Source organism: Thioalkalivibrio sp. ALE12, assembly GCF_000381105.1.
In the GTDB taxonomy this organism is placed as follows: Bacteria; Pseudomonadota; Gammaproteobacteria; order Ectothiorhodospirales; family Ectothiorhodospiraceae; genus Thioalkalivibrio.
On sequence record NZ_KB905906.1, the window covers coordinates 1 to 55014 of the forward strand.

Here is a 55014-nt window from a genome sequence, read left to right on the forward strand (position 1 = left end):
TCTGGCATGCCCTCCGGCTGGAGGGCTGCGACGTCGCGCGTTGCAGCGTGGCGCGGCGGATGCGCGCCCTGGGTCTGCGCGGGGTGACGCGGGGCAAGGCCCCGCGCACCACCCGTCCGGCGCTCGGGATCGCGCTCCCGCCGGATCATGTCGGACGGTGCTTCCGGGTCAAGCGTCCGAACGCCCTGTGGGTGGCGGATATCACCTACATGCCCACGGCGCGAGAGGGCTTCGTCTACACGGCCTTCATCACCGATGCGTTCGCCCGCCGCATCGTAGGCTGGCGCGTCAGTCGGAGCCTGCGCACCGACCTGACCCTGGAAGCGCTGGAACAGGCGCTGCAGGCCCGGATGGGACGGGGCACGCCGCGTCCCATCCATCACAGCGATCGCGGCGTGCAATACGTATCGGTGCGTTACACCGACCGCCTCGGAGAAGCCGGGCTCCAGCCCTCGGTGGGCCGGGTCGGTGACTCCTACGACAACGCCCTGGCGGAGACCCTCAACGGGCTGTACAAGACCGAGGTCCGGGCCTACTGGGGACGTCTTAACGATCGACGCGACGTCGAGTGGGCTACGCTCCAGTGGGTCGACTGGTTCAACCGGCGACGCCTGTTGGAATCCAACGGGTATCGACCGCCGGCAACGATCGAAGCGCAGTACCATCAACCACTTCAGGGGTCCGTTCGTGCAGCGTGACCCAAACCAACGGGTCTCCGGGAAACCCGGGGCGGTTCAGGGTGTTCATGCGGGATCCATTCGCCGATCCGAACAACAGTGAAGCGCGACCGACGCAGGGAATGGCGGTGGATGTCGGCTTCACGCTGGACTGGGTGAGTGCCGAGGCCCGTCACCGGGAGTGTCTTTTCCTGCCGTGGTTGGAGCTGGAACGGGACCGCTGGCCGAGCGATCTCGGGGCCGCCCTGCGCGGCTCGGGCGCGGGGGCGGTGCACGAGGCCTCCCGCGAGGCCGCCGCGGCCCTGGTTCCGCAAGAGGAGCCCGACCGCGTGCTGGAGCTCCCGGCGTCGGCATTCAACCGGGACCTGCGCCGGCATCGCCGGGTGGAGCCCCGTGCGGGGCGTTTCTACCCGCGTGCGTTCCTTGCCGGTTATGCGGGGATCGAGGCCGGGGATCGCGAGCTGTTCCGGATCGGGGCGCTGGAGGGTGATCACCTGGTGGCGGATCTGAATCATCCGCTGGCAGGGCACGACCTGCGGCTGCAGGCGCGGGTTATGGCGCGCCACGAGGTTGGGCGTGACGATGAGCGGACGGTGGATGTTGCCCGGCTGCTGACGGCCCGCGGGCCGGGCATGCAGGCCCGCTGGCGTGGACGGCCGACCGACTTCTGGGCCGACGGGGCGCTGGGGCGCGAGGACCCGGAGTCCGATGCGGTGTTCTATGCCGAGCCGCGCCGGGTGCACCACCTGGACGCGACCGCGCGGGCCGAGATCGCCGCGCTGTATGCCGCCTGCATCCCGGCGGGTGCGCGGGTGCTCGACCTGATGAGCAGCTGGGAGTCCCACCTGGACCGAGTCGAGTCGCCTGAAGCCGTGATCGGGCTGGGCATGAACGCCGAGGAGCTGGCGGACAACCCCCGGCTGACGTCATCCCTGGTGCACGACCTGAACCTCCGTCCGGAACTGCCATATGCGGCGGCGAGCTTCGATGCCGTGGTCTGTACCGCGTCGGTCGAATACCTGACGCAGCCCGAGGCGGTGTTCCGCGCGGTACGCGAGGTGCTGCGCCCGGACGGGGTGTTCATGGTCACGTTCTCCGATCGCTGCTTTCCGACCAAGGCGATCGCGGCCTGGGAGCCGCTGTACGACTTCGAGCGCATGGGGCTGGTCCTGGACGTCTTTCTGCGCGCCGGCTTCGTGGATCTGGCGACCTTCTCCCTGCGTGGGCTGCCGAGACCCCCGGACGACCCGTATGCCGGGCGACTGGAGCATGCCGATCCGGTGTTCGCGGTCTGGGGTCGGCGGCCGTGAGCGGCACCGTCCGCATCATCGGCGTCGATTGTGCGACCCAGCCACGCAAGACGGGCCTGGCTCTGGCCCGCTGGTCCGGCGGGGTTCTGCGTCTGGAGGCGGCACGGCGCGCATCCCCGACTGAACCGCCCGCCGTGATCCTGGGCGGCTGGATGGATACACCGGAACCCGTTTTGCTGTGCCTGGATGCGCCGCTTGGCTGGCCATCGAGCCTGGCAAGCGAGCTGGCCGGGCACCAGGCCGGGGCGGGCATCGCGGCGCACGCCGATGCAATGTTCCACCGTCATACGGACCGGGTGATCCGGGAGCGCCTGGGCAAGCGACCACTGGAGGTTGGAGCGAACTTCATCGCGCGTACCGCGCTGGCGGCGGTCAACCTGTTGCAGGCCCTGCGCGACCACAGCGGGCAGTCGCTTCCGCTGCCCAGGGTGGCCGGGCCGATTGCCGATTCGACCGCGATCGAGGTGTATCCGGCCGCCTTGCGCAAGGTCCGAGGCTGGGAGACTCGGGTCGACGTCCGAGCCCGGCTGCCGGGGTCCTTCGAGGTGCCCGTGCCGGACCTGGACGATGTCACTGACGATGTGGTGGATGCCGTGCTGTGCGTGCTCGCCGGGGCCGATTTTCTGGACGGGCAGGCGGTGGCGCCGACGGCAGACGAGGCCGCGATCGCCGCGCGCGAGGGATGGATCTGGTCCGCCGACCCGGAACCGGTTCGCAGCCCGGGCCGGGCGCGCCCACGAACGCCGGTTTAACCGGTAAACTGCGCGATGATTCGAGTTGCCCGCGGCGCGGGCCTGACCAGTGGGGAGTGCATGGCCGCAAGCAAGGCCAAGACCGGGGGCAAGGGCAAGAAGACGGCGGAGCCGACGGCCCCGCCGAGCCTGAGCGGGCAGCTGCTGCGCGGGCTGCGCGAGGGCGCGCTGCTGATCTTCGGCATGCTGGCGCTCTATCTGCTGGTGGCGCTGGCCAGCTATCACCCGGGTGATGCGGCGTGGTCGACCACCGGCGACGGCGAGGGCCTGCGCAATCTCGGCGGTACCACAGGAGCCTGGTTCGCGGATATCGCCTTCCACCTGCTCGGCTATCTGGCCTACCTGATCCCGCTGGCGGTCGCCGGTATTGGCTGGTGGCTGTTCCGGCATCGCCGCGAGGCGCAGATTGCCAGCCCGATGGAGCTGACCGTGCGGGGCCTGGCGCTGATCGTGGCGCTGATCGCCGGGTCGGCGCTGGCCGCGCTGCACCTGATGCCGGGCGGCATGCCGGTGCATGCCGGCGGCATCCTGGGCGATCTGTTCGGTGGCTGGGCGGTCGCCGGGTTGAGCCTGGTGGGTGGCACGCTGGTCCTGCTGGCGCTGTTCCTCGCGGGGGTGACCTTGTTCACCGGGTTGTCCTGGTTTCTGCTGATGGACCGTCTTGGCCAGCTGGCCGTGCGCGGTTGGGAGCGGACCCGCGCGGCGATCGACTCCGCCCGTGACCGGCGCATTGGCGCCCGCGAACGCGCCGAGCGCGAGACCCGCGTGGAAAAGGAACGCAAGCGCACCGAGAAGCGGCCGCCCTCGCGGGTAGAGCCGCGCATCGAGACGCCGCCGCCCAGCCCGCGCGTGCAGAAGGAGAAGCAGGTTCCGCTGTTCACCGAGGGCAGCGGGGCCGATCCGCACCCGCCGCTGTCGCTGCTGGACGAGCCGCCACCGCCGCCCGAAGGTTTTTCGGAGGAGTCGCTGCAGGCGCTGTCGCGGCTGGTCGAGCTGAAGCTGAAGGATTTCGGCGTGGAGGTCGAGGTGGTCGCGGTGCAGCCGGGCCCCGTGATTACGCGCTTCGAGCTGCAACCGGCCGCCGGGGTCAAGGCCTCGCGTATCTCCGGGCTGTCCACCGACCTGGCGCGTTCGCTGTCGGTGATGGCGGTGCGCATCGTCGAGGTGATCCCGGGCAAGTCCACGGTGGGCCTGGAGATCCCGAACGAGAATCGCGAGATCGTGGCGCTCTCCGAGATCCTGCGCTCCGACCTGTTCGACTCGAACAAGTCGCCGCTGACCATGGCGCTGGGCAAGGATATCGGCGGTGCCCCGGTGATGGCGGATCTGGCGAAGATGCCGCATCTGCTGGTGGCCGGGACGACTGGTTCCGGCAAATCGGTGGGCGTGAACGCCATGCTGCTGTCGCTGCTGTACAAGGCGACTCCGGACGAGGTCCGGCTGATCCTGATCGACCCGAAGATGCTGGAGCTGTCCGTGTACGAGGGCATCCCGCATCTGCTGTGCGAGGTCGTGACCGACATGAAGGACGCCTCCAACGCCCTGCGTTGGGCGGTGGCGGAGATGGAGCGGCGCTACAAGCTGATGTCGGCAATGGGCGTGCGCAACATCGGCGGCTACAACAAGAAGGTGCGTGATGCCCAGGCCGCCGGCGAGCCCCTGAAGGATCCGCTGTTCAAGCCCGAGGAAGCGATTACCGAGACCGAGGCGCCGGAACTGGAGCCGCTGCCGTTTATCGTCATCGTGGTCGACGAGTTTGCCGATATGATCATGGTGGTCGGCAAGAAGGTCGAGGAGTTGATCGCGCGCCTGGCGCAGAAGGCCCGCGCCGCCGGTATCCACCTGATCCTGGCGACCCAGCGTCCGTCGGTGGACGTCATCACCGGCTTGATCAAGGCGAATATCCCGACCCGCATCGCCTTCCAGGTTTCCTCGCGAGTGGATTCGCGCACCATCCTCGACCAGATGGGGGCCGAGCACCTGCTGGGCCACGGCGACATGCTCTACCTGCCGCCGGGCAAGGCGATGCCGGAGCGCGTGCATGGTGCCTTCGTCGGCGACAACGAGGTACATCAGGTGGTCGAGTACCTGAAGTCCACCGGCGAGCCGGACTACAACGAGGCGATCCTCGAGGAGCCCGAGGCGGGTGCGGCCAGCATCCCCGGGCTGGAGTCGCCCGAGGGGGGCGAGAGCGAGTCGGATCCGCTGTATGACCAGGCGGTGCAGGTAGTGATCGAGTCGCGCAAGGCCTCGATCTCGTTCGTCCAGCGGCGCCTCAAGATCGGCTACAACCGCGCTGCGCGCATGGTCGAGGACATGGAGGCCGCCGGCCTGGTCAGCCCCGTCCAGTCGAATGGTAACCGCGAGGTCCTGGTGCCCGGGCCGAACGACTGAGCACCTTGAACCCCGGCGCAGCGACAGGGTCCATGTTCCCGATCGGTGACGTGGTGCGCCATCCCCGAACGATACATTCACGCCCGGTTAAGCGACCGGGCGCAGGATGAGGTCAACCATCCTTCCGGAGCTTGCATGAACGTTCGTCTTCTTCCCCGCTTGTTGGTGGCCGTGGTCGTCGCGACCGTGCTGTTCGCCGGCGCCGTGCAGGCGGCTGACCGCACGCCCGCCGCGGATGCCCGCGCCGCGCTGGATCGCTTTGTCGACGGGCTGGAGAGCTTCTCCGCCGTGTTTACCCAGACGGTGCGCGATGACACGGGGTACGTGCTGCAGGAGTCCGACGGGCGCATGCAGCTGGGCATGCCTAACCGCCTGCACTGGGAGGTGACCGAGCCGTTCCCGCAGACCATCGTCTCCGACGGCCAGGATCTGTGGATGTACGACCCGGACCTGTCGCAGGCCACGGTGCGCCCGCTGGGCGATGCCTTCGATGCGACCCCGATCGCCGCGATCACTCAGCCGGAGCGCCTCGACGAACACTTCCGCATGTCATTGCAGCCGGTGCCGGGGGGCGACGCCCTGCGTCTGGTGCTGGTGCCGCGCAACGAGCAGGCCGACTTCACCAGCCTGGACCTGGACCTGACCGCGGAGGGGGAACTCACCCGCATGGCCTTCCGCGACATCTTCGGCCAGGAGACCGTGATCCGCTTCCACGAGACCGAGCGCAACGCCGACCTCGACCCGGCCATCTTCACCTTCGACCCACCCTCCGGCACCGACATCTACCGCCCGTAAACACGTCCCGTCCGCGCTTGGTCCTCTGCGCAAGGCACGAAAAACCAAGGGCGATTTACAGGAAGGCAGGAAGGTGGGAAGGGTTCTTGGGGGAAACGTGGTAGCAGAACGTTTACAACGTTTACGTGGTTCCCCGTTCATGGGTCACGGCACCGCGCCACGGCCCCATCAATCTTCGAACCTTCCCATCTTCCTGTGAATCGCCCTTGCCTATATTCGGGCGCTTCGTAGTGACTAAGGGGTCTTTCCCCCGAGGCGTTACAATCGCGCCATGAGCGATTCCCCCGAAGGCGATCTGTTCGGTCCGGATCCGGACATGGCGTCGCCCGAACCTGAACCGGAGCCGCCCCCGGCTGGCCCCGACCCGACCGCGCCGCTGGCCGAACGCATGCGTCCGGCGCGGCTGGACGAGATGGTCGGCCAGGATCACCTGGTCGGTCCGGATGCGGCCCTGCGCCAGGCGATCGAGCAGGGCCAGACCCCCTCCATGATCCTGTGGGGCCCGCCCGGCTGCGGCAAGACCACGCTGGCGCGGCTGGTGGCGGCGGCCGGGGCCCAGCGACTGGTCACGCTTTCCGCCGTACTGGCCGGGGTGAAGGACGTTCGTGCGGTCGTGGAGTCCGCGAAGGCGCGCCGGCGCAATGGGGTCGGCACGCTGTTGTTCATCGACGAGATCCATCGCTTCAACAAGGGCCAGCAGGATGCGCTGCTGCCGCATATCGAGGACGGTACGCTGACCTTCGTCGGCGCGACCACGGAGAATCCGTCGTTTGCCCTGAACAGCGCGCTGCTGTCGCGGGCGCGGGTGTATCGCATGGAGGCGGTGGGGGCGGAAGCGGTCGAGTCCCTGATCGAGCGCGCCCTGGAGGATCCGGAGCGGGGCCTGGGCGGCCGCGGCCTGACACTGGATGCGGAGGAGCGTCAGCGCCTGGCGCGGGCCGCGGACGGGGATGCCCGGCGTGCCCTGAACTGGCTGGAGACCGCCTCCGACCTGGCCCGCGACGGGGCGATTACCGGAGACGCCCTGCGCGCGGTCATGGGCGCGCAGTCCCTGGCCTTCGACCGCCAGGGCGATGCCTTCTACGATCAGATCTCCGCGCTGCACAAGTCGGTGCGCGGTTCCGACCCCAACGCGGCGGTGTACTGGCTGACCCGCATGCTGGATGCCGGCTGCGATCCGGACTACCTGGGCCGGCGGCTGCTGCGCATGGCCTACGAGGACATCGGCCTGGCCGCAGTCGGGCTGGGCGCGCGGGTGCTCGCGGCCTGGCAGACCCTGGAACGCCTGGGCCGGCCGGAGGGCGACCTGGCGCTGGTGCAGGCGGTGATCGAACTGGCCGCCGCACCCAAGAGCAACAGTGCCTACGTTGCGCTGAACCAGGCGCGCGCGGCGATCCGCGAGACCGGGAGCCCGGGCGTGCCGCTGCATCTGCGCAACGCGCCGACCGAGCTGATGCGCGCGGAAGGCTTCGGGGCCGGGTACCGCTACGATCACGACGAGCCCGATGGCTTCGCCCGCGGGCAGGTCTACCTGCCGGAGGGTCTGGAAGACGAGCGCTTCTACAGCCCGCGCCGGGACGGCACCGAGCGCGCGCTGGCGGAGCGCCTGGACCGTCTGCGCGACGCGGGCGACAACCCCGGCGCGGAGGGCTGACCGGGTTGCGCATCCGGCATCACAAGCGGTGGCTGACGGTGGCGGCGATCCTGTTCGGCGTGTCGCTGGCGTGGATCCTGCTGACCACCGAGTGGCCGAGCCTTGGCTTCCCGCTGGGCGAGGTGGAGGCCTGGCTGCGGGGCTGGGGTGCGGGTGCCTATCTGGTATTCGTGCTGGCCTTCATGCTGCTGGCCCTGTTCCCGCTGCCCAGTACCTTCTGGATTCTGCTGGGCGGGGCGTTGTTCGGCCCCTTCACCGGCGCCGCCCTCAGCCTGCTGGCAGCGACCCTGGCGGCGGTCATTGCCTTCCTGCTGGCGCGTACCTGGCTGCAGCCCTGGCTGGCCCCGCGCATGGGGCCGCGCAGCACGCGGCTGCGGGCGGACGTGGAGGCCGAGGGCTGGCGGGTTGTGGCCCTGACCCGTCTGGTGCCAGTGTTTCCGTTCGCGCCGACGAACTACGCCCTGGGACTGGTGCGTCTGCCGTTGCCGGTCTTCGCGCTGACCACCATGCTGGCCCTGATCCCCAGCCTGTTCGCCTATGCCTGGCTGGGGCACGCCACCCGGGAGATGGCCAGTGGCGCCGACAGCGGGGTCCAGCTGGGGCTGGCCCTGCTCGCGGTGCTGGCGCTGCTGTTGCTGCTGCCGCGCCTGGTGCGCCGCATCTGGCTGGGCCAGAAGACACTGCACACCGAGGCGCCAATGACTTCAGTGTCTCCCTCAGACCCAGGCGAGCAGGACCCCGATGCCCAGGGCGAGGAACAGCAGGGCGGCGAGCGCGCGTAACAGCCGCAGGGGCAGGTGGCAGGCGAAGCGCTGGCCCAGCCACACCACCGGGGCATTCGCGAGCACCATGCCGATGGTCGAGCCGATCACGACCAGGATCAGGCTGTCGAAGGTCGCGGCCAGCGCGCCGGTGGCGACCTGGGTCTTGTCGCCCATCTCGACCAGGAAGAACAGCACCGTGGTGGTCCAGAACACGCCGTGTTTCGACGCGGCCGGCAGCTCGTCCTCGCCATCCGGGACCAGTACCCAGGCGGCCATCACGATGAACCCGATCCCCAGACCCCAGCGCAGCCAGTCCTCCGGGATGCTGGCGCCGATCCACACGCCCACCAGCGCGGCCAGGAAGTGATTGGCCAGCGTGGCCACCACGATGCCCCAGATGATGGGCCAGGTCTGCTGGTAGCGGCAGATCAGGAGCAGGGCGAGGAGCTGGGTCTTGTCGCCCATCTCGGCGATGGCGACGATGACGGTAGAGACGAGCAGGGCTTCCATGACGGTCTTCCGGGCCGGGTGGGTGGGCAAGACACGTGACATCGCACCACCCACCCGGCCACGGATCGGGGCGCCATGCCACAGGTCTCGCGGGGCCCGGTGCCGCATCGGCGGCGGGGCTGTCTGCACCACGGTCCTCCGGGCGGAGGATCGAATCTGTTGATGCAGACCCCGGTGAGGCCAGGCCACCCGGGTCGCTACTCCCCTGAAGCTGGCCGGATTCTAGTCATCCCGGTCCGCGCGGGCAAGGACGATCGCGGCTCCGGGCTGCGGCGCTGACGAGGCTTGGGTAGCATGCGCGCGATGAAAACCTTCGTTCACTGGGTCGATCGCGCACCCCTGTGGCTGTTTGCCCTGCTGGTTGCGACCGTCGGCCTGGCCCCCTGGACCCCCGAGCCGCATGTTGCGGAGAAACTGCGCTGGCTGTTCGCCGGTGAGCTGACGCGGCTACCGGACATTCTTGACCTGGTCCTCCACGCCACACCGTGGCTGTTGATGGCCTTCAAGCTCTACCGCAACAGCGTCACGGCCCGCGGCACCCCCTGACCCGAGTGTTTCCCCGCCGCTTGTGGGAAATCGACGCCGCGATCACCGGCCGCTACCGTTTTCGCACCTTTTCAACCCCGGGAGACTCCCATGCGCTTTATTGTTGCCGTCACCGCCGGTACCGACGACCCGACCCGCGCCACGCTTGGCATGATTGCCGCCAATGTGGCCAAGCAGCAGGGCCACGATGTGACCGTCTGGCTGCAAGGCGAGGCCGTGAACATCGCCAACCGCAACGTGTACGACAAGATCGTTGGCCACAACATGCCGGCAATGAAGGACATCGTGGATTCGCTGGTGAGTGAAGGCGTCCCGTTCTGGGCCTGCGAGGCCTGCGCCAAGGGTCGCGACGTCGGCGAGCACAACTTCCTCCCGAACGCCGAGATGGCCGGCATGGGCCACTACGTCCAGGCCGTCGCCGAGTTCGACCGCTCCATGAGTTTCTGATCGGCCGGGCCGTTCCGCGGGCGGGGCGTGATGCCCCGCCCGTTTTTGCTTGTACCCCCCGCTGTCAGTCGGTCGAACTGGCACATCGCATGCTTGTTTGTTCCGGGAGTGATTCACGGACGACGAGCATGACCCAGAACACATCCCCGAATTTTTCCCTCGAAGAGTCCATTGGCGACTTCCTGGTCGCCTCGCGCAAGTGCGAGGTGGTGAGCCTGGAGCGCCTGCTGGAGGCGGTGCAGCTGGTCGGGCGCATCCGCGCGCTGGTGCATGCCCTGCAGCGCGAGCGCGGGGCCTCCAGCCTCTGGATCGGGTCCGGCGGCCAGCGCTATACCCGCGAACTGGAGCAGTACCGGGCCGAGTCGGACGCCGCCGCGGCCGCGTTCCGCGAGCACCTGGATGGCTGGCTGGCCCCGGACGCCTGCGCCCATGGCCGTAGCCGGCTGCTGGGGCGCATGGCGCTGGCGCTGCATGGCCTGTCCGGCCTGGGCAGCCTGCGCGAGGAGGTCCTGGAGCTGACCCTGAGCCCGATGGACTCGACCCGCGGCTTCAGCGAGCTGATTCGCGCCCTGATGGCCCTGGTGTTCGAGGCTGCGGATTCGGCGACCGATCCCGAGGTCTCGCGGGCCCTGGTGGCCCTGCTGAACTTCATGCAGGGCAAGGAACTGGCGGGACAGGAACGCGCGATCGGGGCTGCCGGGTTCGGGACAGCGAGCTTCGAGCCCGAACTGCGCCAGGCGCTGGTCCATCGGATCGATGCCCAGGAACGGGCGTTCCGCATCTTCTCCGAGTTCGCTGGGCCGGCCGCCTGTGCTGCCTGGCGCGAGCTGCAGACGGCGGCCTTCGCGGCGGACATCGAGCGTCTGCGCCGCCGGGCCTGTACCGAGGCCTCCGGGCACCACGACCCCGCCCGGGCCGAGGAATGGTTTGCCTGTACCACCGCGCGTATCGACGCGATGAAGGAGGTCGAGGACCTGCTGGAGATGCACCTGAACGAGTGCTGCTCGGCGCGTATCACGGCGGATCGCGCGGACCTCGGCGCGGTGCGTGACCGGGTCGCGCAGCTCGCCGAGTCGGAGCTGCGCGACAGCGTGCCGTATGCGGTGTTCTTTGGGGCGCCGGAGGGCCTGGAGCCCGCGCAGGAGGAGGGCGATGCCGCACTCAACGTACCCATTGTCGGGCACTCGGTGATGGACCTGGTGCAGCGCCAGGCGGCCCGGCTGCAGTCGGTGGAGGACGAGCTGCATGCGGCACGCCAGGCCCTGGCCGAGCGCAAGACCATCGAGCGTGCCAAGGCGCTGCTGATCCAGCACCGCGGCCTCAGCGAGGATCAGGCCTACAAGCTCCTGCGCCAGACGGCGATGAACCAGAACCGGCGCCTGGCCGAGGTCGCCGAGGCGACCGTCGCGATGTCCGATCTGCTGGGAAAGGGCGGCCTGTAGCTAACTCCCCGGGAAATGGATGCCGGCCCTGTGGGAGCGGGCTTGCCCGCGAAGCCCCTGCCAGTGTCCGCGACTGGCAGGGGCTTCGCCGCCAGGGCGGCTCCTACAGGTAGTGCACCAGCGCGGTTCATCTGCACCGCAAGCGCGCCCCAGTCTGGTGCCTTGCGGATCGTCTCCCGGGCGCCGGGTTTTCCGAAAGCGTTCGACTCCATACGGCGAACCATCCGATTTTCCCGCGCCATGGCGCGATTGTTTCTGGCGGGGTCGATTAGCAACGGCTAATTGGCACACCTCCTGCAGGAATACCGGCAAGACGAGCCAACGGCGGTTCGTCGCCTGACAACAGGGAGACCCGACGACCGGGCCTCCCACGGGACTGGACAAAGGCGTCCATCACCCGGCTGCAAACGCGGCCGGGCTGATGCGACGCCTTTTTTCGTTTTTGGGATGTGTTTGCTGACAAGGGGAGTGAACCCGCAATGACCGATCACACGAATGACACGAAAAAGACCTCCGGCCTGTCGCGCCGGCGTTTCCTGGGCGGCATGGCCGCCGGGATCGGCGCGACCGCGCTGGGTGTTTCCGGGGCCGCGCCGTGGGGCTATGCGAAGGCCGGCAACGGCAAGCCGGAGACGACCGAGGCGAAGCTGGGCTTTATCGCCCTGACCGACGCCGCGCCGCTGTTCGTCGCGCTGGAGAAGGGATTCTTCGCCGCCCATGGCATGCCCGACGTGCAGGTGCTGAAGCAGTCCTCCTGGGGCACGGTGCGCGACAACCTGGAACTGGGCTCGCGCCGCGGCGGTATCGATGGCTCGCACATCCTGACGCCGATGCCCTACCTGATCCACCGCCGTGGCACGCCGATGACGATCCTCGCGCGGCTGAACCTGGCCGGGCAGTGCATCTCGGTGGGCGACGAATACGCGGACCTGAAGGTCGGGACCGACACTACCGAGTTCAAGGGCGCGCTGGCCGAGAAGGCCGCCGGCGGTGACGACATCCGCGCGGCGATGACCTTTCCCGGCGGGACCCATGACCTGTGGATCCGCTACTGGATGGCCGCCGGTGGGATCGACCCGGATCGCGACATCGCCACCATCGTCGTCCCGCCGGCGCAGATGGTCGCCAACATGCGCGTCGGTTCCATGGACACCTTCTGTGTCTGCGAGCCCTGGAACATGCAGCTGATCAACCAGGGCATCGGCTACACCGCGAACACCACCGGCGAGCTCTGGCACAACCACCCGGAAAAGGCGCTGGGGATGCGCGCGGACTGGGTGGAAGCCAATCCGAATGCGGCCCGCGCCCTGACAATGGCGGTAATGGAGGCGCAGATGTACTGCGAGGATCCGGCGAACAAGGAAGAGGTCGCCGAGATCTGTTCGCGCCGGCGCTACATCCACGCCCCGTACGCCGACATCATCGATCGCATGCAGGGGAACTTCGACTACGGCACCGGCCGCGTGGTCGAGGACCACCCCGACCAGATGCGCTACTGGAAGGACCAGGCCTCCTATCCCTTCAAGAGCCACGACCTGTGGTTCCTTACCGAGGACATCCGCTGGGGTTACCTGCCGCCGGATCTCGACATGCAGGCCCTGGTAGACGAGGTCAACCGCGAGGATATCTGGCGCGAGGCGGCCGACACGCTTGGCATCGATTCGGCCGACATCCCCGAATCCACCTCGCGCGGCCAGGAAACGTTCTTCGACGGCAAGGTCTTCGACCCGGAAGACCCGCAGGCCTACCTCGACAGCCTGGAGATCAAGGCGATCGCGTCCTGACGCGGCGGCCCGCCGACACCTGCACAGACGATTCAAGAGGATTCGATGATGAGTGCCATTCTCGATCGCAACATGACCTTCGGCGCCGGGCGCGAACGTCCGGCGGCCGCGGAGACCTCCACGGCCCCGGTGGCCCGCTCGGCCCCGCCGTCGGCCCGTTCCGGCGGTGCCCCGCCGCCCGACCCCGGGCTCTGGGGCCGGCGTATGCGCCACGCGGCCACCGTGGTGCTGCCCCCGGTGATCGTGACCGCGATTTTTTTGTTTCTGTGGGAAATGATGACGTCCTCCCAGGGAGCCGTACTGCCCGGCCCGAGTCAGGTGATCTCCGACACCTGGGAACTGATCGTCAATCCGTTCTATGACTACGGCGGCAACGACGTGGGTATGGCCTGGCAGCTGCTCGCCAGCCTGGAACGTGTGGCCTACGGCTACGCCCTGGCGGTGGTCGCCGGGATCGGTCTCGGCGTGCTGGTCGGCCAGTCCACCTGGGCGATGCGCGGGCTGGACCCGCTGTTCCAGGTGCTGCGCACTGTACCGCCGTTGGCCTGGCTGCCGATCTCCCTGGCTGCCTTCCAGGCCAGCAACCCGTCGGCCATCTTCGTGATCTTCATCACCGCGATCTGGCCGATCATCATCAACACCTCGGTCGGCATCCGGAACATCTCGCAGGACTACGTGAACGTGGCCCGCGTGCTGCGTCTGAACGGCTTCGAGTACTTCACCAAGATCATGCTCCCGGCCGCCGCGCCGTATGTCTTCTCCGGTCTGCGCATCGGCATCGGCCTCGCCTGGCTGGCGATCGTTGCCGCCGAGATGTTGATCGGCGGGGTCGGCATCGGCTTCTTCATCTGGGATGCCTGGAACGCCTCCATGCTCAGCGACATCGTGCTGGCCCTGGTCTACGTCGGCCTGGTCGGGTTCTTCCTCGACCGTCTGGTCGCGATCGTCGGCAACTGGGTCACCCGCGGCACGCAGGCCGGCTGAGCCGGCCCCCTCAAAGGAGAATCATCATGACCAGCTATCTCTCCATCGAACACGTCCACAAGACCTTTGGCGAAGGCCCGACGGCCAGCGAGGTGCTGCGCGACGTCGACCTGCACGTGGACCGCGGCGAGTTCATCTCCATCATCGGCCACTCCGGCTGCGGCAAGTCGACGGTGCTCAACATCGTCGCCGGGCTGCTGGAGACCAGCACCGGCGCGGTGATCCTGGATGGCAAGGAGGTCAGCAAGCCGGGTCCGGATCGCAGTGTCGTGTTCCAGAACCACTCCCTGCTGCCCTGGCTGACCGTGCGCGACAACGTGGCGCTGGCGGTGGACAAGACCTTCAAGGGCACCAAGTCCGCCGCCGAACGCCGCGAGTGGATCCTGCAGACGCTGGATATGGTCGGCATGAGCCACGCGCTGGACAAGCGCCCGGACGAGATCTCCGGCGGCATGAAGCAGCGCGTGGGCATCGCCCGGGCGCTGGCGATGGAGCCGAAGGTCCTGCTGATGGACGAACCCTTCGGCGCGCTTGACGCGCTGACCCGGGCGCACCTGCAGGACGAGGTGATGCGCATCCAGTCGGAGCTGGGCAATACCGTGCTGATGGTCACTCACGACGTGGACGAGGCGGTGTTGCTGTCCAACCGCATCGTGATGATGACCAACGGCCCGGCGGCGACCATCGGCGAGATTCTGGAGATCGACCTGCCGAAGCCGCGCGAGCGCCTGGCGATGGCCGACAACGCCGATTACAACCACTACCGGGCCGAGGTGCTGCGCTTTCTCCACGAGCGCCACAAGAACCCCGAGTCGGAGGCCGCGTGATGGATACCGCGAACGACAAGCCGCGGCTGGTCCTGATCGGCAACGGCATGGCCGGAATGCGCACGGTCGAGGAGCTTTTGAAGCTCAAGCCGGACATGTACGACATCACCGTGTTCGGTGCCGAGCCCTGGGGCAACTACAACCGCATCATGCTCTCGCCGGTGCTGGCGTCGGAGAAGACCGTCGACGAGATCATGTTGAACGACGATGCCTGGTATGCCGAGCACGGCATCACCCTGCACAAGGGGAGGCGCATCGAGCGGATCGACCGCGTGAACCGGCGGGTGATCACCGAGGACGGCACCGAGGCGCCCTATGACCGCCTGCTGCTGGCGACCGGATCCGATCCGGTGATGATCCCGGTGCCGGGGCACGAGCTGGAGGGCGTGGTCGCCTTCCGCGACATCCACGACGTGGACGCGATGCTCGCGGCCAGCCGCGCACACAAGCATGCGGTGGTGATCGGCGGCGGCCTGCTCGGCCTGGAGGCCGCCAACGGCCTGATGCGCCAGGGTATGGAGGTCACCGTGGTGCACCTGATGGACCACCTGATGGAGCGCCAGCTGGATGCCGAGGCCGCCGGGATGCTGCGCGGCTCGCTGGAGGAGCGCGGCATGCGTTTTCGCATGGCGCATAAGACCGAGGCGATCCTGGGCGAGGACCGCGTCAGCGGCGTGCGCTTCACCGACGGCAGCGAGATCGCAGCCGATCTGGTGGTGATGGCGGTCGGCATCCGCCCGAACACCGCGCTGGCCGAGTCCGCCGGGCTGCACTGCGAGCGCGGCGTGGTGGTGAACGACACCATGCAGACCTATGACCCCTCGATCTACGCGGTCGGCGAGTGCGTGCAGCACCGTGGCGCCACCTACGGCCTGGTCGCCCCGCTGTGGGAGCAGGCGAAGGTCTGCGCCAACCACCTGGCCGAGTACGGCATCGGGCGTTACGAGGGCTCGATGACCTCCACCAAGCTGAAGGTGACCGGGATCGACCTGTTCTCCGCCGGCGACTTCACCGGCGACGAGACCACCGAGGACCTGGTGTTCAAGGATGCCGCGCGCGGCGTCTACAAGCGCCTGGTGCTGAAGGACAACCGTATCCAGGGGGCGGTGCTGTACGGCGATACCCTGGACGGCTCCTGGTATTTCCAGCTGATGCGGGACGGAACGCCAGTGGCCGACATCCGCGAGAACCTGCTGTTCGGCCAGGCGCATGTCGGCGACTCCGGTCACGGCGACGAGGCCTCGCGGGTCGCGGCCATGCCCGACGAGGCCGAGATCTGCGGCTGCAACGGCGTGTGCAAGGGCGAGATCGTCCAGGCGATCAGCGAGCGCAAGCTGTTCACGCTGGAAGACGTGCGTGCCCACACCAAGGCGTCGAACTCCTGTGGCTCCTGCACCGGGCTGGTGGAGTCCGTGCTCGCGACCACGCTGGGCGGCGACTACTCCGACGCCCCGGCGAAAAAGCCGGTCTGTGCCTGCACCGACCACAGCCACGACGAGGTGCGCGCGGCCATTGCCCGCGACGGCCTGAAGTCGATGCCGGCGGTGTTCGAGGCCCTCGACTGGAAGAACCCGAACGGCTGCCATGTCTGCCGTCCGGCGCTCAACTACTACCTGCTGGCGGCCTGGCCGAAGGACTACCAGGACGATGCCCAGTCGCGCTTCATCAACGAGCGCGCCCACGGCAACATCCAGAAGGACGGGACCTATTCCGTTGTGCCGCGCATCTGGGGCGGAGTGACCACGCCGGCCGAGCTGCGCGCGATCGCCGAGGTGGCCGAGCGCTACCAGGTGCCCACGGTCAAGTTCACCGGTGGCCAGCGCATCGACCTGTTGGGGGTCAAGAAGGTCGACCTGCCGGCGATGTGGCGCGATCTCGGCGCCGCCGGGTTTGTCTCCGGCCATGCCTACGGCAAGGCCCTGCGCACGGTGAAGACCTGTGTCGGTTCCGAGTGGTGCCGCTTCGGCACCCAGGACTCGACCGGGCTCGGCATCCAGCTGGAACGGATGACCTGGGGCTCCTGGACCCCGCACAAGTTCAAGATGGCGGTCTCCGGCTGTCCGCGTAACTGCGCCGAGGCGACGATCAAGGACCTGGGCGTGGTCTGCGTGGACTCGGGCTACGAGCTGCACGTGGGCGGCAACGGCGGGGTGAAGGTCCGCGCCACCGACTTCCTCTGCAAGGTGGAAACCGAGACCGAGGTGCTCGAATACGCAGGGGCCTTCATGCAGTTCTATCGCGAAGACGCGCGCTACCTGGAGCGCACCGCCCCGTGGATCGAGCGCGTCGGGCTGACCCGCGTGAAGGAACGCCTGGTGGACGACGCCGAGAACCGCGCCGCGCTGTACGCCCGCTTCCTGGAGTCGCAGGAGGTGGCGCAGGTGGACCCCTGGGCCGAGCGGGCCGCCGGGCATGCGGCGCACGAGTTCATCCCGATCACGCCGGTGGACGCGGCCCCGCGCCAGGGGGTGTCGGCATGAGCTGGCTCGCGATCTGTCCGCTCGAGGACATCCCGCCGCTGGGTGCGCGCGTGGTGGCGGGCCCGAACGGCGACATCGCCGTGTTCCGCACCGCGGATGACCGCGTGTTTGCCCTGCGCGACCAGTGCCCGCACAAGGGCGGGCCGCTGTCGCAGGGCATCGTCCACGGCGAGCGCGTGACCTGCCCGCTGCACAACTGGGTGATCGACCTGCCCTCCGGCGCGGCCACCGGGGCGGACAGTGGCTGCACCCATGCCTTCCCGATCCGGGTGACCGACGGTCAGGTGTGGCTGGATCTCTCCGGCGCCACGGCCAATTCCGCGGACGATCCCTCGGCAGTGCCGGTCGCCTGCCGCGAGGCGGGCTGAGATGGCCACGGCTGAGTCGGTGACCCGCACGACCTGCCTCTATTGCGGGGTGGGCTGCGGCGTGGAGGTGACCGCGACGCCGGAAGGCGAGTTTCCGGTCGCGGTGCGCGGCGACCTCGCCCATCCGGCGAATGCCGGTCGCCTGTGCTCCAAGGGCGCGGCACTGGCGGAGACCCTCGATGACGAGGGCCGGCTGCTGCACCCGGAGATCGGCGGGCGGCGCGTCGACTGGGAGACCGCGCTGGATCATGTGGCGGACGGCTTTCGCGAGACCATCGCGGCATACGGGCCGGATGCGGTCGCCCTGTACGTCTCCGGGCAGATCCTGACCGAGGACTACTACGTCGCCAACAAGCTGATGAAGGGCTTCGTCGGCTCGGCCAATATCGACACCAACTCCCGGCTCTGCATGTCCACGGCCGTGGCCGCCCATACCCGCGCCTTCGGGGTGGATGGCGTGCCGGGGAGCTATACCGACCTCGAGCAGGCCGATCTGGTCGTGGTGACGGGCTCCAACATGGCCTGGGCCCACCCGGTCCTGTTCCAGCGCCTGCAGGCCGCCCGCGCGGCGCGGCCCGGGATGAAGCTGGTGGTGATCGACCCGCGGCGCACGGCCACCGCCCAGGCGGCCGACTTGCACCTGCCGCTGGCGCCGGGCACGGATGCCTGGCTGTTCAACGGCCTGCTGGACCACCTGCGCCGGGAGGATGCGCTGGACCCCGGCTTCCTGGAGCGCCACGTCGACGGCTTTGCCGATGCCCTGGCGGCCGCGCGGGCCTCCAGCCCGTCGATCGCCGCGACCGCCGAGGCCTGCGAGCTGGAGCCGGAGGCGGTGGCGACGTTCTTCCAGTGGTTTGCCCGTACCGAACGCACCGTGACCGCCTTCTGCCAGGGCATCAACCAGTCCGACAGCGGCGTGGACAAGGCCGGGACGATCCTCAACGTCCACCTGGCCACCGGCCGCATCGGGCGCCCGGGCATGGGCCCGTTCTCGCTGACCGGCCAGCCGAACGCGATGGGCGGGCGCGAGGTCGGCGGACTGGCCAGCCAGCTGGCCGCGCATATGGGCTTCGACGACGCGGCCCTGGACCGGGTCGGGCGTTTCTGGGGCGCGCCGAATCTCGCCCGCCAGCCGGGGCTGAAGGCGCTGGACCTGTTCCGCGCGGTCGAGTCGGGGCAGGTGAAGGCGGTCTGGATCATCGGCACCAATCCGCTGTTCAGCCTGCCCGAGGCCGCGCGCTTCGAGCAGGCCCTGGCCGAATGCCCGCTGGTCGTGGTCTCCGACTGCGTGCGCGAGACCGAGACCACGCGGGTGGCCGACGTCCTGCTGCCGGCGACCACCTGGGGCGAGAAGGACGGCACGGTAACCAACTCCGAGCGCCGCATCTCGCGCCAGCGCCCGTTCCGGGCGCCCCCGGGCGAGGCCCGCCACGACTGGTGGGCGCTGGCCCGAGTCGCGCAGCGGCTGGGTTTCGCCGACGCCTTTCCCTATACCCATCCGGGCGAGATCTTCCGCGAGCATGCGGCGCTGTCCGCCTTCGAGAACCACGGCACGCGCGACTTCGACATCGGCGCACTGGCCAGGCTGTCCGACGCCGAGTACGAGGCCCTGGAGCCGGTGCAGTGGCCGCTGCCGGCGGGGAGTCGGACGGGCGCCGAACACCTCTATGCCGATGGCCGTTTCTTCACCGCCAATGGCCGGGCGCGGCTCGCGGCCGTGACTCCGCAGGCCCCGACCGACCCCGTCGCTGCCGACTATCCGCTGCGCCTGAACACCGGCCGCATCCGCGACCAGTGGCACAGCATGACCCGTACGGGATGCACCCCGCGCTTGAGTGCGCATCAGCCGGAGCCGTTCGTCGAGATCCATCCGGTGGATGCCGGGCTGTTCCGGGTCCAGGCCGGCGATCTCGCCGAGGTGACCAGTCGCCACGGACGCCTGCTGGCGCGGGTACAGGTGAGCCGCGAGCAGCGCCCGGGCAGCGTGTTCGTGCCCATGCACTGGAGCCGGCCGATCGCGCGGCTCGCCCGGGTCGATGCGCTGGTGCCCGCGCATGTCGACCCGGTCTCCGGTCAGCCGGCGTTCAAGCACACGGCTGTGGCCGTGTGCCCGGCGGCGCTGGACTGGCACGGCTTCGTGCTGAGCCGCGAGCCGGTCGCTGCGCCCGCAGCCGACTATGCGGTCACCGCCCGTGGTCCCCGGCACCTGCGCATCGAACTGGCCGGGCGGGGCGCACCGCCCACGATGGATGCGTGGCGCGAACGCCTGGACGGGCCGGGGGAATGGCTGGAGTTCGCCGATCCCGCCGGGGGCCGCTACCGCGCCGCGCGGATCCACGAGGGCCGGCTCGCCTGCGTGCTGTTCGCGGGTCCCGACCGGGGCCTGCCCGAGCGCGAGTGGCTGGCGGGCCTGTTCGCGGCCGAGACCATCAGCGATACCGAGCGCATGGCGCTCCTGACCGGGCGACCGCCGAACGGGCAGGTCGCGCGCGGGCGCATGGTGTGTGCCTGCTTCGGCGTGGACGAGACGCGAATCCGAGCCGCGATCCGCGAGCAGGGGCTGGCCACCTGCGAGGCCGTGGGTGCGTCCCTCGAGGCGGGGACCAACTGTGGCTCCTGCCGACCCGAGATCCAGACCCTGTTGAATGAAGAAGCCGAGGTGCCCACGAACCCCGTGGCGCGGGAGGGATAAGCATGGAACACCTGCCGATTTATATGCAGTTGCACGGCCGCGAGGCCCTGGTGGTCGGGGCCGGGCCGGTGGCCACGCGCAAGGCCGCGTTGCTGCTGGAGGCCGGGGCGCGAGTGCGCCTGCGCTCCCCCGAGTACAGCGAGGCCGCCGAGCGCCTGCTGCGCGAGAAAACGGGGTCGATCAGACGCGATCCGGGGGTCTATGACACCGAATGCCTGGATCGTGTGGCGATCGTGATTGCTGCCACCGACGATGCGGCGGTCAACCGCCAGGTCTCGGAGGACTGCGTCGCGCGCTCGATCCCGGTGAACGTGGCCGACCAGCCCGAGCTTTGCAGCTTCATCCTGCCGGCGATTGTGGAGCGCGGGCCGCTGACCATCGCGATCGGCTCGGGTGGCCGCGCCCCGGTGCTGGTGCGCCTGCTGCGCGCGAAGATCGAGAGCCTGATCCCGGCCGGCTATGGCCGGCTGGCCGATCTCGCCGGGCGGCTACGCGACCGGGTGCGCGCCCGTTTCGACCATGTGAACGCCCGCCGCGCCTTCTGGGAGCGGGCCTTTGCCGGGCCGGCCACCGAGCTGGCCCTGGCCGGGCGCATGGACGCGGCCGAGGCGCGCCTGGAACAGGAACTGGCGGACGCCGCGGCTAGTACGCCGGGCGAGGTCTACCTGATCGGCGCCGGGCCGGGCGATCCCGACCTGCTGACCTTTCGCGCGCTGCGCCTGCTGCAGCAGGCGGATGTGGTCGTCTACGACCGCCTGGTGTCCTCCGAGGTGGTGAACCTGGCGCGGCGCGAGGCCGAGCGTTTCTATGTCGGCAAGGAGCGCGACCACCACTGCGTGCCGCAGGAGGAGATCAGCGCGCTGCTCTCCCGGCTGGCGCGCGAGGGCAAGCGCGTGGCGCGGCTGAAGGGCGGCGACCCGTTCGTGTTCGGCCGTGGCGGCGAGGAGCTGGACGTGCTGGCGCGCGACGGCGTGGCCTACCAGGTCGTCCCCGGCATTACCGCGGCCAGCGGCTGCGCCGCCTATGCGGGCATACCGCTGACCCACCGCGACCATGCCCAGTCGGTGCGGTTCATCACCGGCCATACCCGCGAAGGGCGGCTGGATGTGGACTGGTCGCAGTTGACCAGTACCCGCGAGACCCTGGTGTTTTATATGGGCCGCAAGGGGGTGGGCGAGATCTGCCGGGGGCTGAAGGGTGCCGGCCGCGCCGGACAGACCCCGGCGGCGATCATCGAGAACGGCACCACCGCCCGCCAGCGCGTGGTCAGCGGCACGCTGGATACCCTGGCCGCGCGTGCCGAGCGCGAGCAGGTGGGTTCGCCCAGCCTGATCGTGATCGGCGAGGTGGCGGCCTGCCACGCGCGTCTGGCCTGGTTCCAGCCGGATGCCGGGGCCTCCACGGTGTTCCCGCAGCCGATGCCGATGCCGATGTCGGGGCCGGGGCCGCGGGCCGCGGCGGCGAGCGCGGCGTGACGGCCGCATCCGTCCTGCCGGAGGCGGCGGCCAGTGGCCTCGCGGGTCGCCGGGTGGCCCTGCCGGAGAGCCGGGCGCTGGAGGTCTTCGCCAGCCTGCTGGAGCGGCGCGGGGCCGAGGTCTGGCGCTGCCCGCTGATCGCGATCCACGACAGCCCCGACCGCACGGCGATCGAGGCCTGGTTGCACAGGGCGATCGAGGCCCCGTTCGATCGCCTGATCTTCCTGACCGGCGAGGGCTTTACCCGCCTGACCGGCTTTGCCCGGCGTGCCGGAGGAGAGGACGCCTGGCTGGCGGCCGTGGCGCGGACGCCCACCCTGGTGCGCGGCCCCAAGCCCGGCCGGGCGATGAAGCCTTTCGGCGTGCGGCCGGATGCGATCGCGGCCGCACCGACGACCGAGGGCATCATCGAAACCCTTTCCGGGCAGCCTCTGGCCGGGCAGCGCATCGGGGTGCAGCTCTACGGCGCGGAACCCAACCGCCGCCTGCTCGGGTTCCTGGAGCAGGCGGGCGCCGAAGTCTTTCCCGTCTGGCCCTATCGCTATGCGGACGCCGCCGAGACCGGGCGCGTGAGCGGGCTGATCGAGGCCCTGATCGCGGGGGAGGTGGATGCGATCGCCTTCACCAGCCAGGCCCAGGTCCGGCGCCTGCTGCACGTCGCCCGCGACGCGGGGCGCGAGGACGCGCTGCTGGCAGCGCTCGGCCGCACCGTCGTCGCCGCGATCGGCCCGGTGGTGGCCGACGAGCTGCGCGCCCACGGGGTGCACCCGACGGTGGTCCCCGAGAGCCGCTACTTCATGAAGCCCCTGGTCTCGGCGCTCACCCGACATCTGCGGGCGGCTGCGTAGGGAACTTGTGGCCTGGGCGGATGGCCCACGGATTGAATCCCCTGCGGTGATCCGGGCCATGAAACCAACGTCCACACGGCGTTCGCGCCGATCCTTCCTGCGCTGGATGGCCGGCTCCGCCCTTGCGGCCGGGGCGGGCTGGCCGGTCGTCGCGGGCGCCTCCGAAGGCCGTGAACCGCAGCGCAAGCCGATCCCGTCGTCCGGGGAACGCATCCCGGTGATCGGCATGGGGACCTGGATTACCTTCAACGTGCCGGAGGACCCGGAGGCGCTGGCGGTGCGCACGCGCATCCTCGACACCTTCATCCGTCGCGGCGGCGGAATGATCGACTCCTCCCCGATGTACGGCCGCGCCGAGGCGGTGGTGGGCCACGGGCTGCGCGAGCTGGGGCATCCGGAAGGTGCCTTCGCGGCCACCAAGGTCTGGACGCGCAGCACCGCCACCGGGCGCGAGCAGCACGCGAAATCCCGGGAACTGTGGGGCGTCGACACCCTCGACCTGCAGCAGGTGCACAACCTGCAGAACTGGGAGGCCCACCTGGAGACGCTGCGGGAGCGTCGCGCGGCGGGGGAGCTGCGCTATATCGGCGTGACCACCTCGCACGGACGCCGCCACGACGAGCTGGAGCGTATCCTGCGGCGCGAGGAGCTGGACTTCGTGCAGCTGACCTACAACATCCTCGACCGCGAGGCGGAACAGCGCCTGTTGCCCATGGCACGGGAGCGCGGGGTCGCGGTGATCGCCAACCGGCCGTTCCGGCGCAAGGCGCTGATCAATCAGTTCGAGGGCCATCCTCTGCCGGACTGGGCGGCGGAGATCGAATGCGCGAACTGGCCGCAGTTCCTGCTCAAATTCATCGTCTCGCACCCGGACGTGACCTGCGCGATCCCGGCGACCTCGGTCGTGGCGCACATGGAGGAGAACATGGGCGCGCTGTACGGCCCGCTTCCGGATGCCGATATGCGCAGCCGCATGGTCGCCTACGTCGGCGACCTGTAGGAGGCCAGCCCTCTGGCCGACGAGTCTAGTCGCACGCCGAATCGGCCAGAGGGCTGGCCTCCTACAGTAATGATTTTCAACCCATGGATACGGGGTAGATAGATGCTGCCGTTCGATAGCGCCACCTGGCTGGCCATCCTGGGCCAGTACAACGCCGCCATCTGGCCACTGCACGCGGTCGGCGCCCTCCTTGCGCTGGTGGCCGTCGCGCTCGCGTTCACGTTCAGGCGCGGGGCAGCCCGCGTCTTGGGCCTGATGCTGGGCGTGCTGTGGATCTGGACCGGAGTGGTCTTCTTCGGCGGCTCGCTCGCACCCTTCCACTTCGCCTCCGAATGGCTGGCCGGGGTGTTCGTCGCCCAGGGCCTGATGCTGCTGTTCGCGCTGACCCTGATGGGGCAGGCCCGCTTCGGCTGGCCCGGCGGGCTGGCGGGCAGCGGCGCGGTCTTGATGATCGTCTACGCGCTGGCCGGCTATCCATTGCTCGAGCTCGCGCTGACCGGCACACCCTGGGCCCAGTTGCAGTACTTCGGCGTCGCGCCCGGTCCCACCATGCTGCTGACGCTCGGGCTCCTGCTATTCGCCGGCCCGCGGCCCCCGCTGGTGCTGGCCATCATCCCGCTCCTGTGGGCGCTGGTCACCGGATACATCGCCTGGGAGCTGGGCCTCTGGCTGGAATACCTGCCGGCCGCGCTGGGTGTGCTCACCTTCGTGTTGCTGCTGGTTCGCTGGCTGCGTTCGGGTGATCGGGCTCGTTAAGATGACGGCTGATCCCGACAAGGAGACCGTCATGTCCATCGAAGTGATTCATCGCCCGGAGCAGGACCATCTGGAGCGTCTGGGGGTGTTCGACTGGCCGGTGTGGGAGAAGGAGGTCTCGACCTTCCCCTGGCACTACGATGAGCGCGAGGTCTGCTACATCCTGGAGGGTCAGGTGACGGTGACGCCGGATGATGGTGGCGAGCCCGTCACCGTAGGCGAGGGCGATCTGGTGACCTTCCCCGAAGGCATGGGCTGTACCTGGGAGATCCACCGCGACATCCGCAAGCACTACCGCTTCGGCTGAGGCTCGTGTCAGTGGATTGAGTTGACCACTGTAACGTTACAGATTACATTTTAGTCGTGTGCCAAGGAAGGCCGATGATCAGGAAGATTCGTCACAGGGGGCTCAAACGGCTTTACGTGAAGGGCGACCGCCGTGGGTTGCCGGCGGACCATGTGGAAGACCTGGAAGATATTCTCGCGCTGCTGGATGCGGCGACCCATCCCGGACAGCTGGATCTGCCGGGCATGGACTTTCATCCGCTACGTGGGGATCGCGCGGGCTTTTTCTCGGTGCATGTGAACGGCAACTGGGTTGTCACCTTCACGTTCAGTGGAGACGATGCGGATCAGGTGGATTATGAAGACTACCATTGACCCTCAGGAACACGCGGCGATGCGGAACCCGCCCCACCCAGGGCGGATCCTGCGCCGGCGTGTGCTGCCCGGGCTGGGCCTTTCGGTGACGGAGTTTGCGCAGCATCTGGGGATGTCCCGCAACGCGGTCTCGCGTGTCCTGAACGAACATGCCGCGATCTCCCCGGACTTTGCCGTGCGCCTCGAGAGCGGTGGCATCGGCGAGGCGCGCCACTGGCTCACCATGCAGACGAACTTCGATCTGGCGCGGGCCGAATCCCGCGACGAGAACCACATCCGGCGCTTCGCGGCCGCTTGATTGTGGCGGGCCCTTGCGGTCAGCCGCATTGGGCAAGAAGTTCAGCCAGTCGAAGCGTCGGTTCGCGCCCGGGCTGGCAGCAACCGCCAGCACAGGGTGCGGTTGCGCGCAGCGACAAGCACCTTCGGGTCCACGATCCCCCGGCTTTGTCATCCCGGAAACCGCGCAGCGGTTATCCAGGATCTCCGCGGTTGGGGGTGTCCCGACGTGGGAGATCCCGGCTCTTCGCTGCGCTGCGGCCGGGATGACGAGGGGGGTAGTGCGGTGGCCGGGGTTGCTCCATCGAGGAACAGGGCCTGGGAGTAGTCCCCCGAGCTTGGGCTTCCTGCGCCGGGCTGTCGCCGGTACGGCTGACGCGCGGCGCCAATCAGGAAGGAAAAGGATTTCGCTCACGCCCTTCCCGCAGTTTTTGTGGGAGCGCGCGTGCGCGCGAATGCAGGGCCCGATCCGGGGCTGACGCCGGTTCGCGGCCAAGGCCGCTCCCACAGGGGCTTTAGCGGGCGAGCCAGTGGGTGTCGAGGGGGGTGTTGAAGGTCTCCTCGACGCGGCGCAGGTAGTAGAGCAGGTCGACGGGCAGGTTGATGCCGTCGTGCATCTGCAGGGGGTAGAGGTCGGCGGCGATCACGCAGTCGGCGATGGACGGGTGGCCCAGATAGAAGCGACTGGCGGCCAGGTGCTTGGCCAGCTCCGGCAGGTGGCTTAGTTTTGCGAGCTGGTTGTAGCCGTCGTAGCGGTCGTTGGCCAGTTCCTCCAGCGACATGCCGAAGCGGTGCTGCACCTGGGCCTTGAAGTCGGCCAGGGCCTCGGCGCTCTCGCCGATGCCGTGAAAGCCCGGTGCCAGCGGGGCGTAGAGGCGGTCCAGTACGATCTCCACCTTGGCGCGCCAGTCCACCAGGGCCTGCCAGGCGTCCTCGGCGATCACGCCGTCGGACAGTGGTTCGCCGGTCGGGAACAGGCGGTCGATGTCGCGCAACGCGGCGAGCGTGTCGGTGACCAGGGAGCCGTCTGCCATCTGCAGGATCGGCGACTGGCGCGCCACGCCCAGTTCGAAGAAGGTCTCGTCGTCGAACCAGTCCAGCGCGCGGGTTTCGAGCTCCACACCCTTGTAGCCACAGGCCAGGCGCAGGCGGTCGGCCTTCGCGTCGTGCGGGAAGTGGTAGAGCGTGGCCACGGGGCTATTTCCCGCGCTGGGCGTGGCTCAGGATGAAGTCCCACTGGTCCTGGGTGATGGGCATGACCGACAGGCGGTTGCCGCGGCGTACCAGCGGGCAGTCCTCGAGCTGCGGCTGCTGCTTCAGCCAGTCGAGGGTGATGATGTCGCCGAATTTTTCCTCGAAGGCGACGTCCACCCGCAGCCAGCGCGGGTTGTCCGGGTCGCTTTTGGGGTCGTAGTGCGGGTCTTCGGGGTCGAAGGCGCAGGAGTCCGGGTAGGCCTCTTTCTCGATGCGCAGGATACCGACGATGCCCGGTGGCTTGGCGTTGGAGTGGTAGAAGAAGGCGAGATCCCCCTTCTTCATCTCGTCGCGCATCATGTTGCGCACCTGGTAGTTGCGGATGCCGTCCCAGGGCTCCACGCCGACGCGTTCCAGGTCGTCGATGCTGAACTCGTCGGGCTCGGACTTCATCAGCCAGTAGGCCATGCGGGCTCCTCGTGCCAAATCAGGGGTGGGTTCAGGTGTGCGTATTGTGCCGCGCGCGGTCCGGCAGCGCATGCCAGCCCTGTTCGGTCACGACGGCGTCCAGCGGGACGTCCCAGGGCTGGGTGGGCAGTGCCGCTACGCCCTGCAGCGAGTGGGCTACGCCGATCAGCTTCGGCCGGCGGATGCCGAAGCGGCGCCGGGCGAAGTAGCGGTCGTAATAGCCCGCGCCCATGCCCATGCGGTTGCCGGCCGTGTCGAAGGCCACCAGGGGCATCAGTACCACCTGCATCTCGCGGCGCCAGATACGCGGGGCCTCCGGGCAGGGCTCGGCAATGCCGAAGCCGTTGTGACACAGCGCATCCCCGGGGGCCCAGGCATGGAAATGCATGCGGCCGGGGCGCTTGTCGTCCATCACTGGCAGGGCGATGCGGGAGCCGCGTCCGGCCAGGGCGACAGTCAGCGGGGTCAGGTCGACCTCGCCGCGCAGACCGCGATAGGCGCCGACGCAGCGGGGCTGCCAGCGCTCGAACCAGCGCAGCAGGTGTTCGCAGATGGCGGCGGAGTGCTGGTCAAGCTGGGCGTCCGACAGCGCGGCGCGGGCGCGGCGCAGGCGCAGGCGCAGGGCGCGCAGATCGTCGGGCGATAGCGAATCGTGAACGGAGTCGGTTTCCGCTGGCATAGAGGGATCGGTATGGAGAGACGGGATCAAAAGGAAGTGGACGCGCCCCGCGGGCGCCGGCGTGACCTTTGACCTTGAACCTGAGGTTCAGGTGGGAGAAGTCTCCGAATCTTTAGGCTTTCCGCTCGAAGACGGACCTGCACAGCGAAACGGAAGTACTCGGTCCCGTGGTGAAGAATTAAGGCTCAAGGGTACCACCGGGCCACAATCGAACGCCGCAGCGACGCGTCCGGCTCCATTATGGACCAATCGCCCCGGGGTGCGCGCAACCCCCGTGACAGTGGGGGATCCACGGGGATATGAGTGCTTCAGCACTGCTCCCAGGGCAGGCCGTGGTAGCGCCAGCCGCCGCGGGTGGAGCGCTGGTGATGTTCGTCCAGCGGGCCCTCGAAGCCTTCCTCTACCGAAAAGACATGTTCGATGCCGGCATCCACCAGGGCCTGGCCGGCATCCAGCGTGCGCTTGCCGCTGCGGCAGATCAGGTACAGGGCCGGGGCTTCGTCGCTGTGGTCGCTGACGCCGCCCAGCAGCAGCTTGCGGACCTGGGGCACGAACTGCGGGTTCACCGTCCAGTCCGGTTCGTCGATCCAGGGGATGTGGACCGAACCGGTCGGATGGCCGACGAACAGGTATTCCATGGTCGAGCGGATGTCGATCAGCAGGTCCCGTGGGCGTGCCTGCAGCCGCTCGTAGGTCTCCACCGGCGAGATGCGAATGGGGGTTCTGGCATGGTTGTCTGGGGGCATGGTCTCGATCCGGCTATCGGGGTGGGCGCCGTCCCTGGCGCCCGAGTGGACTACATCACGAAGTCGAGACGTTCCTGGACCCGGTCGATCCCGGCTTGCGCGCATTCCTCGTCGAGGTCGCCGCCCGGCGCTCCGGAGACGCCTACTGCGCCCAGCATGCTGCCGGCCGCTTCGATGGGTAAGCCCCCGGCCAGCATGATGATGCCGTCCACGTGGTTCATCTCCATGCGGATGTCTTCGCGGTTGTCGCGGAAGTTGGCGGAGGTGGTGCCGGACATGGTCACGGCGCGAGCCTTGTCGCCGGCGATCTGGATGGTCTGCACGCCCGCCATGCGATCGCGCAGGACCACCTGGTCGTTGCCGGCCCGGTCGACCACGACGACCGAGGTCTGGTAGCCCATGTCGCGGCAGGCCTCGACGGCGCCCATGGCGATGTCATTGGCCAGCTCCAGGGTCATGAAGCGCTGGGTGTAGACGTCATCGGCCTGGGCGCTGCTGGCCAGGCCCAGGCAGAGGGCGGCAACGGCGCCGGTGGCGAGTCGGGTCAGGGATTTCGGCATGGTGTCCTCCTTATTATGGTTTCGGATGCTGCACACCGATCATGGCAGATAGGGGACGGGGTTGCCGAGGGCTGCATTCCACAGGCTGCCGACCGGCCGCCGGGTAGGGGAACAGGCGACAGCCGCGCCGCCCGCGGCTACACTACGCGCATGTCGGGAAACAGCTTTGGACGACTGTTCGTCGTCAGTACCTTTGGTGAGAGTCACGGGCCGGCCCTGGGCGCGGTGGTGGACGGTTGTCCGCCCGGTCTGGAGCTGTGCGAGGCGGATCTGCAGTTCGATCTCGACCGCCGCCGGCCGGGGCAGTCGCGCCACACTACCCAGCGGCGCGAGCCGGACCAGGTGCGAATCCTCTCGGGCGTGTTCGAGGGTCGCACCACCGGCACGCCGATCGGGCTGCTGATCGAGAACGTGGATCAGCGTTCCAAGGACTACAGCGAGATCATGGATCGCTTCCGTCCCGGGCATGCGGACTACACCTACCATCAGAAATACGGCGTGCGCGACTATCGCGGTGGCGGGCGCAGCTCCGCGCGCGAGACGGCGCTGCGGGTTGCGGCCGGCGGCATCGCCCGGCGCTACCTCGAACAGCGCTACGGCATCACCATCCGCGGCTGGCTGTCCCAGCTGGGCCCGATCGCGCTGGAGGCGAAGCAGCCGGAGATCGCCAACGACAACCCGTTCTTCTCCCCGGACCCGGACAAGGTGCCGGAGCTGGAGGAGTACATGGACGCCCTGCGCAAGTCGGGCGACTCCATCGGCGCGCGGGTCACCGTCGAGGCCACCGGCGTGCCGGCCGGCTGGGGCGAGCCGGTATTCGACCGCCTGGATGCCGAGCTGGCGCATGCGCTGATGAGTATCAATGCGGTGAAGGGCGTGGAGATCGGCGCGGGCTTTGAGTCCGTGACCCAGCGCGGCACCGAGCACCGTGACGAGATCACCCCCGAGGGTTTCCTCTCCAACCACGCCGGCGGCGTGCTGGGCGGGATCAGCACCGGCCAGGCGGTGCGCGCCAGCATCGCGATGAAGCCGACCTCCAGCATCCGTCTGCCCGGGCGCAGCATCAACACCGCGGGCGAGCCGGTCGAGGTGGTGACCAAGGGGCGGCACGACCCCTGCGTGGGCATCCGCGCGACCCCGATCGCCGAGGCGATGATGGCCCTGGTGCTGATGGATCACGCTCTGCGCCATCGCGGGCAGAACGCCGACGTGGCGGATACGGGCCTCGCACTGCGCGATCATTCCGGCGAATGACGCGGCCGTCCGGCCGTAGTCTCCTGAACCGCTAGGGCCCCTGCAATGGCCGTGACGCAGAACGCGCGCCTGTCCGGGGTCTATTTCTTCTACTTCGCCAGCCTCGGTGCGTTCATGCCGTTCTGGGGGCCGTATCTCTCCGAGGAGGGGTTCAGCGGCGCCCAGATCGGCGAACTGATGGCGATCGTGCTGGCGACCAAGATCATCGCCCCGAACGTCTGGGGATGGCTGGCGGATCGCGCCGGCGCGCACATGCCGATCGCGCGCTGGGGCGCGCTGGGCGGGGCGGTGGCCTTTGCCGGGGTGCTGCTGTACACCGGCTACTGGTGGCTGGCGGTGGTGATGGCCGCCTACAGCTTCTTCTGGAATGCGATCCTGCCGCAGTTCGAGGCGACCACCATGCGCTCGCTGGGGCAGGATGCGCACCGCTATGCCCTGGTGCGGCTATGGGGGTCGGTGGGTTTTATCGTCGCGGTGGCGCTGCTGGGCTGGGCCTTCGATCACATCGACGTGGCCTGGCTGCCGTGGATCGTGCTGGCGATCCTGATCGCGGTGGTGGCGGCCGCGCAGTTCGTGCGCGAACCGGCGCGCAACCACGAGGAAGACAACAACGCCCCGCCGCTGCTGACCGTGCTGCGCCGGCCGGAGGTGATCGCGCTGTTCGTGGCCTGCTTCTTCATGCAGGCCAGCCATGGGCCGTACTACGCCTTCTTCACCCTGTACCTGGAACAGGCCGGGTTCTCGCGCGCGGTGGCCGGGCAGCTGTGGGCGCTGGGGGTCGCGGCCGAGGTGGTGCTGTTCCTGCTGATGCCGCGGCTGATCCTGCGTTTCGGGGCCTGGCTGCTGGTGTCGGCAGCGCTGGTGCTGACCACGCTGCGCTGGGGGCTGCTGGCGGCGGTGCCGGATTCGTTGCCGATGCTGATGTTCATCCAGGTGCTGCATGCGGCCAGCTACGGGGTGTACCACGCGGCGGCGATCTCGCTGATCCACTATTTCTTCCCGGGCCGGCTGCAGGGGCGCGGGCAGGCGCTGTACTCCTCGCTGGCCTTCGGGCTGGGCGGGGCGATGGGCTCGCTGGTGGCCGGTTATCTGTGGGACGGCATCAGCCCCGCCTCGGTGTACGTGTTCGCGGCGTTCCTGGCGGCGGCCGGGGTGATCGCCTCGGTGTACGGCGAATGGCGTTTCCGCACCCCGGTGCGAACCCTGTAACTGGCACGTTGCGGCAAAGCTTCGTAGGGTGCGCATACCCCGATGGAACGACAGAACCGGATGGAACAAACGATGATTCGAATTGCGATTGCGGGCGCCGGCGGGCGCATGGGCCAGAACCTGGTGCAGGCGGTGGACGAGCACCCCGAGGCGCAGCTGGGCGCGGCCAGCGAGCGGCCGGGTAGCGAGGCGATTGGAGAGGTCGTCGGTCAGGAGGGCCAGGTGCGCCTGGTCGAGGATCTGGCAACCGTGACCGACGACTTCGACGTGCTGATCGACTTCACCGCGCCGCAGGCCACCATGCAGCACCTGGATCTGTGCGCGCGCGCCGGCAAGGCCCTGGTGATCGGGACCACCGGTCTCGACGCGGAGCAGGAGCAGCGTCTGCGCGATGCGGCGGCCCTGATGCCGGTCGTGTACGCGCCGAACATGAGTGTCGGGGTGAACCTGACCTTCAAGCTGGTGGAGCTCGCGGCCCGGGCGCTGGGCGACAGCGTGGACGTCGAGATCCTGGAGGCGCATCACCGGCACAAGGTGGATGCGCCCTCCGGTACCGCGCTGAAGCTGGGGCGTGTGGTCGCGGAGACGCTGGGACGGGACCTGGAGCACGATGCCGTGTATGGCCGCGAGGGCCAGACCGGCGCCCGCGACCGTCGCACCATTGGCTTCGCCACGGTACGTGGCGGCGACATCGTGGGGGAACACACGACGCTGTTCGCGGGCGATGGCGAACGCGTGGAGATCACCCACAAGGCCTCCAGCCGGACCGTGTTTGCTTCCGGTGCAGTGCGGGCCGCCGTCTGGCTGGCTGGTGCTGGCAATGGGCTGTTCGATATGCAGGATGTACTGGGGTTGCGGGACCTCTAACCAGCGGCGCCGACAGGCGCTTCATCGGCCTCAGTATCCTTTGCTGTCCGTGTCTCGGTGCCTTCGTCTAGCCGCCTTCCTCGTGGTGGCTGGTCCTGGTTCGACATCCGGTGTTTAGGGTGCCTTCGGTCCGCCGCTTGCGCTGTATTGAAGGCTGGTCCCGGTTCATCCTTCGGTGTTTACGCTGCCTTCGGTCCACGTACTGCCGTGCGCTGACTCGCCAGCGCGCCCCGAGGCACTTTCTTGCTTGCCCAAGAAAGTGCCCAAAGAAGGGCACCCGGATTTCGCCCGGGAACCTTGCTCCGGACGTGCTGGGCCGGCGGCGCTGAACTCGCTGCGCCTTCGGCTCCGCTCAGACATCCAGCGCCCCGAATTTATAGAAAACGGGCCGGCCCGAGAACCCTTCCGCAAGGGGCTCCATACGGGAGGCGAAGGTCAAAACCGACCGTATCCCTACGCTTACGCCTAACCATAGGCACCGCCACCTGAAAGCCCCCGGCGCCCGCTACGCGGGCGCGGCACGCAACGGCCGAAGGCCGAGCGTGCCCAGATGTCCGAAGACCTAGCCTTTGTCCACTCGCAATATCGTCGGGACGGCCGTTGTTTTGACCTGCCTCCCCGTTGTCGTCGCGCCGAGCGGAGAGGGTTTTCGCGGGATCAGAGGCGCTGGATGTCTGAGCGGAGCCGAAGGCGCAGCGAGTTCAGCGCCGCCCGCGAAAAGCCAAGGAGAGAGGAAAACCCCGGCCCCGCACAGCGGGCCGGGGTCGCGGCAGTCGGGCGTGTTTCTTGGTGACTTCTTTGCACGAGCAAAGAAGTCACTCGGGGCGCGCTGGCGAGTCAGCGCACGGCAGTACGTGGACCGAAGGCACGTAAACACCAGAGGACGAACCAGGCCTAGCTAAAAATCGGCAGGTTGCGGACCGAAGGCACCGTAAACACCGGAGGACGAACCAGGACCAGCCACCACGAGGCAGGCGGCCGACCGAAGCCTCCGTAAACACCGGATGATGAATATGGGTTAGCGGGTGGCGGGCCGTCCCCGGGCCGGGCATGGCCGGGAAAAGGGGAGGGCGGCGGGGCGCCGCCGATGGCGCTAGCGCGACGAGCCCAGGGTTTGTTCGATGCGGTCGGCGAGGGCGACCAGCCGCGCCGAACTGCCGGCGGAGTCGCCGCCGGCCTTCTGCTGCTGGCATTCCAGCAGCTCGTGCGCCAGGTTCAGCGCCACCATCACCGCGATGCGCTCGGCCCCCACCACGCGGCCGCCATCACGCAGCTCGCGCATGCGTTCGTCAATCAGAGATGCGGAGGCAAACAGGTCGGCACGCTCGTCGGGCGGGCAGGCGATCTGGTACTCCTTGCCCATGATGGAGACGCGGACGGGTTCGGACTGGCTCATTCGCTGTGCTCCATCGAGCGCAGGCGCGCGATCATGTTCTCGACCCGGTGGCGCGCCTGCTCATTGCGCTCCTTGAAGGCCGCGCGCTCGCCCTTGAGCTGGCGGACCTGCTCCTGCAGGAGGTGGTTTTCCTCGCGCAGGGCCGCGTGCTCCTCCAGCAGGCGCGTGATTGCGGCCTCCAGGCGTTCGGTCGGGTCGATCGCGGAATCGTCGTTCGGCTGCATGGCCTCGGTCCCGGTTGGCAGGCGGCCTTCGCCGCAGGGCGTGTGATCCATGGAGTCTAGGAGGGCTTCGCGCGAAGCGTCAACTTGGGTCATCTTCTTGCTGGAACACCTTCACTTTTTGCGGGTCGCATACTTGCCGTTCCGGGGTTTGTTGCGGCCTGGTGCCCGCGCTGGCCACAATACGGCGAATCCCGTTCCCAGAAAGTGTTGCTGCCCATGACCCAGCCCCCCGAACCCGGCCCCGAGGCCACCGTGATCGAGGGTACGGCCCATAACGGAAAGCCGTGCCGGATCGTCGACAACACGGGGACCGTGCCGCACGCGGAGCTGGAACAGCTGTTGAACGCCTTGATCGAAGAGAAACGCTTCGGTCTCAATATGCTGTCCTCCACCGGTTCCAGCGCGATCAAGCTGGGCGAGCCGCAGTTTACGCACCTGCAGGTGGGTGACGATCTCTATCGCTTCCTGCTGTTCCCTTACGAAGCGCGGCTGGAGAGCTTCTGATGGTCGGCGACCCAGGCACCGGCAACGCGAAGGCGCAGGACGGGCTGGAGCGCGATCCCGTCGCCCTGCGCGAACAGCTGGAGCACGGACTGCGCAGCATGGGCTTCGCGCAGACGCCGGCCTCCGCCCACGGGCTGTTCACCGGCTGCCTGGTGGCGGACCCGGGCGCCGACGTCGACGCCCTGGTGCGCAGCCTGGGCGAGGCCCTGCCGCTGACCGAAGGCGCGGGGGACCGCTTCGGCAAGACCGTGGAAGCGATCCGGCGCGCGCTGCTGGCCCAGCTGTATGACGTAGAACTGGGCTTCGGCCCACTGCTGCCGGAGGACGAAGCCATCGAGGCGCAGGCGCAGGCCCTGTCGGAATGGGTGGACGGCTTCATCGCCGGGCTGGGGCAGACGCCGCGTCTGGGCAAACTCAAGCCCTCGGCCGAGGCCAGCGAGATCCTGCGTGATTTCGCGGAGATCGCGCGCATCGAACTGGAGCCGGACGACGACGAGGAAAACGCCGCCGCCTTCGAGGAGCTCAATGAATATGTGCGCGTGGGCGTTTTGCTGATCGCCGACGAGCTGGCCCCGGACGACCCGAAACGGATCCCGATGCAATGACCTCGACGCGACGCAGCCCCCGGCCCGGCCGGATGCCCGAGATCCCCCAGGGCGAGTTCGCCCGGCGCCGCCAGCGTCTGATGCGGGCGCTCGGACCCGAGGCGATCATCGTCGTTCCTGCCGCTCACGAGCGCACCCGCAACCGGGATGTCGAGTATCCCTTCCGTCAGGACAGCGACTTCCTTTACCTGACCGGCTTCCCGGAGCCGGATGCGGTGGCGGTGCTGGTGCCGGGGCGGCCGGCTGGCGAATACATCCTGTTCTGCCGCGACCGCGACCCGACCCAGGAGACCTGGCAGGGCCGCCGCGCCGGGCCGGACGGTGCGATGGAGACCCATGGGGCCGAGTGCGCCTTCCCGATCGAGGACATCGACGAGATCCTGCCGGGGCTGATGGAGAACCGCGCCGTGCTGGCCGCCCCGTTCGGGCGCGACGAGCCGCTGGACCAGCGCCTGTTCGGTTGGGTGAACCGTGTACGGGCCAAGGCCCGCAACGGCGTGCGTGCACCGCACGAGTTCGTCGCGGTGGAGCACCACCTGCACGAGCAGCGGCTGTTCAAGAAGGCCCCCGAGCTCAAATTGATGCGCCACGCGGCCGCGATCTCCTCGCAGGCGCATGTGCGCGCGATGCAGGCCTGCCGGCCGGGGGTGACCGAGTTCGCGGTGGAGGCCGAGCTGCTGCACGAGTTCCACCGCTACGGAACCGAGACCGCGTATCCCTCCATCGTCGGTGGCGGCGAGAACGGCTGTATCCTGCACTACATCGAGAACCGCGCGGAGCTGAACGCCGGTGACCTCCTGCTGATCGACGCCGGCTGCGAGGTGCAGGGCTATGCGTCCGACATCACCCGCACCTTTCCGGTCTCCGGTCGCTTCGACGAACGCCAGCGCGAGGTCTACGAGTGCGTGCTGGCCGCCCAGCTCGCCGCGATCGAACAGGTGCGCCCGGGCAACGACTGGGACACCCCGCACGCCACCGCCGTGCGCGAACTGACCCGCGGGCTCAAGGAACTGGGGGTACTCAAGGGTCGCCTGGACAAGCTGATCCGCGACCAGGCCTACCGCCCGTTCTACATGCACCGCACCGGCCACTGGCTGGGGCTGGACGTGCACGACGTCGGCGACTACCGCGTGGGCGACGCCTGGCGCCAGCTCGAACCCGGCATGGTGATGACCGTGGAGCCCGGGCTTTATTTCGGGCCCTATAGCGACGCGCCGAAGGAACTGCGCGGCATCGGCGTGCGCATCGAGGACGACGTCGCCGTCACCCGCGACGGCTGCGAGGTCCTCACTGCCGACTGCCCCAAGACCGCCGCCGACATCGAGGCCTGCATGGCCGGCGACCTCCCGGGCTGGGACTGACCATGCCCGCCCATCGTCTCTTCCGTTTCAGTGAACGGCCGGGAGTCCGTACCGGTGCGATTCGCCTGCAAGCAGGCTCCTACAGGGATACCCAAGCCCCCGTAGGAGCCTGCTTGCAGGCGAATGGGGCGTCGGGCCTGCCCTTGCGGGGTGGATCTTGACGACAAACACCTGCGACATCGCCATCGTCGGCGGCGGGCCGGTCGGCGGCCTCGCCGCCTGCACCCTGGCGCGCGCGGGCTATGCGGTCACGCTGTTCGAGCGCGGGGCACCACCCGCGCCGGATGCACACGCCAACGACACCCGTGGCTATGCCCTGGCGGCCGGCTCCGTACAGTTCCTCGACGATCTCGGCTACTGGGCGCCGCTGGCGGCACGGGCCACCGCGATCCGCTCCATCGTCGTCAGCCGTCGCGGCGGGCTGGGGCGGGTGCATCTGAATGCCGCCGACCATGGCCGCCAGGCCCTCGGGCAGGTGGTGCCGGCCGTCGAACTGGAGCCGATGCTGGACGCGGCCTGTCGCGACGCCGGTGTGGATGTGCGCTACCAGTCCACGCTGGCGGGCGTGGGTGACGTGTCCGATGGGCGCCGCGTGCTGCGCATCGACGGCGTCGAAGGCGAGGACACCTGGGCCGCCCGCCTGATCCTGGCCGCCGACGGCATCCAGTCCCCCACGCGCAAGGCCCTGGGTCTGCCGGTGAACCGCCTGCGTTACGCGGCGGATGCCCTGGTCTTTGACGTGCAGCCGGCGCGGCCGCACAACGGCCAGGCCTTCGAGCGCTTTACCGACGAGGGGCCGCTGGCCTTGCTGCCGCAGGCGGACGGGCGCATGAACGTCGTCTGGGTGGCCCCGCCGGAGGCCTGCGAGCGGCGGCTGGAGCTGGACGAGGCCGAGCGCCTGCGCGAGCTGCAAGGCCGCTTCGGCTGGACGCTGGGCCGCCTGCGCCCGGCCGGCCGCGTGGTGCGTTTTCCGCTGGAGCGGGTGCACGCCCCCGAGCCGGTCGCGGAACGCGCGCTGTTGTTGGGCAATGCCGCGCACGCAGTGCACCCGGTGGCGGGGCAGGGGCTGAACCTGTCTCTGCGCGATGTCGCCACACTGCTGGGTGCACTCCGCGACGGCCGCGAGCCGGACGGCACCCCGCGTTTCGTGACCGACCCCGGTGCGGCGGCCACGCTCGAAGCCTATGCGCGCGCCCGCCGTCGCGACGTAACCGGTGTGGTCGCCACGACCGATTTCCTGGCCCGCGGCATGCTGCACGCGGCCGGCCTGCGCGGGCATGCGCTGGGCAGCGGCATGATGGCCGTCGACCGCCTGCGCCCGGCGCGGGATCGAATCGCACGGGCCGCCATGGGCCTCGGCCCATTGCCGCGCCACACCGCCCGGCATCTCGCCCAGCCGGATACGGAGGGCGCGGCATGAGCGCACGCCCCACAGGCGAGTTGCTGGACCTGCTCGTGGTCGGTGCCGGTGCCGTCGGCGGCGCTATCGCGCTGGGCGCGGCGCGCCAGGGCCTGCGCGTGGGCCTGCTGGAGCGCAATGCCGCGCCCACCTTTACTGACGCCACGCCCGTCACGCGGGTGGCCACGCTGAACATCGCCTCGATGGACTTCCTCGACACACTGGGCGTGCAGGACGCGCTGGAGGCGCGCCGCGCCCATGCCTTCTCCGGCATGAGCGTATGGGACGCGCACGGCCCGGGGCATATCCGCTTCGATGCCGACGAGCTGGGCGTGCCGGCGCTGGGCTGGACCGTCGAGCACGCGGCACTGGAGGCCGTGCTGTGGGCCGAGCTTGAGGCCGCCGGTGTCGACCTGTGGCCGGAGACCGAATGGAAGAGCATGGATGCGCGCCCGGATCGGGTCGACCTCTACGGACCGAAGCACGCGCGGCTCGCCTCCGCCCGTTTGGTGGTCGCGGCCGACGGTGCGCAGTCCCCACTACGCCACCGCATGGGCATCCCGGTGCGCGAGCAGGACTATCACGCCCGCGGCGTGGTCGCGACCGTGACCACCGAGCGCCCGCACGAGGACACCGCCTGGCAGCGCTTCGTCGACGACCAGATCATCGCGTTCCTGCCACTGGCGGATGGGCGCAGCTCCATCGTCTGGTCCCAGCCCGAGCACCAGGCGGACGCAACGCTGGCGCTGGACGACGCTGGATTCTGCGCGGCGCTGGCAGAGGCGATCGACCACCGCCTGGGTGTCGTCACCGACACCTCCCGGCGCGCCAGCTTCCCGCTGGTGGCGCGCCATGCCCGCGACTACCACGCCGGCCGCGTCGCGCTGGCAGGCGATGCCGCCCACACCATCCACCCGCTGGCCGGCCAGGGCCTGAACCTCGGCCTGGCCGACGCCCGCGCCCTGGTCGAGCGCCTGCATGGCCCCGCCCGCCGCGACCCGGGTGCGGAGACCGTCCTGCGCGCCTACACCCGTGACCGCCGCGCCGGGAACGCCTTCATGCAGCGCGCCATGGACGGCTTCCGCCTGATCTTCGCCACCCACGCCGCCGGCCTCCCAGAGCTACGCGGCCTCGGCATCCGCCTGGTCGACCAGGCGACCCCGCTAAAACGCCGCCTCGCCCTGCGCGCCTTCGGCCTCGACTAGCCCCAAACGCGCGGCTATCCAACCGCCGAATCTTCTCCGTCCGCCTTCGCCCCGTAGGAGCCGCCTTGGCGGCGAAGCTCCAGCCAAAGGTCGGCACGGGCAGGCGCTTCGCCTGCAAGCAGCCTCCCACGGTTGCTGTTGACTGAAGCCGCGTAGGAGCGGGCTCGCCCGCAAAGCTCCTGCCAAAGTCGGGACTCTTCATCGGCGCTATCAGCCTCTTAACCGCGCGCCGCCACGCGTTTTTGTGCGTGCTATATTGATATCAACCGGTCCACCCACTGGTCCATAAAGGTGCAGCCATGTCTCATCACGAAATCATCGGGGCTCACGATGCCAAGACACACCTTTCCGGTTTCCTCCGAAAGGTGCAGGCGGGCGGGCGTTTTACCATCACGCAGCGGGGCCGTCCTGTGGCTGCGCTTGTGCCACTGGAGGAAGACGATGCGCCCAGACGTGTGCAGGCCGCGCGGAATCTCCGGCATCTGATGGCCGAGGCTCCAGCGCGCGGGGCAGTGGATATCAAGGCCTTGGTCGAGTCGGGGCGTGACTGATGGATCTCGTGCTCGACAATTCCATCGGGATGCGCTGGTTGCTGTCCGATGGTAGTGCCGCCGACCAGGAAGTCGCGGCAACGGTCCTGCGTTCCATCGAGTCGGGCGATATCCGTCTGATCGCGCCATCCGTCTGGCCGTTGGAGGTCGCCAACGTAGTCGCCCGTGCGGAAAGCCAGGGCCTGGTGACCGAGGCTGAAACCACGCGTTTCCTCGCGCTCCTGCAGGATCTCATGGTGGCCGTTGATCCCGGCGGCATCGATACGGTCTTCGGCGTAACGCTTCAACTGGCCAGGCGCTATGGCCTTTCCGCGTACGATGCCTCCTATCTCGCACTGGCGCTTCAGTACGGCGCCACCCTTGCAACACTGGACCAGGCCCTGATCACCGCGGCTCGCCGAGCCGGGGTCGCTGTGTTCGCGAGCACCACGTGACGGTTCACGCCATCCCGCGTCGAGTTTCAATCGGATCGCCGTAGCCAGCGCTGTCACCCTCGACCCGCCCCAGCAGCATGCGCCGCCCGTATCCGCCCCCGTCGGCATCCCGGCCGCAGCGAAGCGAAGAGCCGGGATCACCAGCCTTGGAGCGATACCCCGCGTACCTACTACCACCCAGGTACGAGGTTCCGGATAACCCCAGCGTGGTTTCCGGCACGACCGAACGAGAAGCCCTCCCCTCGAACCTCCGGCCTGCGCCCGGCTACCAGCCTCTCCCTTTCTTTCCTTCCACCCTGTGGGAGCGGGCTCGCCCGCGGAGCCCCCGCCAAAGTCCGAAAACCTCTAGTCGTCACGGCCCACGCTCATACCGCCGCACCGCTGTCTGCTTTCCGCAACACTCCGGGCGCGACCCTGCCCAAATCTCTCCTTGTTGCAAAAACCCAACGCATCCGACCCGTCGATCCGGCCCCTTCAGATCCGAGAAATGCCGCGCCGCCCGCAAACCCGAGAAAAATAAGCAAAACCTGATCGAATTCTCGCCACGTCCCGCGGGGAAACCATAAGCTGTAGCTCATTAACCCAGAAATTCAGCATGTTGCAAACCAATTCAAGCGCCCTCGAAGCCTCCGCACGCAAGTCGTTGATCTGCCAAAAAGCGCTCCCCGTCACGGATACCCCCGCACTGAGGCAATTTTTTCCCGCCCAGGGGTTGAAACGAGACACCGTGGTGTATATAAAACACCTGTCATTCGCGGCATCGACCGTGGATGCAGGCGTAGAAACGAACACATACCTCTCCTGGGAGATACGCAACATGAAAAAACAGATTCTCGCAGTCGCCGTTGCCGGCGCCTTCGCAGTCCCGGCCTTCGCCGCCGCGGACTCCAACGTCACCCTGTTCGGGCAGCTGCAGACGCAGATCGTTCACCACTCCGGTGGCAACGATAACTTCGATAACGGCTTCCGCATGCACGACGCCGGTGGCGCTGGCTGGATTGCCGATGGCAACGGCCCGAACCGTCTGGGCGTGATGGTCAACCACGATCTGGGTAACGGCCTGACCGCGCTCGCCAAGATCGAGCAGGATGCTCAGACGACCAGCGGTCTGAACTCCTCTGCGCGCGACGTGTATGTTGGCCTTGACGGCAACTTCGGTCGTGTGACCATCGGTCGCCAGAACCTGCCCTACTCCACCGCTGGCAAGGACCCGCTGAACGGCACTTTCATGCAGGCTCGTGGTAACGGTGTCCGTCTGGGTACCGCAGATTCCCTGACTGGCTCCGGCGGTGCGATGGACCCGGGCGCTGGTAACGGCCGGACGAATATCGGTGGCCTCGGCAACGGTTCGTATGAAGACCGTGTGATCAAGTACGGCAACAGCTTCGGCATGGTCGGTCTGCAGGTCGCGATTGCTCAGAACAACGGCGACGGCAGTGGCGAGCAGGCGATCTCCGGTCGTCTGAATTTCGACCTCGGTGCTGTGGACCTGTACGTGGCCCACACCAATGCCGATGATTATCGCATTGACGGCGCGGACTTCCGTGCCAGCAAGATCGGTGCGGACTGGAAGTCTGGTGCGTTCCGTGTGGTCGGTGAGATCGAAGACTACAAGTTCGAAAACATGGCAGGTAACACCGAACGCGATGCCATCGGTGGCTTCGTCTCCGGTGTCTACACCATGGGCCGCAACGACTTCGTGCTGACCCTGGGCCACACCCGTAACTCCGAGACCTCGGCCGGTGCCGGTGACGACGGCAACGTTGACTACGTGGCGCTGGCTGTGAAGCACAACTTCAGCAACCGTGTGATGGCCTTCGCCGGCGTGAACTACGCCGACTACGACGGCAATGTCCCGTTTGCCCGTCCCGGCACGAACAACATCAGCGCTGGCGGTGATTCCTTCACCGGCGTGGGTGCCGGCATGCGGGTGTCCTTCTAAGGACAACCACTGCTACCAAGCGGTATAACAACAAGTTTGTAGCTTGTTTTGCGGGGCCCCCAGGGGCCCCGTTTTTTATGCGACACCGGGCCCCGTTGGGGCCTTTTTGCGTTGGGCGTCTAGCGTTCAGCGCCGGGTAAAGGCGAAGCACAGGGATGGGGGAAAACCGGGGTCAAACCTTGCCTTTTGCCCCTCGGGGTTTTCGTTCGCCCCCTTGGAATTTCGGGGCGGGCGGTAGGCCGGCAGGAATCAGGTTGTTGGCACGGTCTGATTTAGGGTGTACTCGCGGTTGTCAGGGACAAGACGGGGAGAGCAGGGATGGCTCGATCGTTGCGGTTGGAGTATCCGTGGGCGCTGTATCACGTGACGGCGCGCGGCAATCGGCGGGACTGGATCTATCTGGATGACGTTGACCGTCGGCGGTTCGAAGAAACGCTGGCGCAGGCGGTCGAGCGATTCAACTGCGCAAAAGGCAAGGTCTGACCCCGTCGGCGTGAGTCCCGCCCGTACGACAAACGTCCGCTAGGCGGGATCGGGGCAGAGTTCGAGGATCTGGTTGAGGACCGCGCAGGCTTCCCGGTAGGTCCCCTGCGGCACTTGTCCGGCTGGATGGGGTGTCGCGTTGCGAACCAATGGGGTCAAACCTTGCCTTTTGCCCCTCGGGGTTTCCGCGCGCCCGATTCGAACTCCGGGGCGGGCGGTAGGCCGGTCGGAATCGGGTTGTTGGTACGGTCTGATTTAGGGTGTACTAGCGATTGTCAGGGACAAGCTGGAGAGAGCAGGGATGGCTCGATCGGTGCGATTGGAGTATCCGTGGGCGTTGTATCACGTGACGGCGCGCGGCAATCGGCGGGACTGGATCTATCTGGATGACGTTGACCATCGGCGCTTCGAAGAAACGCTGGCGCGAGCAGTCGAGCGATTCAACTGGGTGGTCTTTGCGTACTGCCTGATGGGCAACCACTATCACCTTCTGGTAGAGACGCCGGATGCGAACCTGGGCCGGGGGATGCAGTGGCTGAATGGCGTTTACACGCAGCGGTTCAACCGCCGTCACCGGCGTGTGGGTCATGTGCTTCAAGGCCGGTACAAGGCGATCCTGGTCGAACGCGAGACGTATCTTCTGGAATTGGCGCGCTACATCGTCCTCAATCCGGTGCGTGCGCATCTGATCGACGATCCTGCGGACTGGGAGTGGAGCAGCTACCGGGCCACCGCGGGCCTTTCGGACGCCGTCTCGTGGCTATCGACGGATCGCGTGCTGGACGAATTCGGCCCGGCCGCCTCCCGACAGCAGGCCTATCGGCGGTTTGTCCATGAGGGAATCGGACGTACCTCCCCCTGGAATGATCTGCATGCGCAGCTATTTCTTGGCTCCGAGGCCTTTGTCGAGGCGCGGCTGGCAGGTCAGTCCGGCCGGCTGGACTTGGACCCGGAATACCCCAAGGCCCAGCAGCGGCCTGTGCCGCCGAAGCTCGAATCCCTGGAGGCAAGCTTCCCGAGGAATGAAGCCATTCGGCGCGCGTATGCGTCCGGTGGCTACACGCTGAAAGCTATCGGTGACCATTTCGGTCTGCATTTTTCGCGAGTGAGTCGAATCCTGTCCGCGGGGGCAAAAGGCAAGGTCTGACCCCGTCGGTTCGCGGGTTCCAGGTCTGACCCCGTCGGTTCGCGTCGGTTCCGCGCGTCGGTTCCCGCGGGGGCAAAAGGCAAGGTTTGACCCCGTCGGTTCGGTTTGACCCGTCGGTTCCAGGTTGACCCCGTCGGTTCCCCGCTAGGCGGGATCGGGGCAGAGTTCGAGGATCTGGTTGAGGACCGCGCAGGCTTCCCGGTAGGTCCCCTGCGGCACTTGTCCGGCTGGATGGGGTGTCGCGTTGCGTTGGCGCCAGTCGAAGGACTTTACCTGGTGGCAGAGGATGTAGCTGGTTCTTGCATCCGGCGTCGTGCCCGCCACCACGGCGAAGGGGTTGGTCGCATTGGAATCGGCAGTGGTCATGGGGAGCCCCAGAACCAGCGAGGTGCGGGCGTTGAATTGGGTCGGCGACAGGACGAGGAAGGGGTGAATATCTCGCATTTCCCGCCCGGCCTGAGGGTTGCAGTCTATCCAGATGACGTCACGGCGCCGGGGTACCCAGTCCTTGGGTGCTGCACGCTTTACCATCGTTCATTTCCAATCACGTCCGTGCACATGGCCTCGCCGCTATGCTTGTCCGGGTCGAATCCTTTCAGGCGTTCCTCCAGGCTCATGGATGGAGAGGTTTCCGGACGGATTACGATCTGGTTGCCTTCCACGGAGACGATCACGGATTGGTCCGCCTCCAGGTGCGCTGCGCGCGCGATGGCCGCAGGAAGCCGCACGCCCAGATTGTTGCCCCAGCGCTTGATGTTCAGTCGTGTCTCGGCCATTGCTCCACCCGCAAGATGTATAGACATTGTTTAAACGACTGTATCACCCCGGTGTGGGGGCGTGCCAGAGGGGTATGTTCGGGCGGGCGGGGGACATCCCGGATAACCGTGTTGCGGTTTCCGGGACGATGATCGGGTGTGTCGGCGTGCCATCTGGCGGGTTTGGTCGAAGGGGTGACTCCCGCCGTTGTGGGTGCGTTTCGCGGGGTCAACGCACCCTACGGGCAGTGCTATTCCGTAGGATGCCGATGAGCGAAGCGAATCGCATCATGGGAGCGGGCTAGCGGGCGGGATCGACGCGAATTTCGAGGGTGAGGGTGTCGCGGTCGCGGGTGGTGCGGCGGGAGGCGAGGCCGCGTTCCGTGACGTCGGTTTCGGTGTGGACGCCGCCGAGGGTGTGCCAGGTGCCCGGCTCCAGCGTGAGTTGCGTGTCGATGGCGTCGCGGTCCACGGCGCCGCGGGGGAGGGGGCCTTCGTGGAGCTGGGAGATGGCGATGCGGATGCGGCCGTCGGGCTGGACCTGGGGGCGGACGCGGAAGCCACGGGCGGTGTCCTGCAGCAGGGGTTCGATGCCGACGCCGGCGCGGCCGTGGAGGATGCGGAAGCCGGCGGCGCGGGTCTCGCCGACCAGGATGATGGCCTCGGTGCCTTCCCGCAGGCGCAGGTGCTGGGTCTGGTCGTCGCGGCGGGTGGTGCGCAGCCGCTGGCTGGAGATGCGGCCCTCGGTGCCCTCCGGGCCGCTCTCGAACTCGAGGCCGGTGCCGCGTTCGGTGCGCGGGGCGTCGCGGTGGCGGCGTACGGAGAGGACGAGGTCCTGGGCCGGCGTGTCGAGTTCGGCGACGACTTCGCGGATCTGTTGCAGGGTGCGGGCGTCGGCGCGTACCAGCAGCCGGAAGCCGTCGCCGCGCAGGGTGGCGGTGTCGCCGAACAGGGCCTGCAGCTCGGGCAGCAGGCTGTTCGCCGGTCGGTGTTGCAGCGGCAGCACGGCGACCTCGGCGTGGGTGTCGCGTGCACCGGCGAGGCCGGGGAGCAGGGTGCCAGCCGCCAGCGCGAGGGCGGCTCGCAGGAGGTAACGCCGCTCGGTCATGTCGGGCGGCTCAGACGAGGAGGCGGCGGAGTTCGACGGCTTCATCGCTGAGACTCCAGTTGGCCTCGAAGTCCTGGACGGCGCGCTGGGTGCCCGGCCGATCGTCGACGTCGCCGCGCAGTATGCGGCGCCCGCCGGCCTGGGTGAGCTGCATCCAGCCGCTGTGGTCGGCAATCGCGGTGACGGTCAGCGGGCTTTCCTCGGCGGCCTCCAGGCGGCGCACCGAGACGGCGCTGGGCAGGCGTTTGATGCTTTCCACCAGGCTCGGAAGCTGTTCCTTGAGCGCCAGGTCGTCGTCGACCAGCAGGCGGATGTCGGTATGCCGGTGGCGGCGTGCGATCCCGGCCAGTTCCGCGCCCAGGTCGGGCCCGGCGATCTCGGCCAGCAGGGCGACGCGGGCATGCAGCCAGAGGCGTCGGCGGGTGGCGGCCAGGAGCTCGGCCAGCAGGGCCTCGGCGTCGATCAGGGTCGGGTCGCGTTCGGGGGCGGTCATCGGAGTCTCGCTCGGGTTGAGGGTCCTTCCCTCAGCATAGGGGAGTGGGGGTGGGTTCGCATCATTGCTCCGGGTCGTGTTCCCCGGGGGGGTTAGGGGAGCGTTTCGGGCGCGAATCAGAGATATGAGTACGGTGGCAGAAGCGGATAGGCAAGATCTGTGAGATCCGTGCATATCCCCTGTGGGAGCCGGCTGGCCGGCGAAGCCCCTGCCAAAGTCAGACGCGGGCAGGGGCTTCGCCGGCAAGCCGGCTCCTACGGGGCGCGAGCGGGGCTACACTGACTGGGTCGCGTGGGTGTGGGTGGCATGGGAATAGGGTGCCGCCGGGCGCGGGATCGGGGTGTGGATGCGGTGGAGCATGCGGCGGTGGGGGATGCCGGCGTCCTCGAAGGTGTCGCTGATGACGAAGAAGTCGTGGCGGGCGTAGAAGCCGATACGGCTGTTCTGGGCGTTCAGCCAGACCTCGCGCCAGCCGTGGCGGGCGGCGGCCTGGATGGCGCAGTCCAGCAGGCGCGAGCCAATGCCGTGCCCGCGCCAGGGTTCGCGCACGGCCATGCGGCCGATCTGGCCGGAGGGCAGCAGGCGCAGGGTGCCGACCGGTTCGTTGTTCGCCCCGATGGCCAGCCAGTGCAGGGCGGCGGGGTCCAGGCCATCGAATTCCAGGGCCTCGGGTACGCCCTGCTCCTCGACGAAGACCTCGCAGCGGATCAGGGACAGTGCGTCGGCGTCGGCAGGCCAGGTGGCCTCCCGCAAGGTGATGCGATGTTGCATGGGTATCCTCCTCCGGCATGCCGTGAAGGAGAGCCGCGCCCGCGTGCGCGAGCGATGCGATTGCATGGCTGGCTCCCCGGCCGTCCTGACCCTGGCCCCGGACGGAAGAGTCTAGTTCAGGTTGCGGGAATCTTCCTGTGAAGGGTTTCCCGGAATGGGGACGGTTCGATGTGCGGCGTGGGTGGTGGGAGATTGGGTTACTGCGGATCTTGCGCGGCGACCGGGATTTTATCGTGAGGCACCGCGAGGCGATCGCCACGGCGCATGGTGCCTCGCGTTGACGGGCACGGCATGGGCGCGGTGCCAGAGGCTGGGCGATTGCCGCGGCGCTTCGCGCCTCGCAATGACGGGTAAATGACTCCCGTGTGCGTGACGTGGCCGTGATCAGCGTGCGCCGATCAGGGTGTCGCGGAAGCGGCGCGACAGGGGTTCTTCCGGGTGCAGCCAGATGCCGAAATAGGCCTCGGCGAAGTCGTGGCCGGGGACCTCGACCAGCGGGGTACCGTTTTGCAGCAGGCGGGTGCCGTGGCCCGGGCGGTATTCCAGTGCGTAGCGTTCGCCGGCCTCCATGTCGCGGTAGGCGGCGTTGAAGGTGTCGAGCCGGTCGGCCAGGGCCGCCAGCGTCTCGGCGTCCTGCTGGTCCTCGAGCAGGCGGTTGCCACTGCGGCGGAAGTCGTCGGCGCTGATCGCGCGCAGGTATTCCAGTTCGAGGCGCTTGGGCACGTCGGCGGTCAGGACATCCTCCGGAGCGACTTCTTCGGGTACGTAGAGCGCCCCGACGTAGACGCGGAACACCGTGTAGCGGTAGAGCCGGCCCGCACGCAGGGGCACTGTGGTGTTGTCGATGGTGACCGATTCGGCGAAGCGCACGCCGTCGATCTCGGTGGCGGCCGCGGCCGGGGCGGCGAGCGACAGGGTCAGCAACAGGGTGGCCAGAAGCGAGGCCACGAAACGGGCGGGTCGGATACGGTGGATCATGGGTGGGTGCCTCCGGGTTGAGCGGGGATGGTGGCTTGTTCGCGCGCGTGGATGCGTTCGCGCAGGGTGTGCTGGGTGTCGGCGTCGATGGGGAAGCGCCAGATCAGGGCCATTGCCGCGAGCTTGAACAGGACCGGCAGGCCGGCGTAGGCCAGGGCCAGGACGAGCAGGGCGGTGGGGCTGTTGTCGCCATCGGCCGAGAATCCGGCCGCACCCAGTAGCGGGAAGCTGAGGCCGACGGCCAGCGCGAGGGCCAGCTTGGTCGCCATGCCCCACAGGCCGAAGAACAGCCCGGCGCGCTCGCCGCCGCCGTCGGCGGTGTCCTGGTCGATCACATCGGCCTGCATCGCGGCCGGCAGGGCGAGATCGACCCCGAGGCTGAGCCCGGTCAGTACGGTGATGGCGTAGAACGCCAGCACGTCACCGGCGCTGAGGAACGGCACCCAGATGAAGAAGCTGGAGGCCAGCAGCATCGAGAGTGTCCAGACCCGATGTTTGGGCAGGCGCCGCGCCAGGCGCAGCCACAGCGGCAGGGCGAGGATGCCGGTGGCGAAGTAAACCAGCAGCAGCGGCCCGGCATGGCCTGGCGCCTCCAGCACGTGGGTGATGAACAGCAGGAAGAGCGTGGCGGGGATCGCGTTGGCGGTGCCGTTCAGGATCCACGCCAGGATCAGTCGGCGGAAGGGGCGGTTGCCCAGCAGCAGGCCCCAGCCAGCGCGCCACGGCACGGGCGCGAGCCTTCCGGGGCGTTCCGGCACGCGCCACAGCAGGATCAGGAAGGCGACCGGCAGCAGTACCCACAGCAGCACCGCGAGGGCTGCGAGCGCTGCCCCGGCATCGTCCTGCAGGCCGAGGACCGCCGGCAGTGCGGCGGCCGTGACCGTACCCAGTACGACGAAGCCCTCGCGCGCGGCGGTGATGCGCGAGCGTTCGTGGTAGTCGCCGGAGAGCTCCGCGCCCCAGGCCGCATAGGGCAGGGCGACCAGCGTCCAGCCCAGATAGACCAGGGTGCTGAACAGCAGCAGGTATCCCGCGCCGGCCTCGGCCGGCGGGCGGAAAAGGAACGGCGCGGCGAGCAACAGCAGCGGCACGCCGGCCAGCATCACCGCGCGCCGGCGCCAGGCCCCGGGGATGCGATCGGACAGGTGGCCGACCAGCGGGTCGGTCACGACATCCAGCAGCCGCGCCGCAAGAAGGAGCAGACCGACCAGGGTGACGCCCAGGCCGGTGTGCTCGGCGTAATGCGCGGGCAGGAAGACGTACAGCGGCAGGCCGAGGACGGCCAGGGGCATGCCCAGACCGCCGTAGGCGAACAGCCGCGGCCAGCGCAGGGTGTTCACTTCATCGAGTCGCGGGGGCATTGCTGCCCGAGGCGGTGGCATCGGCGGGGTTTTGCAGGACGGCCTGCATCAGGTTCACGCGGGCGGTGTCGAAGCCGACTTCGCAGTACGCCAGGTAGTAGCGCCACATGCGCAGGAAGGATTGTGAATAGCCGAGCGCCTCGATCACCGGCTCCGCCTGGCGCACCTCCTGGTGCCAGTGGCGCAGGGTGCGCGCGTAGTCCGCGCCAAAGAAGGCATGGTCCGTCACGGCGAGCCCGGCCCGTTCGGCCTCCGCGTTGAAGCGCGGGACCGAGGGCAGCATCCCGCCGGGGAAGATGTAGAGCTGGATGAAGTCGGCATTGCGGCGGTAGTACTCGAAGGCGTGCTCGGCAATGGTGATCACCTGCAGCGCCGCGCGGCCGCCGGGGCGCAGGCAGGCGCGCACTTTGTCGAAGTAGGTCGCCCACCACTGCTCGCCCACCGCCTCGAACATCTCGATGGAGACCACGTGGTCGAAGGTCCCGTCGAGGTCGCGGTAGTCCTGCAGGCGCAGTTCCACGCGATCGCTCAGGCCGGCGCGTTCGATCCGCTCGCGGGCGTAGTCGAGCTGCTCCTGCGACAGGGTGACGCCGGTCACGCGATAACCGCGCCGGGCCGCCATCTCGGCGAAGCCACCCCAGCCGCAGCCGATCTCCAGGATATGCGCGCCCGGTTCGGCGTCCAGTTGATCCAGCAGGCGGGCATACTTCTGCGTCTGCGCTTGTTCCAGGGCCTCGTCGCCGCGGGTGAACAGGGCCGACGAGTAGCTCATCGTGCGGTCCAGCCACAGGTCGTAGAAGTCGTTGCCGAGATCGTAATGGAAGCGGATGTTGGCGCGGCTGCCGCGCCGGCTGTTGCGGTGCCGCCAGTGACGCAGGCGGTCGAGGCCGCGCTGCCAGGCCGGACGATCGGCCAGGGCCGCGAGGGCGGGCTCGTTGTCGGTGGCGAAGCGCAGCAGGCTTGGCAGGTCCGGGGTGATCCAGTCGCCGCTGATGAAGCCCTCGGCAAAGCCGATGTCGCCGTGGCGCAGCAGGCGCAGGATCGCGCGCCAGGGGCGGCGGAAGTGCCAGACAGCCTCGACCCCGGCCTTGCGTCCGCGCAGGGTCACGCGGTCGCCCGACGGGCCGATCAGGGTGATCTGCCCGGTGTCGATGTCCTTGAGTGCGCGCGCGATCAGGCGCAGGGCCCAGTCCGGCCGGGTGGTGTCGTCCTGCGGGGTGTCGAGGTGGTCGAGGGCCATTAGTCGATCTCCTGTGCGGGGGGTGCGGGCCGCGGGTGGTAGCGCCCGCCACGCCACCAGATCTTCAGCGCCTGCCAGTGAATCAGCGGCAGGACCTTGAGGGTCATCCAGGGTTGTTTCAGGAAGGCGCCCAGCAGGGTGCGGTCGCTGAACGGGCGCAGGCGGCCATGCTGTGTGGCCGTCAGCATCAGGTCCTGACCCTGGTATTCGTTGATCGCGATCCGCAGGGATGCCCCGACCTGCGCACGCGGCGGCGTCAGGCTGAAGGCGTAGCGCGCGTGCATGTCGATGAAGGGCGATACGTGAAAGGCCTTCTGCTTCTCCTGGCGCACGGGACCGGCCATGGGCGCGCCGTGCTCGTGCAGCAGGTAGTGGTGGTGCTCGCCAAAGGTGTTGCGCACCTCCAGCAGGATCGCGCGCAGGTCACCGTCGGCGTGCCAGGCATACCAGACGCTCAGCGGGTTGAAGGCATGCCCGAGGACGCGCGGCATGGCCAGCAGATAGATCGGACCGCCGGCCAGGTCGATGCCGTAATCGGCCAGATGCGCCTCGATCCAGGGCCGCCAGGGGCGGCCGTCGCGCGGCCCGTGGTCCCGGGTGCGCAGGCTGAACAGGTTGAAGCCGTCCCGCGAGAACAAGCGGCAGCGCCGGGTGGTCTCGGCGAGGCGGTCGATATCGAACAGCGCGCTGATGACCGGGTAGCGAAAGCGGTACTGCTGCGGGAAGAACCGCTGATGCAGCACCGTGCCGTGTACGAGGGCGGCGTCCATTCAGGTGTTCCGCGATTGCGCCGCCGGCGCGCCGAGCGGGGCCGGCCCGCCGCCGTGTGCGGTGGCCACCGGCGTGTGACCGGGACGGGCGGGGGCATCCGGCGCGTGCGACCAGGGCGGTTCGATGCCCATGGTCTGACCGACACGGACGGCCGAGCGTAGGCCGTCTTCGTGGAAGCCGTAGCCCATCCAGGCCCCGGCGAAATACAGGCCATCCTCGCCCTGGGTCGCCGCCAGGCGCTGGCGGGCCGCCTCCGCCGCGGTATCCATGACCGGGTGTTCCCAGTGCTGCTCGCCGAGGACCAGGCTGGGGTGCGGGTCTCGCCAGGGGTTCAGGCTGATGATGTAGTCCTGACGGCGTTCCAGGCGATGCAGACGGTTCATCCAGTACGACACCGAGACGCGGTCGCGGGCCTGCGTGGTCCGCCCGGACAGGTAGTTCCAGGAGGACCAGACCCGGCGCGAGCGGGGCATCAGGGCCGGGTCCGTGTGCAGGATGGCGTGGTTGGCCTGGAAGCGGCAGGCGGACAAGAGCCGGTCGCGCGCGGGGGCGGCGCCGTTCAACAGCCAGCGCGCGGTGTCGGCGTGGCAGGCGAACACCACCGCGTCGAACCCCATGCCCTGGGCCTCGGTCAGGACGCGCCACTGGCCGGACTCCGGCATCACCGCGCGCACCGGCTGGTGGACGATGCAACCGGGTTCCAGGCGTTGCGCCAGGCGCTGTACGTATTCGCGGCTGCCGCCGACCACGGTGCGCCACTGCGGGCGGTCGCGCAGGTCCAGCAGGCCATGATTGTGGAAGAACTGCAGGAAGCTGGCGGCCGGGAATTCGCGGATCGCCTCCGGCGGGCAGGACCAGATCGCGGCGGCCATCGGCAGCAGGTAGTCCTCGGTGAAACCGCGGCCCAGGCGGTGCCGGTCGAGGAAGGCCCCCAGTGTGCCTTCCGGGCTCTCGTGACGTTCGAACAGCCCCTTGCCCAGGCGGTTGAACCGCAGGATGTCGCCCGCCATGCGCAGAAAACGCGGGCGCACCAGATTGCGGCGCTGGGCGAACAGGGTGTTCAGATCGGAGCCGGCATATTCGACCCCGGCGGGCTGGCGCGAGTAGCCGAAGGACATGTCGGTGTCCTGCGTGGCGACGCCCAGATGCGTAAACAGCCGGGTCAGCAGCGGGTAGTTGCGCTCGTTGTAGACGACGAACCCGGTGTCGATGGGTGTGGGCCCCTGCGGGTCGGGCACGTCCACGGTGTGGGCGTGACCACCGAGTTCCGGTTCCGACTCGAACAGTTGCACGTGGTGGCGGGTCTGCAGGATCCAGGCGGCGGACAGGCCGGCGATGCCTCCACCGATGACGGCGATGCGCGAGCGTTGCATGGTGGTGGTTCTCCGGACCCGAAAGGTGATGGACAACTTATACAATAGCTGTACAATCTTTGTAAATGGTCGCCGACGAAAGTTCCCGGGTTTCCTGTGCCGGGGGCGCTTCGCGAGACCCCGCGTACCAACGGAGACATGGACCGTGAAGACAGACGAGCAAACGCAGGCCGGCGCCCCCGAATGGCCGCCGGAGGTGCGCGAGGCCCTGGCCACGCACGAGATTGTGGGCATTACGTCCGGCCTGTCGGACTTTCGCGATGCCGAGGCGCTGCTGGAAGCAACGGCTCCGGGCCGCTGGCAGCGGCTGGAGTGGGGCATGGGGTCGGCGCACAACCGCGAGCAGTTCCACGCGCTGCAGCAGGCCACCGGCGCGGCCGTGCTGCCGCTGTTCATCGCGCGCGAGGGCGTGATCGGCGGGCTGCCCGAGTTGCGCGAGTATCTGGGGCAGCGGGCGTTGCAGGCGCGCGGCGACGGGCCGCGCCCGGACGCAGCCGCGCCCGCCCTGCACGTCCTGGGGTTCGGCGGCCTGCTACCCTTCGCATTCTTCGGGCTGGGCGCGTGGATGGCCCAGCCCGAATGGCAGGCTTTCGCGCTGGAGGCCCTGGCGCTCTATGGTGCGGTGATCCTGTCGTTCCTGGGGGCGATCCACTGGGGGATCTTCCTGGTGGATCGGCAGCACCGGGTGGGCCCGCTCGCGGCCCCGGTGTGGGCGGTGGTGCCATCCATCCTGGCCTGGCTGGCGGTGCTGCAGCCGCTGCCGGAGGCGCTGATGACCCTGACGGTGCTGTTTCTCGGGGTGCTGTGGGTGGATCGGCTGAGCCTGTATCGCCGCGCATTGCCGCGGGGCTACCTGGGCCTGCGCCTGGTGCTGACCGCCGGGGCGATGCTGGCGCTGGCTTCGGGCTTCGCGGTCACCCTGGTCGCCTGACCGGGCCCGGAAAGAGGAAAACGCAAGAATGAGCGAACACAAGGACTCGATGATGGATGCAGACGCCCGGACGGCCGACGAGCCGACGGCCACCAATGCCTCGGGCCAGCCACTGGCGGCCCCGGAACAGCTCGCCGAGCGCTACCGCGACATCCTCGCCGGTCTGGGCGAGAACCCGCAGCGCGAGGGCCTGCTGGATACCCCGATGCGCGCCGCGAAGGCGATGCAGTATCTCACCCGTGGCTATCACCAGGACCTGGACAGTATCGTCAACGGGGCCCTGTTCTCGTCGGACAACGACGAGATGGTGCTGCTGCGCGATATCGAACTGTACTCCCTGTGCGAGCATCACCTGCTGCCGATCATCGGCAAGGTGCATGTGGCCTACCTGCCCAATGGCAAGGTGATCGGTTTGTCCAAGATCGCCCGGATTGTCGACATGTTCGCGGCGCGCCTGCAGATCCAGGAGAGCCTGACGCGCCAGATCGCCGAGGCCCTGATGCAGGTGACGAACGCCAAGGGAGTCGGCGTGGTGGTGGACGCCAAGCACATGTGCATGACCATGCGCGGGGTGGAGAAGCAGCATTCGTCGATGGCGACCTCGGTGATGCTGGGCGCCTTCCGCGAGGACGGCCGCACCCGGCGCGAGTTCCTCAATCTGATCGGTCGCACGGGCAACTGACCGTTCCCGGGGCCGCCGGGCGGTGTCACTACACAAAAAAATGGCCCGGCGCGAAGGCCGGGCCAAAGATCGTCCGGACACCCGTGTGATGGAGGGTTCTGGTCCGAACGGCGGAAAACCGGCTGCCGTTGCCACGAGCCGATGATTTCCGCAACTTGTATAAGTGGACAGGGACTGTGGAAACAGGTTCCTGACAGTCGCCGAAAGAATGTGCTGGGCATCACATTTTCCTGTCCCCGGGAGTCTCGATGCGCGGTCTGGAACAGATCCCCTGGTTGTACGACGGCCTGATGGCCGGTGCCGAGTTGCTGGGCCTGCGGCGCTGGCGCCGGCGCCTGGTGGCGGGCGCGCACGGCCGGGTACTGGAGATCGGCTGCGGGACCGGGCGCGACCTGCCGCTGTACGCGGACCCGGAACGGGTCATCGGCATCGACCCGGACCTGGCGGCCTTGCGCCGGGCCCGCCGGCGGGCGCCATCCGTGCCGCTGGTGGTGGCGCGGGCCGAGACCCTGCCGTTTGCCGACGGCGCCTTCGATACCGTGGTCTCCGGTCTGGTGTTCTGCAGCGTGCAGGATCCGCCGCGGGCCCTCGGCGAGGTGCGCCGGGTGCTGGCGGAAGCGGGCGAGCTGCGCATGCTGGAGCATGTGCGTCACACGCGGCCGCTGCTGGCCCGCGCCCAGGACCGGGTGCAGCCGGCCTGGACCTGCATCACCGGCGGCTGTCACCCGAACCGCGATACCGAGGCCGCGGTGGAGCGCGCCGGCTTCTGCATCGACCCGGAAGACCGTGTGGCACGGGGCGTAATGCGGCGCTTCGCGGCGCGGGTCTGCCGCGCGTCCGCGGATGCCTCCGAGCGTAACGCCGGGGATGGGGGCTGAAGGG

Annotated in this window: 57 protein-coding genes, 1 other RNA gene and 2 pseudogenes; 39 read left to right on the top strand and 21 right to left on the bottom strand. The window is 68.5% G+C overall.

The genetic code is table 11. From position 1 onward, the window contains the following. The 7 genes from F614_RS0103295 to F614_RS0103325 form a co-directional block, all read left to right on the top strand. The coding region (locus F614_RS0103295; protein WP_019558249.1) for an IS3 family transposase at positions 1–698 on the top strand (698 nt) is incomplete at its 5' end. A gap of 47 nt (positions 699–745) precedes the next feature. Next, positions 746–1987 carry a methyltransferase domain-containing protein gene (locus F614_RS0103300; RefSeq protein WP_026329793.1) on the top strand — a complete coding sequence of 414 codons (1242 nt, stop codon included), beginning with the start codon at positions 746–748 and terminating at the stop codon, positions 1985–1987. Next, the gene (locus F614_RS0103305; protein ID WP_018881239.1) at positions 1984–2739 is read left to right on the top strand and encodes a DUF429 domain-containing protein; all 756 of its coding nucleotides are present in this window, start codon (positions 1984–1986) and stop codon (positions 2737–2739) included. The genes F614_RS0103300 and F614_RS0103305 overlap by 4 nt, the downstream gene beginning before the upstream one ends. A gap of 60 nt (positions 2740–2799) precedes the next feature. Then, positions 2800–5133 carry a DNA translocase FtsK gene (locus tag F614_RS0103310; RefSeq protein WP_038037217.1) on the top strand — a complete coding sequence of 778 codons (2334 nt, stop codon included), beginning with the start codon at positions 2800–2802 and terminating at the stop codon, positions 5131–5133. Between the two features lie 135 nt (positions 5134–5268). Continuing rightward, positions 5269–5928 carry an outer membrane lipoprotein chaperone LolA gene (lolA, locus tag F614_RS0103315; protein ID WP_026329795.1) on the top strand — a complete coding sequence of 220 codons (660 nt, stop codon included), beginning with the start codon at positions 5269–5271 and terminating at the stop codon, positions 5926–5928. Between the two features lie 271 nt (positions 5929–6199). After that, positions 6200–7582 carry a replication-associated recombination protein A gene (locus tag F614_RS0103320; protein ID WP_019558253.1) on the top strand — a complete coding sequence of 461 codons (1383 nt, stop codon included), beginning with the start codon at positions 6200–6202 and terminating at the stop codon, positions 7580–7582. Positions 7583–7587: 5 nt separating this feature from the next. After that, the gene (locus tag F614_RS0103325; protein WP_018866402.1) at positions 7588–8364 is read left to right on the top strand and encodes a TVP38/TMEM64 family protein; all 777 of its coding nucleotides are present in this window, start codon (positions 7588–7590) and stop codon (positions 8362–8364) included. Here F614_RS0103325 and F614_RS0103330 read toward each other — a convergent pair. After that, positions 8299–8856 carry a TMEM165/GDT1 family protein gene (locus F614_RS0103330; RefSeq protein WP_018866403.1) on the bottom strand — a complete coding sequence of 186 codons (558 nt, stop codon included), beginning with the start codon at positions 8854–8856 and terminating at the stop codon, positions 8299–8301. The genes F614_RS0103325 and F614_RS0103330 overlap by 66 nt on opposite strands. A 303-nt stretch (positions 8857–9159) precedes the next feature. Between F614_RS0103330 and F614_RS0103335 the strand changes: the two genes are divergently transcribed. The 16 genes from F614_RS0103335 to F614_RS0103410 all read left to right on the top strand — a co-directional run bounded on the left by F614_RS0103335 (position 9160) and on the right by F614_RS0103410 (position 25463). Next, positions 9160–9402: a hypothetical protein gene (locus tag F614_RS0103335; RefSeq protein ID WP_026329796.1), complete on the top strand. Its 243-nt coding sequence runs from the start codon at positions 9160–9162 to the stop codon at positions 9400–9402. Positions 9403–9492: 90 nt separating this feature from the next. Next, positions 9493–9849 (top strand): DsrE family protein, encoded by a 357-nt coding sequence (locus tag F614_RS0103340; protein WP_017941855.1) that lies wholly within the window; start codon positions 9493–9495, stop codon positions 9847–9849. A 128-nt stretch (positions 9850–9977) separates the two neighbouring features. Beyond that, on the top strand, positions 9978–11291 hold the full coding sequence (locus F614_RS0103345) for a nitrate regulatory protein (protein ID WP_019558255.1): 1314 nt from the start codon (positions 9978–9980) through the stop codon (positions 11289–11291). A gap of 479 nt (positions 11292–11770) precedes the next feature. Beyond that, positions 11771–13075 carry a CmpA/NrtA family ABC transporter substrate-binding protein gene (locus tag F614_RS0103350; protein ID WP_018866406.1) on the top strand — a complete coding sequence of 435 codons (1305 nt, stop codon included), beginning with the start codon at positions 11771–11773 and terminating at the stop codon, positions 13073–13075. A 48-nt stretch (positions 13076–13123) separates the two neighbouring features. After that, positions 13124–14059, top strand: coding sequence for a nitrate ABC transporter permease (gene ntrB / locus F614_RS0103355; RefSeq protein ID WP_019558256.1), 936 nt, complete (start codon positions 13124–13126; stop codon positions 14057–14059). A gap of 26 nt (positions 14060–14085) precedes the next feature. Then, positions 14086–14886 carry an ABC transporter ATP-binding protein gene (locus F614_RS0103360; protein ID WP_018876963.1) on the top strand — a complete coding sequence of 267 codons (801 nt, stop codon included), beginning with the start codon at positions 14086–14088 and terminating at the stop codon, positions 14884–14886. Then, on the top strand, positions 14886–17366 hold the full coding sequence (gene nirB / locus F614_RS0103365; RefSeq protein ID WP_019558257.1) for a nitrite reductase large subunit NirB: 2481 nt from the start codon (positions 14886–14888) through the stop codon (positions 17364–17366). Before F614_RS0103360 ends, nirB begins: the two co-directional genes overlap by 1 nt. Continuing rightward, complete coding sequence (gene nirD / locus F614_RS0103370) at positions 17363–17734, top strand: nitrite reductase small subunit NirD (protein WP_019558258.1); 372 nt, start codon at positions 17363–17365, stop codon at positions 17732–17734. Before nirB ends, nirD begins: the two co-directional genes overlap by 4 nt. A gap of 1 nt (position 17735) precedes the next feature. Then, positions 17736–20426 carry a nitrate reductase gene (locus F614_RS0103375; RefSeq protein WP_019558259.1) on the top strand — a complete coding sequence of 897 codons (2691 nt, stop codon included), beginning with the start codon at positions 17736–17738 and terminating at the stop codon, positions 20424–20426. Between the two features lie 2 nt (positions 20427–20428). After that, complete coding sequence (gene cysG / locus F614_RS0103380) at positions 20429–21901, top strand: siroheme synthase CysG (protein WP_019558260.1); 1473 nt, start codon at positions 20429–20431, stop codon at positions 21899–21901. Then, positions 21898–22749, top strand: a complete 852-nt coding sequence (locus F614_RS0103385) for a uroporphyrinogen-III synthase (protein ID WP_018879839.1) — start codon at positions 21898–21900, stop codon at positions 22747–22749. The genes cysG and F614_RS0103385 overlap by 4 nt, the downstream gene beginning before the upstream one ends. Before the next feature lie 58 nt (positions 22750–22807). Then, a complete protein-coding gene (locus tag F614_RS0103390; protein WP_026329797.1) occupies positions 22808–23749 on the top strand; it encodes an aldo/keto reductase in 942 nt (313 codons plus the stop codon). A gap of 102 nt (positions 23750–23851) precedes the next feature. Next, entirely contained in the window at positions 23852–24505 is a 654-nt protein-coding gene (locus F614_RS0103395) for a DUF6064 family protein (RefSeq protein ID WP_018866415.1), read from the top strand. A 31-nt stretch (positions 24506–24536) separates the two neighbouring features. Continuing rightward, positions 24537–24812, top strand: coding sequence for a cupin domain-containing protein (locus tag F614_RS0103400; protein WP_012982192.1), 276 nt, complete (start codon positions 24537–24539; stop codon positions 24810–24812). Between the two features lie 74 nt (positions 24813–24886). Then, on the top strand, positions 24887–25165 hold the full coding sequence (locus F614_RS0103405; RefSeq protein WP_026329798.1) for a type II toxin-antitoxin system RelE/ParE family toxin: 279 nt from the start codon (positions 24887–24889) through the stop codon (positions 25163–25165). Between the two features lie 19 nt (positions 25166–25184). Further along, complete coding sequence (locus F614_RS0103410; RefSeq protein WP_018866417.1) at positions 25185–25463, top strand: HigA family addiction module antitoxin; 279 nt, start codon at positions 25185–25187, stop codon at positions 25461–25463. 493 nt (positions 25464–25956) lie between these two features. On the opposite strand, the gene F614_RS0103415 is transcribed toward F614_RS0103410, so the two are convergent. The 6 genes from F614_RS0103415 to F614_RS0103435 all read right to left on the bottom strand — a co-directional run bounded on the left by F614_RS0103415 (position 25957) and on the right by F614_RS0103435 (position 29088). Further along, positions 25957–26634: a glutathione S-transferase family protein gene (locus F614_RS0103415; protein WP_018879842.1), complete on the bottom strand. Its 678-nt coding sequence runs from the start codon at positions 26632–26634 to the stop codon at positions 25957–25959. Between the two features lie 4 nt (positions 26635–26638). Next, positions 26639–27103, bottom strand: a complete 465-nt coding sequence (locus tag F614_RS0103420; protein WP_017941841.1) for an EVE domain-containing protein — start codon at positions 27101–27103, stop codon at positions 26639–26641. Positions 27104–27134: 31 nt separating this feature from the next. After that, on the bottom strand, positions 27135–27782 hold the full coding sequence (locus F614_RS0103425) for a 5-formyltetrahydrofolate cyclo-ligase (protein WP_019558263.1): 648 nt from the start codon (positions 27780–27782) through the stop codon (positions 27135–27137). A 41-nt stretch (positions 27783–27823) separates the two neighbouring features. Then, positions 27824–28009: non-coding RNA, 6S RNA (gene ssrS, locus F614_RS14285), on the bottom strand. Between the two features lie 81 nt (positions 28010–28090). Beyond that, positions 28091–28528, bottom strand: coding sequence for a rhodanese-like domain-containing protein (locus F614_RS0103430; protein WP_019558264.1), 438 nt, complete (start codon positions 28526–28528; stop codon positions 28091–28093). 50 nt (positions 28529–28578) lie between these two features. Further along, the gene (locus F614_RS0103435) at positions 28579–29088 is read right to left on the bottom strand and encodes a heme-binding protein (RefSeq protein WP_018866422.1); all 510 of its coding nucleotides are present in this window, start codon (positions 29086–29088) and stop codon (positions 28579–28581) included. Positions 29089–29238: 150 nt separating this feature from the next. On the opposite strand from F614_RS0103435, the gene aroC reads away from it, so the two are divergent. The 3 genes from aroC to dapB all read left to right on the top strand — a co-directional run bounded on the left by aroC (position 29239) and on the right by dapB (position 32418). Then, positions 29239–30342, top strand: a complete 1104-nt coding sequence (gene aroC, locus F614_RS0103440; protein WP_018866423.1) for a chorismate synthase — start codon at positions 29239–29241, stop codon at positions 30340–30342. A 45-nt stretch (positions 30343–30387) separates the two neighbouring features. Beyond that, entirely contained in the window at positions 30388–31551 is a 1164-nt protein-coding gene (locus F614_RS0103445) for an MFS transporter (RefSeq protein WP_018866424.1), read from the top strand. A 72-nt stretch (positions 31552–31623) separates the two neighbouring features. Beyond that, positions 31624–32418, top strand: a complete 795-nt coding sequence (dapB, locus tag F614_RS0103450) for a 4-hydroxy-tetrahydrodipicolinate reductase (protein ID WP_026329799.1) — start codon at positions 31624–31626, stop codon at positions 32416–32418. 352 nt (positions 32419–32770) lie between these two features. Here the strand turns inward: dapB and F614_RS14955 are convergent. The 3 genes and pseudogenes from F614_RS14955 to F614_RS0103460 all read right to left on the bottom strand — a co-directional run. Beyond that, positions 32771–32965, bottom strand: a pseudogene (locus F614_RS14955) (hypothetical protein); the annotation flags it as partial. Between the two features lie 546 nt (positions 32966–33511). After that, entirely contained in the window at positions 33512–33814 is a 303-nt protein-coding gene (locus F614_RS0103455; protein WP_018866426.1) for a cell division protein ZapA, read from the bottom strand. Beyond that, the gene (locus tag F614_RS0103460) at positions 33811–34038 is read right to left on the bottom strand and encodes a cell division protein ZapB (RefSeq protein WP_024326430.1); all 228 of its coding nucleotides are present in this window, start codon (positions 34036–34038) and stop codon (positions 33811–33813) included. The genes F614_RS0103455 and F614_RS0103460 overlap by 4 nt, the downstream gene beginning before the upstream one ends. Positions 34039–34254: 216 nt before the next feature. Between F614_RS0103460 and F614_RS0103465 the strand changes: the two genes are divergently transcribed. From F614_RS0103465 to F614_RS14770, 9 genes are all read left to right on the top strand, one after another. Beyond that, on the top strand, positions 34255–34542 hold the full coding sequence (locus F614_RS0103465) for a hypothetical protein (protein ID WP_017941481.1): 288 nt from the start codon (positions 34255–34257) through the stop codon (positions 34540–34542). Further along, positions 34542–35147, top strand: coding sequence for a UPF0149 family protein (locus tag F614_RS0103470; protein WP_018880412.1), 606 nt, complete (start codon positions 34542–34544; stop codon positions 35145–35147). The genes F614_RS0103465 and F614_RS0103470 overlap by 1 nt, the downstream gene beginning before the upstream one ends. 32 nt (positions 35148–35179) lie before the next feature. Next, positions 35180–36508 (top strand): Xaa-Pro aminopeptidase, encoded by a 1329-nt coding sequence (gene pepP, locus F614_RS0103475; protein ID WP_019558266.1) that lies wholly within the window; start codon positions 35180–35182, stop codon positions 36506–36508. A 157-nt stretch (positions 36509–36665) separates the two neighbouring features. Further along, a complete protein-coding gene (locus tag F614_RS0103480; RefSeq protein WP_019558267.1) occupies positions 36666–37928 on the top strand; it encodes an FAD-dependent monooxygenase in 1263 nt (420 codons plus the stop codon). Then, entirely contained in the window at positions 37925–39112 is a 1188-nt protein-coding gene (locus F614_RS0103485) for an FAD-dependent monooxygenase (protein WP_019558268.1), read from the top strand. Before F614_RS0103480 ends, F614_RS0103485 begins: the two co-directional genes overlap by 4 nt. 299 nt (positions 39113–39411) lie before the next feature. Further along, on the top strand, positions 39412–39663 hold the full coding sequence (locus F614_RS14295) for a type II toxin-antitoxin system Phd/YefM family antitoxin (protein WP_081619679.1): 252 nt from the start codon (positions 39412–39414) through the stop codon (positions 39661–39663). Beyond that, positions 39663–40097 carry a type II toxin-antitoxin system VapC family toxin gene (locus F614_RS0103495; RefSeq protein ID WP_019558270.1) on the top strand — a complete coding sequence of 145 codons (435 nt, stop codon included), beginning with the start codon at positions 39663–39665 and terminating at the stop codon, positions 40095–40097. The genes F614_RS14295 and F614_RS0103495 overlap by 1 nt, the downstream gene beginning before the upstream one ends. A gap of 817 nt (positions 40098–40914) precedes the next feature. Beyond that, positions 40915–42039 (top strand): porin, encoded by a 1125-nt coding sequence (locus tag F614_RS0103500; RefSeq protein ID WP_018866434.1) that lies wholly within the window; start codon positions 40915–40917, stop codon positions 42037–42039. A 318-nt stretch (positions 42040–42357) separates the two neighbouring features. Further along, entirely contained in the window at positions 42358–42522 is a 165-nt protein-coding gene (locus F614_RS14770; RefSeq protein ID WP_155985241.1) for a hypothetical protein, read from the top strand. A gap of 39 nt (positions 42523–42561) precedes the next feature. Here the strand turns inward: F614_RS14770 and F614_RS14960 are convergent. Beyond that, a pseudogene (locus F614_RS14960) lies at positions 42562–42666 on the bottom strand (type II toxin-antitoxin system PemK/MazF family toxin); the annotation flags it as partial. Positions 42667–42823: 157 nt separating this feature from the next. Here F614_RS14960 and F614_RS0103510 point away from each other — a divergent pair. Continuing rightward, positions 42824–43669 (top strand): transposase, encoded by an 846-nt coding sequence (locus F614_RS0103510; protein WP_026279216.1) that lies wholly within the window; start codon positions 42824–42826, stop codon positions 43667–43669. Positions 43670–43813: 144 nt separating this feature from the next. Here the strand turns inward: F614_RS0103510 and F614_RS0103515 are convergent, their stop codons facing one another. The 10 genes from F614_RS0103515 to F614_RS0103560 all read right to left on the bottom strand — a co-directional run bounded on the left by F614_RS0103515 (position 43814) and on the right by F614_RS0103560 (position 52519). Next, positions 43814–44200, bottom strand: coding sequence for a type II toxin-antitoxin system PemK/MazF family toxin (locus tag F614_RS0103515; RefSeq protein WP_255349506.1), 387 nt, complete (start codon positions 44198–44200; stop codon positions 43814–43816). Then, positions 44194–44445 carry an AbrB/MazE/SpoVT family DNA-binding domain-containing protein gene (locus tag F614_RS0103520; RefSeq protein ID WP_019558271.1) on the bottom strand — a complete coding sequence of 84 codons (252 nt, stop codon included), beginning with the start codon at positions 44443–44445 and terminating at the stop codon, positions 44194–44196. The genes F614_RS0103515 and F614_RS0103520 overlap by 7 nt, the downstream gene beginning before the upstream one ends. 280 nt (positions 44446–44725) lie before the next feature. Beyond that, a complete protein-coding gene (locus F614_RS0103525; RefSeq protein WP_018877876.1) occupies positions 44726–45577 on the bottom strand; it encodes a secretin N-terminal domain-containing protein in 852 nt (283 codons plus the stop codon). Then, on the bottom strand, positions 45543–46025 hold the full coding sequence (locus tag F614_RS0103530; protein WP_018876137.1) for a hypothetical protein: 483 nt from the start codon (positions 46023–46025) through the stop codon (positions 45543–45545). Before F614_RS0103530 ends, F614_RS0103525 begins: the two co-directional genes overlap by 35 nt. A gap of 273 nt (positions 46026–46298) precedes the next feature. Then, positions 46299–46796 carry a GNAT family N-acetyltransferase gene (locus tag F614_RS0103535; protein WP_019558272.1) on the bottom strand — a complete coding sequence of 166 codons (498 nt, stop codon included), beginning with the start codon at positions 46794–46796 and terminating at the stop codon, positions 46299–46301. A 384-nt stretch (positions 46797–47180) separates the two neighbouring features. Continuing rightward, the gene (locus F614_RS0103540; RefSeq protein ID WP_019558273.1) at positions 47181–47774 is read right to left on the bottom strand and encodes a chalcone isomerase family protein; all 594 of its coding nucleotides are present in this window, start codon (positions 47772–47774) and stop codon (positions 47181–47183) included. After that, a complete protein-coding gene (locus tag F614_RS0103545) occupies positions 47771–49135 on the bottom strand; it encodes an MFS transporter (protein WP_019558274.1) in 1365 nt (454 codons plus the stop codon). Before F614_RS0103545 ends, F614_RS0103540 begins: the two co-directional genes overlap by 4 nt. Beyond that, positions 49116–50375, bottom strand: coding sequence for a cyclopropane-fatty-acyl-phospholipid synthase family protein (locus F614_RS0103550; protein WP_019558275.1), 1260 nt, complete (start codon positions 50373–50375; stop codon positions 49116–49118). The genes F614_RS0103545 and F614_RS0103550 overlap by 20 nt, the downstream gene beginning before the upstream one ends. Continuing rightward, a complete protein-coding gene (locus F614_RS0103555; protein ID WP_018866445.1) occupies positions 50375–51145 on the bottom strand; it encodes a DUF1365 domain-containing protein in 771 nt (256 codons plus the stop codon). The genes F614_RS0103550 and F614_RS0103555 overlap by 1 nt, the downstream gene beginning before the upstream one ends. Next, positions 51146–52519, bottom strand: coding sequence for an NAD(P)/FAD-dependent oxidoreductase (locus F614_RS0103560; RefSeq protein ID WP_018866446.1), 1374 nt, complete (start codon positions 52517–52519; stop codon positions 51146–51148). A 145-nt stretch (positions 52520–52664) separates the two neighbouring features. Between F614_RS0103560 and F614_RS0103565 the strand changes: the two genes are divergently transcribed. From F614_RS0103565 to F614_RS0103575, 3 genes are all read left to right on the top strand, one after another. After that, complete coding sequence (locus F614_RS0103565) at positions 52665–53450, top strand: DUF3429 domain-containing protein (RefSeq protein ID WP_018866447.1); 786 nt, start codon at positions 52665–52667, stop codon at positions 53448–53450. A 28-nt stretch (positions 53451–53478) separates the two neighbouring features. Continuing rightward, positions 53479–54132: a GTP cyclohydrolase I FolE gene (gene folE / locus F614_RS0103570; RefSeq protein WP_019558276.1), complete on the top strand. Its 654-nt coding sequence runs from the start codon at positions 53479–53481 to the stop codon at positions 54130–54132. Between the two features lie 248 nt (positions 54133–54380). Beyond that, a complete protein-coding gene (locus F614_RS0103575; protein ID WP_019558277.1) occupies positions 54381–55010 on the top strand; it encodes a class I SAM-dependent methyltransferase in 630 nt (209 codons plus the stop codon). Positions 55011–55014: the final 4 nt, after the last annotated feature.

What these genes read in the sequence shown, in the direction of transcription:
- F614_RS0103300 (WP_026329793.1), top strand. Translation starts at nt 746, where the DNA reads ATGCGGGATCCATTCGCCGATCCGAACAACAGTGAAGCGCGACCGACG.
- F614_RS0103310 (WP_038037217.1), top strand. Translation starts at nt 2,800, where the DNA reads ATGGCCGCAAGCAAGGCCAAGACCGGGGGCAAGGGCAAGAAGACGGCG.
- lolA (WP_026329795.1), top strand. Translation starts at nt 5,269, where the DNA reads ATGAACGTTCGTCTTCTTCCCCGCTTGTTGGTGGCCGTGGTCGTCGCG.
- F614_RS0103320 (WP_019558253.1), top strand. Translation starts at nt 6,200, where the DNA reads ATGAGCGATTCCCCCGAAGGCGATCTGTTCGGTCCGGATCCGGACATG.
- F614_RS0103330 (WP_018866403.1), bottom strand. Translation starts at nt 8,856, where the DNA reads ATGGAAGCCCTGCTCGTCTCTACCGTCATCGTCGCCATCGCCGAGATG.
- F614_RS0103335 (WP_026329796.1), top strand. Translation starts at nt 9,160, where the DNA reads ATGAAAACCTTCGTTCACTGGGTCGATCGCGCACCCCTGTGGCTGTTT.
- F614_RS0103340 (WP_017941855.1), top strand. Translation starts at nt 9,493, where the DNA reads ATGCGCTTTATTGTTGCCGTCACCGCCGGTACCGACGACCCGACCCGC.
- F614_RS0103345 (WP_019558255.1), top strand. Translation starts at nt 9,978, where the DNA reads ATGACCCAGAACACATCCCCGAATTTTTCCCTCGAAGAGTCCATTGGC.
- F614_RS0103350 (WP_018866406.1), top strand. Translation starts at nt 11,771, where the DNA reads ATGACCGATCACACGAATGACACGAAAAAGACCTCCGGCCTGTCGCGC.
- ntrB (WP_019558256.1), top strand. Translation starts at nt 13,124, where the DNA reads ATGAGTGCCATTCTCGATCGCAACATGACCTTCGGCGCCGGGCGCGAA.
- F614_RS0103360 (WP_018876963.1), top strand. Translation starts at nt 14,086, where the DNA reads ATGACCAGCTATCTCTCCATCGAACACGTCCACAAGACCTTTGGCGAA.
- nirB (WP_019558257.1), top strand. Translation starts at nt 14,886, where the DNA reads ATGGATACCGCGAACGACAAGCCGCGGCTGGTCCTGATCGGCAACGGC.
- nirD (WP_019558258.1), top strand. Translation starts at nt 17,363, where the DNA reads ATGAGCTGGCTCGCGATCTGTCCGCTCGAGGACATCCCGCCGCTGGGT.
- F614_RS0103375 (WP_019558259.1), top strand. Translation starts at nt 17,736, where the DNA reads ATGGCCACGGCTGAGTCGGTGACCCGCACGACCTGCCTCTATTGCGGG.
- cysG (WP_019558260.1), top strand. Translation starts at nt 20,429, where the DNA reads ATGGAACACCTGCCGATTTATATGCAGTTGCACGGCCGCGAGGCCCTG.
- F614_RS0103390 (WP_026329797.1), top strand. Translation starts at nt 22,808, where the DNA reads ATGAAACCAACGTCCACACGGCGTTCGCGCCGATCCTTCCTGCGCTGG.
- F614_RS0103395 (WP_018866415.1), top strand. Translation starts at nt 23,852, where the DNA reads ATGCTGCCGTTCGATAGCGCCACCTGGCTGGCCATCCTGGGCCAGTAC.
- F614_RS0103400 (WP_012982192.1), top strand. Translation starts at nt 24,537, where the DNA reads ATGTCCATCGAAGTGATTCATCGCCCGGAGCAGGACCATCTGGAGCGT.
- F614_RS0103405 (WP_026329798.1), top strand. Translation starts at nt 24,887, where the DNA reads ATGATCAGGAAGATTCGTCACAGGGGGCTCAAACGGCTTTACGTGAAG.
- F614_RS0103410 (WP_018866417.1), top strand. Translation starts at nt 25,185, where the DNA reads ATGCGGAACCCGCCCCACCCAGGGCGGATCCTGCGCCGGCGTGTGCTG.
- F614_RS0103420 (WP_017941841.1), bottom strand. Translation starts at nt 27,103, where the DNA reads ATGGCCTACTGGCTGATGAAGTCCGAGCCCGACGAGTTCAGCATCGAC.
- F614_RS0103425 (WP_019558263.1), bottom strand. Translation starts at nt 27,782, where the DNA reads ATGCCAGCGGAAACCGACTCCGTTCACGATTCGCTATCGCCCGACGAT.
- F614_RS0103430 (WP_019558264.1), bottom strand. Translation starts at nt 28,528, where the DNA reads ATGCCCCCAGACAACCATGCCAGAACCCCCATTCGCATCTCGCCGGTG.
- F614_RS0103435 (WP_018866422.1), bottom strand. Translation starts at nt 29,088, where the DNA reads ATGCCGAAATCCCTGACCCGACTCGCCACCGGCGCCGTTGCCGCCCTC.
- aroC (WP_018866423.1), top strand. Translation starts at nt 29,239, where the DNA reads ATGTCGGGAAACAGCTTTGGACGACTGTTCGTCGTCAGTACCTTTGGT.
- F614_RS0103445 (WP_018866424.1), top strand. Translation starts at nt 30,388, where the DNA reads ATGGCCGTGACGCAGAACGCGCGCCTGTCCGGGGTCTATTTCTTCTAC.
- dapB (WP_026329799.1), top strand. Translation starts at nt 31,624, where the DNA reads ATGATTCGAATTGCGATTGCGGGCGCCGGCGGGCGCATGGGCCAGAAC.
- F614_RS0103455 (WP_018866426.1), bottom strand. Translation starts at nt 33,814, where the DNA reads ATGAGCCAGTCCGAACCCGTCCGCGTCTCCATCATGGGCAAGGAGTAC.
- F614_RS0103460 (WP_024326430.1), bottom strand. Translation starts at nt 34,038, where the DNA reads ATGCAGCCGAACGACGATTCCGCGATCGACCCGACCGAACGCCTGGAG.
- F614_RS0103465 (WP_017941481.1), top strand. Translation starts at nt 34,255, where the DNA reads ATGACCCAGCCCCCCGAACCCGGCCCCGAGGCCACCGTGATCGAGGGT.
- F614_RS0103470 (WP_018880412.1), top strand. Translation starts at nt 34,542, where the DNA reads ATGGTCGGCGACCCAGGCACCGGCAACGCGAAGGCGCAGGACGGGCTG.
- pepP (WP_019558266.1), top strand. Translation starts at nt 35,180, where the DNA reads ATGCCCGAGATCCCCCAGGGCGAGTTCGCCCGGCGCCGCCAGCGTCTG.
- F614_RS0103485 (WP_019558268.1), top strand. Translation starts at nt 37,925, where the DNA reads ATGAGCGCACGCCCCACAGGCGAGTTGCTGGACCTGCTCGTGGTCGGT.
- F614_RS14295 (WP_081619679.1), top strand. Translation starts at nt 39,412, where the DNA reads ATGTCTCATCACGAAATCATCGGGGCTCACGATGCCAAGACACACCTT.
- F614_RS0103495 (WP_019558270.1), top strand. Translation starts at nt 39,663, where the DNA reads ATGGATCTCGTGCTCGACAATTCCATCGGGATGCGCTGGTTGCTGTCC.
- F614_RS0103500 (WP_018866434.1), top strand. Translation starts at nt 40,915, where the DNA reads ATGAAAAAACAGATTCTCGCAGTCGCCGTTGCCGGCGCCTTCGCAGTC.
- F614_RS14770 (WP_155985241.1), top strand. Translation starts at nt 42,358, where the DNA reads ATGGCTCGATCGTTGCGGTTGGAGTATCCGTGGGCGCTGTATCACGTG.
- F614_RS0103510 (WP_026279216.1), top strand. Translation starts at nt 42,824, where the DNA reads ATGGCTCGATCGGTGCGATTGGAGTATCCGTGGGCGTTGTATCACGTG.
- F614_RS0103515 (WP_255349506.1), bottom strand. Translation starts at nt 44,200, where the DNA reads ATGGTAAAGCGTGCAGCACCCAAGGACTGGGTACCCCGGCGCCGTGAC.
- F614_RS0103520 (WP_019558271.1), bottom strand. Translation starts at nt 44,445, where the DNA reads ATGGCCGAGACACGACTGAACATCAAGCGCTGGGGCAACAATCTGGGC.
- F614_RS0103525 (WP_018877876.1), bottom strand. Translation starts at nt 45,577, where the DNA reads ATGAAGCCGTCGAACTCCGCCGCCTCCTCGTCTGAGCCGCCCGACATG.
- F614_RS0103530 (WP_018876137.1), bottom strand. Translation starts at nt 46,025, where the DNA reads ATGACCGCCCCCGAACGCGACCCGACCCTGATCGACGCCGAGGCCCTG.
- F614_RS0103535 (WP_019558272.1), bottom strand. Translation starts at nt 46,796, where the DNA reads ATGCAACATCGCATCACCTTGCGGGAGGCCACCTGGCCTGCCGACGCC.
- F614_RS0103540 (WP_019558273.1), bottom strand. Translation starts at nt 47,774, where the DNA reads ATGATCCACCGTATCCGACCCGCCCGTTTCGTGGCCTCGCTTCTGGCC.
- F614_RS0103545 (WP_019558274.1), bottom strand. Translation starts at nt 49,135, where the DNA reads ATGCCCCCGCGACTCGATGAAGTGAACACCCTGCGCTGGCCGCGGCTG.
- F614_RS0103550 (WP_019558275.1), bottom strand. Translation starts at nt 50,375, where the DNA reads ATGGCCCTCGACCACCTCGACACCCCGCAGGACGACACCACCCGGCCG.
- F614_RS0103555 (WP_018866445.1), bottom strand. Translation starts at nt 51,145, where the DNA reads ATGGACGCCGCCCTCGTACACGGCACGGTGCTGCATCAGCGGTTCTTC.
- F614_RS0103560 (WP_018866446.1), bottom strand. Translation starts at nt 52,519, where the DNA reads ATGCAACGCTCGCGCATCGCCGTCATCGGTGGAGGCATCGCCGGCCTG.
- folE (WP_019558276.1), top strand. Translation starts at nt 53,479, where the DNA reads ATGAGCGAACACAAGGACTCGATGATGGATGCAGACGCCCGGACGGCC.
- F614_RS0103575 (WP_019558277.1), top strand. Translation starts at nt 54,381, where the DNA reads ATGCGCGGTCTGGAACAGATCCCCTGGTTGTACGACGGCCTGATGGCC.